This window comes from Caulobacter sp. KR2-114 (assembly GCF_049446115.1).
In the GTDB taxonomy this organism is placed as follows: Bacteria; Pseudomonadota; Alphaproteobacteria; order Caulobacterales; family Caulobacteraceae; genus Acaudatibacter.
This window is the reverse complement of the sequence record NZ_JBMSEC010000009.1, coordinates 1-56,364: the sequence shown is the minus strand read 5'-3', so window position 1 is coordinate 56,364 and position 56,364 is coordinate 1. Positions and strand designations below refer to the sequence as shown.

At 71.0% G+C, this 56,364-nt stretch carries 49 protein-coding genes, 1 other RNA gene and 2 pseudogenes; 21 read left to right on the top strand and 31 right to left on the bottom strand.

What is annotated here, in order from left to right; translation table 11 throughout:
• Positions 1-126: 126 nt before the first annotated feature.
• Positions 127-1,530: an aldehyde dehydrogenase family protein gene (locus tag ACO2Q3_RS25070; RefSeq protein ID WP_423311713.1), complete on the bottom strand. Its 1,404-nt coding sequence runs from the start codon at positions 1,528-1,530 to the stop codon at positions 127-129.
• A 184-nt stretch (positions 1,531-1,714) separates the two neighbouring features.
• Between ACO2Q3_RS25070 and ACO2Q3_RS25065 the strand changes: the two genes are divergently transcribed.
• The 4 genes and pseudogenes from ACO2Q3_RS25065 to ACO2Q3_RS25050 all read left to right on the top strand — a co-directional run bounded on the left by ACO2Q3_RS25065 (position 1,715) and on the right by ACO2Q3_RS25050 (position 7,660).
• Positions 1,715-2,677, top strand: coding sequence for an alpha/beta fold hydrolase (locus ACO2Q3_RS25065; RefSeq protein ID WP_423311711.1), 963 nt, complete (start codon positions 1,715-1,717; stop codon positions 2,675-2,677).
• Positions 2,678-2,803: 126 nt separating this feature from the next.
• Positions 2,804-5,212: an ATP-binding protein gene (locus ACO2Q3_RS25060; protein WP_423311709.1), complete on the top strand. Its 2,409-nt coding sequence runs from the start codon at positions 2,804-2,806 to the stop codon at positions 5,210-5,212.
• Between the two features lie 142 nt (positions 5,213-5,354).
• A pseudogene (locus tag ACO2Q3_RS25055) lies at positions 5,355-6,541 on the top strand (IS481 family transposase).
• A gap of 177 nt (positions 6,542-6,718) precedes the next feature.
• Positions 6,719-7,660: a bifunctional helix-turn-helix transcriptional regulator/GNAT family N-acetyltransferase gene (locus tag ACO2Q3_RS25050; protein ID WP_423311707.1), complete on the top strand. Its 942-nt coding sequence runs from the start codon at positions 6,719-6,721 to the stop codon at positions 7,658-7,660.
• Between the two features lie 21 nt (positions 7,661-7,681).
• On the opposite strand, the gene ACO2Q3_RS25045 is transcribed toward ACO2Q3_RS25050, so the two are convergent.
• Complete coding sequence (locus tag ACO2Q3_RS25045) at positions 7,682-7,924, bottom strand: hypothetical protein (RefSeq protein WP_423311705.1); 243 nt, start codon at positions 7,922-7,924, stop codon at positions 7,682-7,684.
• A gap of 251 nt (positions 7,925-8,175) precedes the next feature.
• Between ACO2Q3_RS25045 and ACO2Q3_RS25040 the strand changes: the two genes are divergently transcribed.
• From ACO2Q3_RS25040 to ACO2Q3_RS25000, 9 genes are all read left to right on the top strand, one after another.
• Positions 8,176-10,248: a 3-hydroxyacyl-CoA dehydrogenase NAD-binding domain-containing protein gene (locus ACO2Q3_RS25040; RefSeq protein ID WP_423311703.1), complete on the top strand. Its 2,073-nt coding sequence runs from the start codon at positions 8,176-8,178 to the stop codon at positions 10,246-10,248.
• A gap of 245 nt (positions 10,249-10,493) precedes the next feature.
• A complete protein-coding gene (locus ACO2Q3_RS25035) occupies positions 10,494-11,426 on the top strand; it encodes an SH3 domain-containing protein (RefSeq protein ID WP_423311701.1) in 933 nt (310 codons plus the stop codon).
• 256 nt (positions 11,427-11,682) lie between these two features.
• Positions 11,683-12,486 (top strand): ImuA family protein, encoded by an 804-nt coding sequence (locus tag ACO2Q3_RS25030; protein ID WP_423311699.1) that lies wholly within the window; start codon positions 11,683-11,685, stop codon positions 12,484-12,486.
• A complete protein-coding gene (locus ACO2Q3_RS25025) occupies positions 12,404-14,029 on the top strand; it encodes a DNA polymerase Y family protein (protein WP_423311697.1) in 1,626 nt (541 codons plus the stop codon). Before ACO2Q3_RS25030 ends, ACO2Q3_RS25025 begins: the two co-directional genes overlap by 83 nt.
• A gap of 3 nt (positions 14,030-14,032) precedes the next feature.
• A complete protein-coding gene (locus tag ACO2Q3_RS25020) occupies positions 14,033-17,326 on the top strand; it encodes an error-prone DNA polymerase (RefSeq protein WP_423311959.1) in 3,294 nt (1,097 codons plus the stop codon).
• 142 nt (positions 17,327-17,468) lie between these two features.
• Positions 17,469-18,434, top strand: a complete 966-nt coding sequence (locus ACO2Q3_RS25015) for an alpha/beta fold hydrolase (protein ID WP_423311695.1) — start codon at positions 17,469-17,471, stop codon at positions 18,432-18,434.
• 119 nt (positions 18,435-18,553) lie between these two features.
• Positions 18,554-21,838, top strand: coding sequence for a carboxyl transferase domain-containing protein (locus tag ACO2Q3_RS25010; protein ID WP_423311693.1), 3,285 nt, complete (start codon positions 18,554-18,556; stop codon positions 21,836-21,838).
• Positions 21,839-22,140: 302 nt separating this feature from the next.
• Complete coding sequence (locus tag ACO2Q3_RS25005; RefSeq protein ID WP_423311691.1) at positions 22,141-22,962, top strand: phytanoyl-CoA dioxygenase family protein; 822 nt, start codon at positions 22,141-22,143, stop codon at positions 22,960-22,962.
• A 19-nt stretch (positions 22,963-22,981) separates the two neighbouring features.
• Entirely contained in the window at positions 22,982-24,055 is a 1,074-nt protein-coding gene (locus ACO2Q3_RS25000) for a tetratricopeptide repeat-containing glycosyltransferase (protein WP_423311689.1), read from the top strand.
• Positions 24,056-24,068: 13 nt separating this feature from the next.
• On the opposite strand, the gene ACO2Q3_RS24995 is transcribed toward ACO2Q3_RS25000, so the two are convergent.
• Positions 24,069-24,830, bottom strand: coding sequence for an SDR family NAD(P)-dependent oxidoreductase (locus tag ACO2Q3_RS24995; protein WP_423311687.1), 762 nt, complete (start codon positions 24,828-24,830; stop codon positions 24,069-24,071).
• A 95-nt stretch (positions 24,831-24,925) separates the two neighbouring features.
• Between ACO2Q3_RS24995 and ACO2Q3_RS24990 the strand changes: the two genes are divergently transcribed.
• The gene (locus tag ACO2Q3_RS24990; protein WP_423311685.1) at positions 24,926-25,813 is read left to right on the top strand and encodes an AraC family transcriptional regulator; all 888 of its coding nucleotides are present in this window, start codon (positions 24,926-24,928) and stop codon (positions 25,811-25,813) included.
• A 41-nt stretch (positions 25,814-25,854) separates the two neighbouring features.
• On the opposite strand, the gene serA is transcribed toward ACO2Q3_RS24990, so the two are convergent.
• The 4 genes from serA to ACO2Q3_RS24970 all read right to left on the bottom strand — a co-directional run bounded on the left by serA (position 25,855) and on the right by ACO2Q3_RS24970 (position 29,723).
• The gene (serA, locus tag ACO2Q3_RS24985; RefSeq protein WP_423311683.1) at positions 25,855-27,432 is read right to left on the bottom strand and encodes a phosphoglycerate dehydrogenase; all 1,578 of its coding nucleotides are present in this window, start codon (positions 27,430-27,432) and stop codon (positions 25,855-25,857) included.
• A gap of 99 nt (positions 27,433-27,531) precedes the next feature.
• The gene (locus ACO2Q3_RS24980; RefSeq protein WP_423311681.1) at positions 27,532-28,701 is read right to left on the bottom strand and encodes a phosphoserine transaminase; all 1,170 of its coding nucleotides are present in this window, start codon (positions 28,699-28,701) and stop codon (positions 27,532-27,534) included.
• A 141-nt stretch (positions 28,702-28,842) separates the two neighbouring features.
• Positions 28,843-29,307, bottom strand: coding sequence for a hypothetical protein (locus ACO2Q3_RS24975; RefSeq protein WP_423311679.1), 465 nt, complete (start codon positions 29,305-29,307; stop codon positions 28,843-28,845).
• 77 nt (positions 29,308-29,384) lie between these two features.
• Positions 29,385-29,723, bottom strand: coding sequence for a hypothetical protein (locus ACO2Q3_RS24970; protein ID WP_423311677.1), 339 nt, complete (start codon positions 29,721-29,723; stop codon positions 29,385-29,387).
• 271 nt (positions 29,724-29,994) lie between these two features.
• Between ACO2Q3_RS24970 and ACO2Q3_RS24965 the strand changes: the two genes are divergently transcribed.
• Positions 29,995-31,758, top strand: coding sequence for an ATP-binding protein (locus ACO2Q3_RS24965; protein ID WP_423311957.1), 1,764 nt, complete (start codon positions 29,995-29,997; stop codon positions 31,756-31,758).
• Between the two features lie 149 nt (positions 31,759-31,907).
• Here the strand turns inward: ACO2Q3_RS24965 and ACO2Q3_RS24960 are convergent, their stop codons facing one another.
• Both ACO2Q3_RS24960 and ACO2Q3_RS24955 read right to left on the bottom strand, forming a co-directional pair.
• Positions 31,908-32,723 (bottom strand): PhzF family phenazine biosynthesis protein, encoded by an 816-nt coding sequence (locus ACO2Q3_RS24960; RefSeq protein ID WP_423311675.1) that lies wholly within the window; start codon positions 32,721-32,723, stop codon positions 31,908-31,910.
• A 5-nt stretch (positions 32,724-32,728) separates the two neighbouring features.
• Positions 32,729-33,343 (bottom strand): GNAT family N-acetyltransferase, encoded by a 615-nt coding sequence (locus ACO2Q3_RS24955; protein WP_423311673.1) that lies wholly within the window; start codon positions 33,341-33,343, stop codon positions 32,729-32,731.
• A gap of 98 nt (positions 33,344-33,441) precedes the next feature.
• Here ACO2Q3_RS24955 and ACO2Q3_RS24950 point away from each other — a divergent pair, with 98 nt between their 5' ends.
• Together ACO2Q3_RS24950 and ACO2Q3_RS24945 are read left to right on the top strand one after the other, a co-directional pair.
• The gene (locus ACO2Q3_RS24950; protein WP_423311671.1) at positions 33,442-34,821 is read left to right on the top strand and encodes a PLP-dependent aminotransferase family protein; all 1,380 of its coding nucleotides are present in this window, start codon (positions 33,442-33,444) and stop codon (positions 34,819-34,821) included.
• A gap of 13 nt (positions 34,822-34,834) precedes the next feature.
• A complete protein-coding gene (locus tag ACO2Q3_RS24945; protein ID WP_423311669.1) occupies positions 34,835-35,320 on the top strand; it encodes a GNAT family N-acetyltransferase in 486 nt (161 codons plus the stop codon).
• Between the two features lie 243 nt (positions 35,321-35,563).
• On the opposite strand, the gene ACO2Q3_RS24940 is transcribed toward ACO2Q3_RS24945, so the two are convergent.
• Both ACO2Q3_RS24940 and thiD read right to left on the bottom strand, forming a co-directional pair.
• Positions 35,564-36,136 (bottom strand): nucleotidyltransferase family protein, encoded by a 573-nt coding sequence (locus tag ACO2Q3_RS24940; RefSeq protein ID WP_423311667.1) that lies wholly within the window; start codon positions 36,134-36,136, stop codon positions 35,564-35,566.
• Between the two features lie 9 nt (positions 36,137-36,145).
• Positions 36,146-36,964, bottom strand: coding sequence for a bifunctional hydroxymethylpyrimidine kinase/phosphomethylpyrimidine kinase (thiD, locus tag ACO2Q3_RS24935; protein WP_423311665.1), 819 nt, complete (start codon positions 36,962-36,964; stop codon positions 36,146-36,148).
• Between the two features lie 72 nt (positions 36,965-37,036).
• Here thiD and ACO2Q3_RS24930 point away from each other — a divergent pair, with 72 nt between their 5' ends.
• A complete protein-coding gene (locus tag ACO2Q3_RS24930; protein ID WP_423311663.1) occupies positions 37,037-37,579 on the top strand; it encodes an RNA 2'-phosphotransferase in 543 nt (180 codons plus the stop codon).
• A gap of 21 nt (positions 37,580-37,600) precedes the next feature.
• On the opposite strand, the gene folP is transcribed toward ACO2Q3_RS24930, so the two are convergent.
• The 17 genes and pseudogenes from folP to ACO2Q3_RS24845 all read right to left on the bottom strand — a co-directional run bounded on the left by folP (position 37,601) and on the right by ACO2Q3_RS24845 (position 52,795).
• Positions 37,601-38,374 (bottom strand): dihydropteroate synthase, encoded by a 774-nt coding sequence (folP, locus tag ACO2Q3_RS24925; RefSeq protein WP_423311955.1) that lies wholly within the window; start codon positions 38,372-38,374, stop codon positions 37,601-37,603.
• 187 nt (positions 38,375-38,561) lie between these two features.
• Positions 38,562-40,445 (bottom strand): ATP-dependent zinc metalloprotease FtsH, encoded by a 1,884-nt coding sequence (gene ftsH, locus ACO2Q3_RS24920; RefSeq protein WP_423311661.1) that lies wholly within the window; start codon positions 40,443-40,445, stop codon positions 38,562-38,564.
• 34 nt (positions 40,446-40,479) lie between these two features.
• On the bottom strand, positions 40,480-41,808 hold the full coding sequence (gene tilS / locus ACO2Q3_RS24915) for a tRNA lysidine(34) synthetase TilS (RefSeq protein WP_423311659.1): 1,329 nt from the start codon (positions 41,806-41,808) through the stop codon (positions 40,480-40,482).
• Positions 41,799-42,698: a tol-pal system protein YbgF gene (locus tag ACO2Q3_RS24910; RefSeq protein ID WP_423311657.1), complete on the bottom strand. Its 900-nt coding sequence runs from the start codon at positions 42,696-42,698 to the stop codon at positions 41,799-41,801. The genes tilS and ACO2Q3_RS24910 overlap by 10 nt, the downstream gene beginning before the upstream one ends.
• Before the next feature lie 5 nt (positions 42,699-42,703).
• Positions 42,704-43,261: a peptidoglycan-associated lipoprotein Pal gene (pal, locus tag ACO2Q3_RS24905; protein ID WP_423311655.1), complete on the bottom strand. Its 558-nt coding sequence runs from the start codon at positions 43,259-43,261 to the stop codon at positions 42,704-42,706.
• Between the two features lie 132 nt (positions 43,262-43,393).
• On the bottom strand, positions 43,394-44,686 hold the full coding sequence (gene tolB, locus ACO2Q3_RS24900) for a Tol-Pal system beta propeller repeat protein TolB (RefSeq protein WP_423311953.1): 1,293 nt from the start codon (positions 44,684-44,686) through the stop codon (positions 43,394-43,396).
• 21 nt (positions 44,687-44,707) lie between these two features.
• Positions 44,708-45,550, bottom strand: coding sequence for a hypothetical protein (locus ACO2Q3_RS24895; protein ID WP_423311653.1), 843 nt, complete (start codon positions 45,548-45,550; stop codon positions 44,708-44,710).
• Complete coding sequence (locus tag ACO2Q3_RS24890) at positions 45,547-46,074, bottom strand: ExbD/TolR family protein (protein WP_423311652.1); 528 nt, start codon at positions 46,072-46,074, stop codon at positions 45,547-45,549. The genes ACO2Q3_RS24895 and ACO2Q3_RS24890 overlap by 4 nt, the downstream gene beginning before the upstream one ends.
• Before the next feature lie 4 nt (positions 46,075-46,078).
• Positions 46,079-46,795, bottom strand: a complete 717-nt coding sequence (gene tolQ / locus ACO2Q3_RS24885) for a protein TolQ (RefSeq protein ID WP_423311650.1) — start codon at positions 46,793-46,795, stop codon at positions 46,079-46,081.
• Between the two features lie 33 nt (positions 46,796-46,828).
• Positions 46,829-47,284 (bottom strand): tol-pal system-associated acyl-CoA thioesterase, encoded by a 456-nt coding sequence (ybgC, locus tag ACO2Q3_RS24880; protein WP_423311648.1) that lies wholly within the window; start codon positions 47,282-47,284, stop codon positions 46,829-46,831.
• Positions 47,277-47,795: a hypothetical protein gene (locus ACO2Q3_RS24875; RefSeq protein WP_423311646.1), complete on the bottom strand. Its 519-nt coding sequence runs from the start codon at positions 47,793-47,795 to the stop codon at positions 47,277-47,279. The genes ybgC and ACO2Q3_RS24875 overlap by 8 nt, the downstream gene beginning before the upstream one ends.
• Positions 47,795-48,844 (bottom strand): Holliday junction branch migration DNA helicase RuvB, encoded by a 1,050-nt coding sequence (gene ruvB, locus ACO2Q3_RS24870; RefSeq protein ID WP_423311644.1) that lies wholly within the window; start codon positions 48,842-48,844, stop codon positions 47,795-47,797. Before ruvB ends, ACO2Q3_RS24875 begins: the two co-directional genes overlap by 1 nt.
• A gap of 55 nt (positions 48,845-48,899) precedes the next feature.
• On the bottom strand, positions 48,900-49,514 hold the full coding sequence (ruvA, locus tag ACO2Q3_RS24865; RefSeq protein WP_423311642.1) for a Holliday junction branch migration protein RuvA: 615 nt from the start codon (positions 49,512-49,514) through the stop codon (positions 48,900-48,902).
• Between the two features lie 140 nt (positions 49,515-49,654).
• A pseudogene (ruvC, locus tag ACO2Q3_RS24860) lies at positions 49,655-50,143 on the bottom strand (crossover junction endodeoxyribonuclease RuvC); the annotation flags it as partial.
• Between the two features lie 72 nt (positions 50,144-50,215).
• On the bottom strand, positions 50,216-51,151 hold the full coding sequence (locus ACO2Q3_RS24855) for a nucleoside hydrolase (protein ID WP_423311640.1): 936 nt from the start codon (positions 51,149-51,151) through the stop codon (positions 50,216-50,218).
• A 206-nt stretch (positions 51,152-51,357) separates the two neighbouring features.
• On the bottom strand, positions 51,358-52,116 hold the full coding sequence (locus tag ACO2Q3_RS24850; protein ID WP_423311638.1) for a YebC/PmpR family DNA-binding transcriptional regulator: 759 nt from the start codon (positions 52,114-52,116) through the stop codon (positions 51,358-51,360).
• A 106-nt stretch (positions 52,117-52,222) separates the two neighbouring features.
• A complete protein-coding gene (locus tag ACO2Q3_RS24845; protein ID WP_423311636.1) occupies positions 52,223-52,795 on the bottom strand; it encodes a histidine phosphatase family protein in 573 nt (190 codons plus the stop codon).
• A 104-nt stretch (positions 52,796-52,899) separates the two neighbouring features.
• Here ACO2Q3_RS24845 and ACO2Q3_RS24840 point away from each other — a divergent pair, with 104 nt between their 5' ends.
• Both ACO2Q3_RS24840 and ACO2Q3_RS24835 read left to right on the top strand, forming a co-directional pair.
• Entirely contained in the window at positions 52,900-53,217 is a 318-nt protein-coding gene (locus ACO2Q3_RS24840; protein WP_423311634.1) for a hypothetical protein, read from the top strand.
• Positions 53,218-53,441: 224 nt separating this feature from the next.
• Complete coding sequence (locus ACO2Q3_RS24835; protein WP_423311632.1) at positions 53,442-54,194, top strand: aminoacyl--tRNA ligase-related protein; 753 nt, start codon at positions 53,442-53,444, stop codon at positions 54,192-54,194.
• 186 nt (positions 54,195-54,380) lie between these two features.
• Here the strand turns inward: ACO2Q3_RS24835 and ACO2Q3_RS24830 are convergent, their stop codons facing one another.
• The 3 genes from ACO2Q3_RS24830 to ssrS form a co-directional block, all read right to left on the bottom strand.
• Positions 54,381-55,217 carry a TIGR00282 family metallophosphoesterase gene (locus tag ACO2Q3_RS24830; RefSeq protein WP_423311630.1) on the bottom strand — a complete coding sequence of 279 codons (837 nt, stop codon included), beginning with the start codon at positions 55,215-55,217 and terminating at the stop codon, positions 54,381-54,383.
• Positions 55,217-55,765 (bottom strand): 5-formyltetrahydrofolate cyclo-ligase, encoded by a 549-nt coding sequence (locus ACO2Q3_RS24825; protein ID WP_423311628.1) that lies wholly within the window; start codon positions 55,763-55,765, stop codon positions 55,217-55,219. Before ACO2Q3_RS24825 ends, ACO2Q3_RS24830 begins: the two co-directional genes overlap by 1 nt.
• Positions 55,766-55,835: 70 nt before the next feature.
• Positions 55,836-55,999, bottom strand: a non-coding RNA gene (gene ssrS, locus ACO2Q3_RS24820) — 6S RNA.
• Between the two features lie 221 nt (positions 56,000-56,220).
• Between ssrS and ACO2Q3_RS24815 the strand changes: the two genes are divergently transcribed.
• On the top strand, positions 56,221-56,364 hold a 144-nt coding region (locus ACO2Q3_RS24815; protein ID WP_423308898.1), incomplete at its 3' end, for a helix-turn-helix domain-containing protein.

The window sequence follows — 56,364 nt, the reverse complement described above, 5'->3', positions numbered from 1 at the left end:
GTTCGCGCCGGTTTGGCGATCTCGGGATCCCGATACCGACAACAATATTTCACAAATCTTGCAACTGGACCCCGCTTCCGGCGAACGATCGCTCGCCGGAAGTCGGGTGTCTCAGTGTCGAAGCGATCAGCGCGCCATGTTGATGATGTGCAGCTGGGTGAATTCGGCCAGGCCTTCCTCGCCCAGCTCGGTCCCCAGGCCCGAGAACTTGGCGCCGCCGAACGGGATGTTGGGCGCCAGTTCCGCGTGCTTGTTGATCCACACCGTGCCGGTGTCCATCCGCTCGGCCAGGGCGTGCGCCTTGTCGAGGTCCGACGACCAGATCGAGCCGCCGAGGCCGTAGGGCGAGTTGTTGGCCCGCGCCACGGCGTCGAGGTCGTCGGCGAACTTGATCACCGGCAGCACGGGGCCGAACTGTTCCTCGTCGACCAGGCGGGTCCCGTCGGTGATGTCGCGCACGATGGTCGGCTTGATGAAGTAGCCCTTGCCTTCCACCGGCACGCCGCCGGCGATCACCTTGCCGTGCGCCCTGGAGTCCTCGATCAGGCCCATCACCTTGTCGTACTGCATCTTGTTCTGCAGCGGGCCGAACTGGGTGCCCTGTTCCAGGCCGTCACCGACCACGGCCTCGTTGGCCAGGCGCGCCAGCTCGTCGCACACGGCGTCATAGATGCTTTCGTGCACATAGGTCCGCTTCATGGCGATGCAGACCTGGCCGGAGTTCTGGAAGGCGCTCTGGAACAGCTTGGGCGCCACCACCTTGGGATCGTTGTCGGCCAGCACGATGCCGGCGTCGTTGCCGCCCAGCTCGAGGGTGATGCGCTTCAGCGCCTCGGCGGCGCCCGCCATCACCCGCTTGCCGGTCTCGGTCGAGCCGGTGAACGAGATCTTGCGCACGTCCGGGTGGGCGGTCAGCGCCGCGCCCAGATCGCCGTTGTCGGCGATGATGTTCAGCACGCCCGGCGGCAGCAGGTCCTTGATCAGGGCCCCGATGCGCAGCGTCGACAGCGGCGTGGTCGGCGCCGGCTTCAGCACGATGGTGTTGCCGGCCAGCAGCGCGGCCGGCACCTTGAAGGCCATCAGGATCAGCGGGAAGTTCCACGGCACGATCGCGCCGATCACGCCCAGCGGGCGGCGGCGCTGCTCGACGCGGCGGTTCGGGCTGTCGTCGATCACCTTCACCGGCAGGTCGAGGGCCGTGAAGTAGCGGAAGAAGGCCGCCGCGCCGTAGACCTCGCCGGTGGCGTCGCCGATCGGCTTGCCCTGTTCCTGGGTCAGCAGGCGCGCCAGCTCGGCGGCGTTGTTCTGGATGGCGTCGGCGATGGCCAGCAGCGCCTTCTTGCGCTCCTCGATCGGCGTGGCGCTCCAGGCGGGGAAGGCCGCCTTGGCCGCGGCGACGGCCTTGTCCAGCTGCGCCTTGGAGGCGCGCGGCGCCTGGGCCAGCACCGCCTCGGTCGCCGGGTTGATGACGTCCATCGTGGAGTCGCCGGCTTCCAGCGCGCCACCGATCAAAAGCTTGAAGTCTTCCATGGCCTGTTCCTCCGAAGCGCGTGGCCGCCGTTCGCGGCCGAATTCCTGAACGCTGATAACATACATTTATCGCTGACGGCGCGGCTTGGATACCGCCCGCGAGCAGCGGGGCTTGGCTTACGCGCCGGTCAATTGCTTACAAGAACCCGGTGACGCTGCGGGCGCCAAGCGAGGAAGACAAGACATGCCTGAATTCAGAACGGTGAAGGCCGGCGAGGTCTCCCTGCGCTGCGCCATCGAAGGCTCCGGCCCGCTGGTGGTGATGGTGCACGGCTTTCCGGAGAGCTGGTACTCCTGGCGCCACCAGATCGGCCCGGTGGCCGAGGCCGGCTTCACCGCCTGCGCCATCGACGTGCGCGGCTACGGCGGCTCGGACAAGCCGCATCCGGTGGACGCCTATTCCATGCAGCACATCACGGGCGACGTCGCCGCCCTGGTCGAGGCCCTGGCCCCCGGCGAGAAGGCGATCCTGGTGGGCCATGACTGGGGCGCGCCGATCGTCTGGAACACCGCCCTGACCCGCCCCGATCGGATCAAGGCGGTGGCCGGCCTGTCGGTGCCCTATACCGGCATACCGACCCGCTCGTTCCGCGAGGTGTTCGAGGCGGTGTTCACCAGCCAGGGCAAGTTCTTCTACCAGGCCTATTTCCAGGAACCGGGCGTGGCCGAGGCCGAGCTGGAGAAGGACGTCCGCGACAGCCTGCGACGGTTCTACTACGCCATCTCCGGCGAGGGAGCCTCGAACTGGCCGAACGACAAGGCCCACGGCGACCCGCTGCTGAAGGGGCTGCCGGATCCCGACCCCTTCCCGGCCTGGCTGACGCCGGCGGATCTCGACTATTTCGTCGGCGAGTTCGAGGCGTCCGGCTTCCGCGGACCGCTGAACCGCTATCGCAACCACGACGCCGACTTCGCGTGGCTGCAGGGCTTCAAGGGTCGCAAGATCGAGCAGCCGTCGCTGTTCATCGGCGGCGAGCGCGACCTGGTGCTGTCGATGCTCGGCCGCGGCGACCTGGTGGCGATGATGAAGGCCGAGATGACCGACCTTCGTGGGGCGGACGTGCTGCCGGGCTGCGGCCACTGGACCCAGCAGGAGCGCCCGGCGGAGGTCAACGCCCGGCTTATCCCCTGGCTCAGGTCGGTTTGACCACAGAAGTCCGCACGCCAGAGGCGATCTTCAACCTTTTGTTCGCCCAACCTGCGGTAAGCCTGACGGACGGCCGGAGAACACCGGTGGTCCAGAACGCTTCAGTCAGGTGGGGATTTGAAGGGAGTGACCGCGTCCGATCTGTCAGCCGGCCCCGGCGCCGCGCCCCCGTCCATCGACCTGCCCGACGACGCGCGCCTTGAACTGCTGCCGACGGCGGTCCTGATCTGCGACGTGGCCGGCGTGGTGGTGCGCTGCAACCGCGAGGGCGCGCAGCTGTGGGGCCCGCTGGGAAGCGCCCCGCCCAACATCTTCTCGGCCGAGGGGCGGCCGATGGCGGCGGGCGACACGCCCGTGGCCCTGGCGCTGCGCACCGGCCTTCCGGTCCGCAACCGCGAGGTCTGGATCGACCGCCCGGGCGTCCCGCGGTTCTGCGTGATCGCCGACGTCAACCTGCTGCGCGACGGCGAGGGCAAGGTCAGCGGCGCGATCATGGCGCTGCGCGACATCACCGAGCGAAAGGACGCCGAGGCCGCCATCCACCAGCAGCACGTGCTGCTGCGCGCGCTCTACGACCATACGCCCGACTGCGTGAAGGTTGTGGCCGAGGACGGCGAGGTGCTGCGCATCAATGCCGCCGGCGCGCGCATGGTGGGCGCCAACACCCCCGCCGACGTCACCGGCGCCAACGTGCTGGAGTTCCTCGATCCCGCGCACGTCGCCACCTGGCGCGAGAACCATCTGCGCGTCTGCCGCGGCGCCTCGCTGAACTGGGAATACGAGGTCGTCGGACTGGACGGCCGCCGGCGCTGGCTGGAAACCCACGCCGTGCCGCTGAAAACCCCGCTGTGGGGCCAGGTGCAGCTGTCGGTCACCCGCGACGTCAGCAACCGCAAGCGCAACGAAGCGGCCCTGCGCGACAACGCCCGGCGCCTGTCCGAACTGCTGCAGGCCCTGCCGCAGGCGGTCTACACCACCGATGCCGAAGGACGGCTGACCTTCTACAACCAGGCCGCCGTCGAGCTGTGGGGCCAGCGCCCTCCGCTGCTGGAGACCCGCTGGTGCGGCAGCTGGAAGCTCTACGACAGCGACGGCGCGCCCCTGGCGGCCGAAGACTGCCCGATGGCCGTGGCGCTCAGGACCGGCCTGCCGGTGCGCGACGTCGAATCTGTGCTGGAGCGCCCCGACGGGGTGCGCACCCCCTTCGCCCCCTATCCGACGCCGCTGCACGACGAGTTCGGCCAGGTGATCGGCGGGGTGAACATGCTGGTGGACATCTCGCGCCACCGCGCCGCCGAGGACGCCCAGCAACGGCTGATCGACGGCCTGATCCAGGCCGAGCGCGAGCTGATCGACTCCAAGGACGCCGCCGAGGCCGGGGGCGCCGCCAAGAGCGCCTTCCTGGCCACCATGAGCCACGAGATCCGCACGCCGCTGAACGGGGTGCTGGGCATGGTCCAGGCCATGGCCCGCGACGAGCTCAGCCCGGTGCAGGCGGGGCGGCTGGAGGTGATCCAGAAGGCGGGGGCCGCCCTGCTGGCGATCCTCAACGACCTCTTGGACCTGTCGAAGATCGAATCCGGCAAGCTGGAGCTTGAGGACGGCGAGTGCGACATCGAGGAGATCGCCGGCGGCGTCGCCCAGGCGTTCACCACCCTCGCGACCGAGAAGGACATCGGCTTCAGCCTGGAAGTGAGCGAGGCCGCGCGCGGCGTCTATGGCGGCGACGCCACCCGCTTGCGCCAGATCCTCTACAATCTCGTCTCCAACGCCCTGAAGTTCACCCCCACCGGCCAGGTGGATGTGCGGGTCCACCGCGAGGACGGAATCCTCACCGTGCGGGTCAGCGACACCGGCGTCGGCATCGCCCCCGAGCGCCTGCCGTTCCTGTTCGACAAGTTCGTCCAGGCCGACGCCTCCACCACCCGCAAGTTCGGTGGGACGGGACTGGGACTCGCCATCTGCCAGGAGCTGGCCCAGCTGATGGGCGGCGACGTGCGGGTCGAGAGCACGGTGGGCGAGGGCTCGACCTTCAGCGTCTGGCTCCCCCTGCCACGGCTGGCCGACGCCGGCCGCGCCGCGCCCTGCATCGAGGCGGCCGAGCCGGACCTGACGGCCTCGGGCGGCTCGCTGCGCATCCTGGCGGCCGAGGACAATCCCATGAACCAGCTGGTGCTGAAGACCCTGCTGCACCAGGCGGGCGTCGACCCCACCGTGGTCGGCGACGGCGCCGAGGCGGTCGAGGCCTGGCGCAACGGCGAGTGGGACGTGATCCTGATGGACATCCAGATGCCGGTGATGGACGGCCCCACGGCCGCCGCCGCGATCCGCGCCGAGGAGTCGGTCAGCGGCCGCCGGCGCACGCCGATCATCGCCCTGACCGCCAACGCCATGTCGCATCAGACCGACGCCTACCACGCCTGCGGCATGGACGCGGTGGTGGCCAAGCCGATCGAGGTCGGCCGGCTTTACGCCGCGCTGGAGATGGTGCTGGCGGGCGAGGAAGATTGCGCGCGGGCGGCGGCCGCGATCTAGCCCGCGGGCCGGCGCGGCCCCTCACCTTCCCGCTCGCTACGCGACCGGGCCCCTTCCTCTCCCTCTGTTCAGACCGGGGACATCGGTGACAGGTGTTCGGGGACATCCGTGACACATGTCCGATCTCGCAGGGAGGTCGGAGATGGCATTCACGGGGGTGTCTGCGATGGATCAGAAGCGTGAGTTTGTGCGGCTGGCTCTGGTGGAGGGGTGCAACCGGTCGGAGCTTTGCCGACGCTTCGGGGTGAGCCGGACGTTGGGGTACCGGCTGCTGGCCCGCTATCGGCAGGAGGGTGAGGCTGGGCTGGATGAGCGCTCGCGCCGGCCGCTGAGCAGTCCTGGGCGCACGGCCGCGGCGGTGGAGGCGGCGGCTCTGGCGGTGCGGTCGGAGCATCCGGCCTGGGGTGGGCGCAAGATCGCCAAGCGGCTGGAGCGGCAAGGGCTGGCGGCGCCGTCACCCTCGACGGTGACGCAGGTCCTCAAGCGCCACGGCGTGGCGCTGGGGACCTTCGGCGGCGGCCATGCGCCGTTCACCCGCTTCGAGCATCCCGCGCCCAACGATCTGTGGCAGATGGACTTCAAGGGCCATGTGCCGATGCGTTCAGGCCGGCTGCATCCGCTGACCGTCCTGGACGATCACTCCCGCTTCTGCCTGGTGCTGGCCGCTTGCGCCGACGAGAAGACCTCGACCGTAAAGGCCAACCTGATCAAGGCCTTCGAGCGCTACGGCCTGCCCTGGCGCATGACCATGGACAACGGCGCGCCCTGGGGCAACGGACCTGGCGATCCCTACACCCCGCTAGGCGTGTGGCTCATCGAGCAGGACATCCGCGTCGGCCACTCCAGGCCATACCACCCCCAGACCCAGGGCAAGGACGAGCGCTTCCATCGCTCCCTGAAGGCCGAGGCCCTGACCGGCCCTCCCTTCGAGACCCTCCACCACGCCGCCAGACACCTCGAGCAATGGCGCGGCGTCTACAACACCCAGCGCCCGCACGAAGGCATCGGCATGGGCGTCCCCGCCGAGCGCTACGCCGTCAGCCCAAGAGCCTATCAGCCCAAGCCCCGGCCCTTCGACCACGGACCAGACGACCAGCTCCGCCGCGTCCCGCCAGAGGCCCGCATCAGCTTCAAAAGCCGCCGATGGCGCGTGCCCAAGGCCTTCAACGGAAAGCTCGTCGCCGTCAGGCCGACCCAGACCGACGGCCTCTACGACGTCTTCTTCCGAACCAACCGCATCGCAACCATCGACCTCAACCAGTCCGACTGACATCATCCACATGTGTCACGGATGTCCCCGAACACCTGTCACCGATGTCCCCGGTCTGAACACCCTCGAGGGAGAGGAATTCGAAACGGCGTCGCACCAGCTGAATCCTCTCCCTGCAGGGAGAGGAAGGGGCCCGCGCCCGTCAGGGCGCGGGAAGGTGAGGGGCCGCGCTCAAGCCGCATATACTTGACTCAGGCAACTAACCGTCGGAACCTTCCGTCTCGGGAGGACCAACGATGCCGCCAGAGCTCGCCGAGACCGTCGCCGCCGTGCGCGACTTCACCCGCTTCTACACCCGCAAGGTCGGGGCGCTGGACGAGACCCACCTGGGCAGCGCCTTCACCCTGGGCGAGGCGCGCGTGCTGCACGAGCTGGCGCAGTGTTCCGGCCAGAGCGCCAAGCGGCTCGGCGAGGCGCTGGACCTGGACGCGGGGTATCTGAGCCGCATCCTGCGCCGCTTCGAGGACACCGGGCTGATCGCGCGCACGCCCGATCCGGCGGACGGGCGCAGCACCCGCCTCGAGCTGACCGCGGCCGGGCGAGACGGCTTCGAGACCCTGAACCGCGCCACCGTCGCCCGCTGGAGCGAGATGCTGTCGAGCCTCAGCGACAGCCAGCGCGCCGATGTGGCGTCCGCCATGGCGCTCGTGCGCGGCGCGCTCGATCCGCAGGCCGACCGCGCGGCCCGCGCCGCCGCCGTGACCCTGCGCGAGCCTGCGCCGGGCGACCTCGGCTGGGTGGTGGAGCGGCATGCCGTGCTCTACGGCCGCGAATATGGCTGGGGCCCGGTGTTCGAGGCGGTGGTGGCCGAGATGGCCGCCCAGCTGGTGCGCGCCCTGCAGCAGCCCGGCGCGCGGGGCTGGATCGCCGAGCTGGAGGGCCGCCGGGTGGGCTGCGTGTTCTGCGTGCCCGAGCCGGAGGCGCCCGGCGTGGCGCGGCTGCGCCTGCTGCTGCTGGAACCGGAGGCGCGCGGCCTGAAGCTGGGCCAGCGGCTGACCGATGAATGCCTCGCCTTCGCCCGGGCCGAGGGCTACCGCGAAATGGTGCTCTGGACCCACACGGTGCTCACCACCGCCCGCGCCATCTACGCCAGCCGCGGCTTCGTGCTGGAGGAAAGCCACTTCCACGCCGACTTCGGCCCCGAGATCGAGAGCGAGAGCTGGCGCCTGGTGCTTTAGCCGACGCTGAGACGCCGGTGGTCAGGCCCGCCGGAATCGTCGCCATACGATACCGACCATCCAGGAGAGCAGGATCGGCAGTATGGCGACGCTGCTGACGAAGCGGTTGATCTCGGCGTGCTGGTGCTCGCTAAGCCCTCCATAGATCTGGCTCACCGGAGTGAACGCGGTGGCGGCGTTCCAAACCAGGAACGCGGCGAGGGGCAAGCCCAGCAACGTCGCCATGACGACGTTCAATGTCCGCGCTGCGCCCTCTTCCGTCACGGCGGCCTCTCCAGCGAATGCCCAACGTCGCGTCAAATACTATGGCTGCCGCCGATTGCAGGACAACTTCTCCGTGCTCGACGGAAGAGCGAAACTGGCTGGCGACGCGACACGCGGCGGCGACCTTAGCCCAAGTTACGCTGCGTCCCCATTGACGGCCCCGCGGCGCGTGGGGCCTATAACGCCCGTTTGAAAGACCCCGGCCCGGCCGCGAATGGCCGCGCCCTTAGAGACTTTCCGAGGAAGACGCCATGACCGCCATCAACGCCGTGACCGACTACACCCGCGAGGGCGAGGTCGGCGTCATCACCCTGAACTCGCCGCCGGTGAACGCCCTGTCCGCGGGCGTGCGCGACGGGCTGGCCGAAGGCATGGCCGCGGCGATCGCCGACGCGGGGGCCAAGGCGGTGGTGATCATCTGCGAAGGCCGCACCTTCATCGCCGGCGCCGACATCACCGAGTTCGGCGGCGCCCAGAAGGGCGCCAGCCTGTTCGACGTGCAGGAAGCCATCGAGGGGTCCACCAAGCCGGTGGTCGCCGCGATCCACGGCACCGCGCTCGGCGGCGGCCTGGAGGTGGCGCTGACCTGCCACTACCGCGTGGCCGTCCCCTCCGCCCGCTGCGGCCTGCCGGAAGTGAACCTGGGCCTGCTGCCGGGCGCCGGCGGCACCCAGCGCCTGCCGCGCATCGTCGGCGCCCAGCGCGCCCTGGAGATGATGACCTCCGGCGAGCACGTGCCGGCCAAGGCCTGCCTGGAGATGGGCCTGGTCGACGAACTGGTCGAGGAAGGCAAGCTGCGCGAGGGCGCCCTGGCGTTCGCGAACAAGATCGTCGCCGAGAACCGTCCGCTGAAGAAGGTGCGCGACCTGGACGACAAGACCTCGGCCGACCGCGGCCATCCGGAGATCTTCGCCAACTTCCGCAAGGCCAACGCCCGCAAGTTCCGTGGCTTCCTCGCGCCCGAATACAACATCCAGTGCATTGAAGCCGCGGTGAACCTGCCCTTCGACGAGGGGCTGAAGGTCGAGCGCAAGCTGTTCGGCGAGCTGATCACCGGCAGCCAGAGCGCCGCCCAGCGCTATTCCTTCTTCGCCGAGCGCCAGGCCGCCAAGATCCCCGACGTGCCGGACGACACCGCGGTCCTGCCGATCGCCAAGGTCGGCGTGATCGGCGGCGGCACCATGGGCGGCGGCATCGCCATGAACTTCATGAACGCCGGCATCCCGGTGGTGATGGTCGAGGTCAAGCAGGAGGCCCTGGACCGCGGCATCGCCACCGTGCGCAAGAACTATGAGCGTTCGCGCACCGCCGTGCCCGCCGAGACCGAAGCCCGCATGGCCCGCCTGACCGGCGCTCTCGACCTCGAAGCCCTGGCCGACTGCGACCTGGTGATCGAGGCCGTGTTCGAGCGCATGGACATCAAGAAGGACATCTTCACCAGGCTCGACGCCATCTGCAAACCGGGCGCGATCCTGGCCACCAACACCTCGGGCCTGAACATCGACGAGATCGCCTCGGTGACCAAGCGTCCCGAGGCGGTGATCGGCCTGCACTTCTTCTCCCCGGCCAACGTCATGAAGCTGCTGGAGATCGTGCGCGCGGACCACACCTCCAAGGAGGTGATCAACACCTCGATGAAGCTGGCCAAGAAGATCGGCAAGATCGCCGTCCTGGTCGGCGTCACCCCCGGCTTCGTCGGCAACCGCATCCTCGGCCAGCGCCAGCGCGAGGCCAACAAGCTGATCTTCGAAGGCGCCATGCCCTGGGACGTGGACCGCGTGCTCTACGACTTCGGCTTCCCGATGGGGCCGTTCGCCATGAGCGACCTGGCGGGCCTGGACATCGGCTGGGTGAAGGAGAAGTCCAAGGGCGAGACCATCCGCGACGTACTTTGCGAGATGGACCGCCGCGGCCAGAAGACCGGCGCCGGCTACTACGACTACGACGAGAACCGCAACGCCAAGCCCTCGCCCGTGGTCGAGAAGATCATCAAGGACTTCGCCGCCAAGCAGGGGACCAACACCCGCGAGATCTCCGACCAGGAGATCCTGGAGCGCTGCATCTATCCCATGATCAACGAGGGGGCGAAGATCCTCGAGGAAGGCAAGGCCATCCGCGCCTCCGACATCGATGTGGTCTGGCAGAACGGCTACGGCTGGCCGGTCTATCGCGGCGGCCCGATGTGGTACGGCGACCTGGTCGGCCTGGACAAGGTGCTGGCCAAGATGAAGGAATTCCAGGCCCAGATGGGCGACGTCTTCAAGCCGTCGGCCCTGCTGGAAAAGCTCGCCGCCGAAGGCAAGCGCTTCCAGGATCTGAAGTAGGTCCGGTTCTTCGCTGGAGCCCCCTCCACCGCCTTCGGCGGTCCCCCTCCCCCAAGGGGGGAGGAGATGAGGCTTCAGGGTCGTTTCTCTTCCCCCACTGGGGGAAGTACGGCGAAGCCGGGGATGGGGGCTCCAGCGAAGAGCGGACGCCCCCGTTCATTCCCCATTCAGGCCCCTCGCCCTCATTGAACGGTGCTATGCGAGCGGCTAGTCTCGCTTGCAGAACCAGATGGGGCCTACACGACATGCGTAAGATCTTCGCCGCCGCCATGGCGCTTGGACTGGCTGCGACCGGCGTCGCCGGCAATGCCTTCGCCGCCAACGGGCAGGCGGTCAATTCCGACCAGCTGCCGCACTGCGACCGCCCGCTGGGCACCGCGGCGGTCAAGGAGCCGGACCGCGACTGGTGGACGCCGCTCGGCCTGTCCAACCCCGAGGCGGTGCTCAAGCTGTTCGCCCTGAAGTCCGGGTGCCTGCGGATGGTCGACCGCAACGGCGGCCTGGCCATGCGCAACCAGGAGCGCGGCCTCAACGACAGCGGCGACCTGCAGCGCGGCTCCAACATCGGCCGCGGCCAGGTGCTGGCGGCCGACTTCTTCCTGATCCCGGACATCGCCCGGCAGAACTCCAACTCGGGCGGCGGCAACTTCGGCGGCATGGCCGGCCACTTCCTGCCCGGCGGCTTCGGCGCCTTCGCCGGCTCGATCAGCGTGCAGAGCAAGGAAGCCAACACCCTGATCACCCTGGTGGACGCGCGCACCACCGAGCAGCTGTACATCGCCGAAGGCAACGCCAAGAAGACCGACGTCGGCTTCGGCGCCGGCGGCTGGGGTGGCGGCTGGGGCGGGTTCGGCGGCCTGGAAGGCTCCGGCTACACCAACACCGACATCGGCAAGGTGATCATGCAGGCCTACTTCAACGGCTTCGTTGATCTGGTGCACTACATGCAGAACCAGCAGCCGGGCGCGCAGCAGGCCAATGCGCCGATCGCCGCCCAGCGCGCCACCACCGAAGTGCAGCTGCGCGAAGGTCCCTCCACCAGCGCCCGTATCCGCTACACGGTGCACGCCGGCGCCCTGGTCTATCCCACCGGTCAGCGCAACGGCGTGTGGATGGAAGTCGACGACGAGAACGGCAATCGCGGCTGGATGAGCTCGGCCTACGCCACGCCGCGCTGAGCCTGCCTCCGGCGGCGCGCCGCTCAGGCGGCCGCCGGTTCCAGCGCCGGAAGATATCGACCGCCTGCGACGGGCGCGGACAGCGCTGCGACGGGCGGCTGACAGGATTCCCTGCGCCTCCGGACGCCCGGGCGGCGGCCAGCCGCTCGCGCTGGTCCGAGGTCCACCCCTTCGGCGATGATGCTCAGGCCCAGGGCCCGCTTGACTCGGGGGAAGGACGGACTAGAACAAAAAGAGAACAAAAGGAGTCCGACCCATGTCCCCCGCGGGACGCCCGGAGAAGGCCGCACAGCTCAAGGCCGTGCGGGCCAGCATCGCCGCCATCGAAGCCGGCGGAGGGCCAGCGCATGGCGTCCTGCCCTTCGGCGACGCGCGGATCGATGCGGCGCTGCCGGGGGGCGGCCTGCCGCTGGGCCGCTGGCACGAGGTTCTGGGCGAGGGGCTGGAGGCGGAGACCGGCGCAGTGGCCGCCGCCTTCGCCGCAGCCCTGATCCAGCCCCTGGCGGGACGCGGGGCGACGGTGTGGGTGATGCGGCGCGACGATCTCTATGCCCCCGGCCTGGCCGGCCTGGGGTTCCCTGCCGAGCGGCTGATCCAGGTGCTGGCGAAGGACGAGGCCGAGGCCCTGTCGGCGGTCGAGGACGCCCTGGGGACCGCTGGAGTCAGCGCCGTGGTCGGCGAGGTCGAGGGCGCGGACCTCGTCGCCGGCCGTCGGCTGCAGCTGGCCTGCGAGCGGCACGGGGCCACCGGTCTTCTGATCCGCCGCCGGCCGTTCGGCGGCGCCGCTTCGGCGAAGACGGGACGTGGCGGGGCCCTCTCCGGGTCGCTCTGCGCCACCCGCTGGCGTATCGCCGCCGCCCCCAGCGACCCCGGAACGCCTGGCGTTGGCATGCCCTGGCTCGGCCCGTCGCGCTGGACCGTGGCCCTGGAACGCTGCCGGGGCGGCCGTACCGGAACCTGGCTGATGGAGAAGAGCGATGGCGCGCATCCTCTGCGTCTGGTCGCCGATCTGGGCGATCGCGAACTGGCGCCGGCGCAACCCGTCCGCCTCGCCGGCTGAACCGGCGAGAGGGGAGCCGGCGAAGGGGCTGGCGGCGAACGACCACGGCCCGGCGGCGGCGGCGCGGCCCTTCGCCCTGCTCGCCACGGAGCGGGGGGTGCGGCGGCTGACGGCGGTGGACGACCGCGCCGCGGCGCTCGGCCTGTTTGCCGGACAGAAGGCCACCGATGCGGCCGCCCTGGCCCCGGACCTGATCACCGCCGACGCCGAGCCGGAGGCGGACGCCGCGGCCCTGGAGGCCCTGGCCGACTGGTGCGTGCGCTTCTCCCCCGCCGTGGCTCTCGACCCGCCGGACGGGCTGTTTCTGGACATCAGCGGGGTCGACCACCTGTGGGGCGGCGAGGCGGCGATGCTGACGGACCTGCGCCAGCGCCTGGCCTGGAACGGCCTGCCCATCCGCGCGGCGATCGCCGATACGCCCGGCGCCGCCTGGGCCCTGGCCCGCTTCACCGAGACCGGGACCATCGCCGCGCCGGGTCGATCCTGGCCGCTGCTGGCGCGGCTGCCGGTGCAGGCCCTGCGGCTGGAGCCGCAGGCCGCCGCCCAGATCGGCCGGCTGGGACTGCTGACCGTCGAACGCCTGGCGCGGCTGCCCCGCGACCAGATCACCCGCCGTTTCGGCCGCCAGGTGGTGCTGCGCCTGGACCAGGCCCTGGGCCGGACCGAGGAGGCGCTGAGCTTCCGCCGCCCGGCGACGCCCTGGTTCGCGCGCCTGGCCTTCGCCGAGCCGATCAGCGCCCCGGACGACCTCGCCCGCGCCAGCCGGGACATCGCCGTCCAGCTCTGCGCCCGGCTGGAAGCCCAGGGCCGGGGCGGACGGCGCTTCGAGCTGGCGTTCCATCGCCTGGACGGCAAGGCCCTGCGCCTGACGATCGGCCTGTCGCTGCCGGGGCGCGACGCCGTTCGCATCGCCCGCCTGTTCGCCCCGATGCTGGAGACGGTGGACCCCGGCTTCGGCCTGGAGGCGGTGACCCTGGCGGCGGCCGAGGTGGAAGCGGTCTCCGAACGCCAGGCGCGGCTGGACGCCGGCCGCGAGGTGGCGCCCGAGGAGGGGCTGGCGCCCCTGGCCGACCGCCTGACCAACCGCCTGGGCGAGGATCGCATCTGGCGCACCGAGCCCTTCCCCAGCCACCTGCCCGAACGCGCCGTGGAGCGTCGCCCCCCGCTGGCGCCGGTCAGGCCCGCCGCCCCCGCCCTGGGCGTCCAGGCCGGCGCCGGCGGCTGGGATCCGCAGCGCCCCCGGCCGGTGCGCCTGTTCCGTCGTCCCGAGCCAATCGAGGACGTTCTGGCCCCCGTTCCTGACGACCCGCCCCGGCGGTTCCGCTGGCGCGGACGCCTGCACCGGGTGACCCGCGCCGAGGGGCCTGAGCGCCTGGCCGAGGAATGGTGGCGGCACGAGCAGTTCGCCGACGTCCGCACCGATCAGGTGCGCGACTACTATCGGGTGGAGGACGAGACCGGCGCCCGCTTCTGGATCTTCCGCGCCGGCCTCTACGACCCGCAGGAGCCGCCGAAATGGTGGCTGCACGGCCTGTTCGGTTAGGGGCTGTCGGTGCGCTACGTCGAGCTGCAGACCACCAGCAACTTCAGCTTCCTGCGCGGCGCCTCGCACCCGTGGGAGCTGGTGCTGGCGGCCAAGGCCCTGGGGCACGGGGCGATCGGCCTTGCCGACCGCAACACCCTGGCCGGGGTGGTCCGCGCCTGGCGGCAGGGCCAGGACATCGGCCAGCGCACCCTGAGCGGCTGCCGGCTGGACTTCATGGACGGCGCGCCGAGCGTGCTCGTCTACCCCGCCGACCGTGAGGCGTGGGGCCGGCTGACCCGGCTGCTGACTCTCGGCCAGCGCCGCGCGCCGAAGGGCGAATGCCACCTGACCTGGACGGACCTGCTGCAGCACGCCGAGGGCCAGCTGATGCTCGCCGTCCCGCCGGCGCAGCCGGACGAGGGGTTCGAGGCGACGCTGCGAAGCCTGGCGGGGGACTTCGGCGGCCAGGTCTGGCTGGCGGCGGCCAGGCCCTACGCCGCCCAGGACCAGAAACGCCTCGCCGTGCTGGACGACCTCGCCCGGCGAACCGGCGCGCCGATGGTCGCCACCAACGACGTGCTCTACCACGGGCCCGAACGGCGTCCCTTGCAGGACGTGCTGACCTGCATCCGCGAAAAATGCTCGATCCAGGAGGCAGGCCTGCGGCTGGAAGCCAACGCCGAGCGCCATCTCAAGCCGGCGGCGGAAATGGCCCGCCTGTTCGCCGCCTGGCCCGGCGCCGTGGAGCGCTCCGCCGAGATCGCCGACCGCATCGACTTCGATCTCTCGCAGCTGAAGTACGAATACCCCGACGAACCGGTGCCGCCCGGCCGCACGGCCATGGAGCACCTGACCATCCTGGCCCGCGAGGGCGCCAGGTGGCGCTATCCGCAAGGGGTGCCCGACAAGGTCACCGCCCTGCTCGACAAGGAGCTGGCCCTGATCGAGGAGCTGGCGTTCCCCAACTACTTCCTGACCGTGCACGACGTGGTGAAGTGGGCGCGCGGCCAGGGAATCCTCTGCCAGGGCCGCGGATCGGCGGCCAATTCCTCGGTGTGCTTCTGCCTGGGGGTGACGGCGGTGGACCCCTGCAAGGAAGACCACGACGTGCTGTTCGAGCGTTTCATCTCGCGCGAGCGCGACGAGCCGCCGGACATCGACGTCGACTTCGAGCACGAGCGGCGCGAGAAGGTCATGCAGTACGTCTACGAGCGCTATGGCCGGCATCGCGCCGCCATCGTCGCCACGGTGATCCACTACCGGCCGCGCAGCGCCATCCGCGACGTCGGCAAGGCCCTGGGCCTGACCGAGGACGTCACCGCCGCCCTGGCCAGCACGGTGTGGGGCAGCTGGGGCGAGGACCTGCCCGACGATCACATCCGCCAGGTGGGGCTGGATCCGGAGAACCCGCAGATCAAGCGCGCCACCGCCCTGGCCACCATCCTGCTGGGCTTTCCGCGGCACCTGTCGCAGCACGTGGGCGGCTATGTGCTGACCAAGCGGCGGCTGGACGAGACCGTGCCGATCGGCAACGCCGCCATGGAGGACCGCACCTTCATCGAGTGGGACAAGGACGACATCGACGCCCTGAAGCTGATGAAGGTCGACATCCTGGCGCTGGGCATGCTGACCGCGATCAAGCGGGCCATGACCATGCTGGCGCAGGACCACGGCCTGGACCTGGACGACATGGCCGACATCCCCGAGGAGGCGCCCGAAGTCTACGACATGCTGTGCAAGGCCGACTCCGTCGGCGTGTTCCAGGTGGAGAGCCGGGCGCAGATGTCGATGCTGCCCCGCCTGAAGCCGCGCAAGTTCTACGACCTGGTGATCGAGGTGGCGATCGTCCGCCCCGGCCCGATCCAGGGCAACATGGTGCATCCCTACCTGAAGCGCCGCGACCGGATCGAACGGGTGACCTATCCGCGCCCCTCGCCCGAACACGGTCCGCCGGACGAGCTGGAAAACGTCCTGCGCAAGACCCTCGGCGTGCCCCTGTTCCAGGAGCAGGCCATGAACCTGGCCATGACCGCGGCCAAGTTCACCCCGGAGGAGGCCAACGGCCTGCGCCGCTCCATGGCCACCTTCCGCAACCTGGGAACCATCGGCGAATACGGCGACAAGTTCGTCAGCCGGCTGATCGAGCGCGGCTATGACCGCGAGTTCGCCGCCGCCTGCTTCGAACAGATCAAGGGCTTCGGCTCGTACGGCTTCCCGGAGAGCCACGCGGTCAGCTTCGCCAAGCTGGTCTACGTCTCGGCCTGGATCAAATGCTTCTACCCCGACGTGTTCCTGGCCGCCCTGCTGAACAGCCAGCCCATGGGCTTCTACCAGCCGGCCCAGCTGGTGCGCGACGCCCGCGAACACGGCGTCACCGTCCTGCCGCCCGACATCCTGCACAGCGACTGGGACACGAAACTGGAAGCGTCGCCTCCTCCCTCCCCCCCTCCGTTGGCGGCGTCGGAGTCCCCCACCCTGCCCGCTGCGCGGGCTGTCCCTCCCCACAAGGGGGAGGGTAGAGATGCGCCTGCGCCTCTGCCCCATCCTGTTCGCCTGGGTTTCAGCCAGATCGGCGGGCTGAACGACGAGGAGGTCCAGCGGCTGGTCGCCGCGCGGCGGGCCGGCGCCCGGACGCTGCCGGAGATCGCCGTGCGCGCCCAGCTGTCGCCGCGCGCCCTGGAACTGCTGGCCGAGGCGGACGCCCTGCGCTCGCTGGGGATGGACCGGCGCGAGGCGCTGTGGGCGGTCAAGGCCCTGGCGCCGGAGGTGAAGGCCGAGGCGGAGGCGCCGCTGCTGGCGCTGATGGGCCCGCAGGCCGAGGCCGCCGCCGATCTGCCGGTGATGTCCCTGCCCGCCCACGTGCACGAGGACTACCGCACGCTCGGCCTGTCGCTGAAGGCGCACCCCTGCCAGTTCTTCCGCGAACAGCTGCGCCGCATGGGCGTGACCCCCGCCGCCCAGCTGGGGCGCCTGAGGAACGGCGCGCGGGTGACCGTGGCCGGCCTGGTGCTGGTGCGCCAGCGGCCGGGCACCGCCAAGGGGGTGATCTTCCTGACCCTGGAGGACGAGACCGGGCCGGCCAACGCCGTGGTCTGGCGCGATGTGTTCCAGAGCAACCGCCGGCAGGTGATGAGCTCGGCCTTCCTGGTGGTGCATGGCCGGCTGCAGATCGCCAGCGACGTGATCCACGTGGTCGCCGAACGCTTCACCGACCTGTCCGATCGCCTGGCCGAACTGAAGGCCGACGTCGACCTGCCGCCACCGTCGGCCACGACCGCCAGCCCGCGCATGGTGCGCAGCCGCGACTTCCATTGAACCCGCCGTCGGCCGTCGATCGTGGCTCGCCCGCTTGACAGCGCCGCCCCACCAGAACACCCTTCAAGCCTCGCCCCGCCGGCCCCGCCGACGGGGCTTTTGTCTGGCCGTTCCCGTCCCCCGTCCCGTTCAGGAGCCTCCCATGGCCGATCCCCGCAGCGGGGCGCGCGGCGCCGCGCGTGGCGTCGACGACGGCGCCTTCGTCGAAGTCCGCGGCGAGCCGCAGTGGCTGGCGCTGCGCGGCGATGACCGGCGCAATCCGCCGCTTCTGATCCTGCCCGGTCCCGGCGTGGCGCTGAGCGGCCTCGCCCCCTGGTTCGCGCCCTGGGAGGCGCACTTCACCCTGGCTCACTGGGACGCGCCCTTCGCCGGCGCCACCTACGGCCGCAACGGCCCGCCCGCCGACTACGGCCTGGACCGGCTGATGCTGGACGCCGCCGCGGTGGCGCAGACTGTCCTGGCGCGCGGTAGCCACCGCCGGCTGATCGTGCTGGGCTCGTCCGGCGGCTCGGTGATCGGGCTGCGCCTGGCCCGCCAGCGCCCGGATCTGGTGAGCGCCTTCGTCGGGACCGGACAGATCGTCCATTGGGCGCGCCAGGAGGCGCAGAGCTATCGCCTGATCCTGGACCGCGCCCGCGCCGCCGGGGACGTCGGGTCCGTCGCGGCGCTGGAGCGGTTCGGCCCGCCCCCGTGGGTCGACCTCGAGGCCGACGTCCTGAAGGGCCAGCTGGCCAACGCCCCGACCCCGCTGGAAGCCGCCGCGCTGGCGGCGCTCGGACCGACCCTCGCCGCCGCGCCCCCGGGCGGCGCCTGGCGCGCCCACGGCCAGCCGGCGCACGACGTCCGCGCCGTCGCCACCGCCGCCTACGCCCGCCTCAAGCCCGAACTGGCCGCCTTCGACGCCTGGGCGCTCGGCGATTTCGCGACGCCGCTGATCTTCCTTCCCGGCGCGGAGGATCTGCACACCCCGCCCGGCGAAACCGAGGCCTTCGCCCGCCAGGCGCGCGCGCCGCGGGTGGTGTTCGACCCCCTGCCGGGCGTCGGACACGCCAGCCTGTTCGTGCGCGACCTCCTGCTGCACCATCTTCTCGCCGCGCTCGCCGGGTAGGAGCCTCCGGCGCATGGTCGGGCGGCGAAGCCACACACACCTTCGCCTGACAGCGCTGGTTCCATCCCCGGCCGGGCGCCCTATGCTGGCTCAAACGACTGTTCGATTTTGAGGGACGCATGGGCTTTTCGAGCGTGCTGATCGCCAACCGCGGCGAGATCGCCATCCGTATCGCGCGGGCGGCGGGGGAGCTGGGCCTGAAGACGGCCATGGTGCACGCGGTCGACGACGCCCGCTCCCTGCACGTCAAGGCCGGGGACGTGGCCGTCGCCCTGCCGGGAACCGGCGCGCGGGCCTATCTCGACATCGACGCCATGATCGCCGCCGCCCGCGCCGCCGGCGCCGACGCGGTGCATCCCGGCTACGGCTTCCTGTCGGAGAACGCCGCCTTCGCCCAGGCCTGCGGCGAGGCGGGTCTGACCTTCATCGGCCCGGGGCACGAAGCCCTGGACGCGTTCGGCGACAAGGCCAAGGCCCGCGCCCTCGCCGCCAAGAAGGGCGTGCCGGTGATCGACGGCACGGCGGGCGGCGCCTCGCCCTCGGAAATGCACGGCTTCTTCGCCCGCCTGCCCAAGGGCTCGGCGATGATGATCAAGGCCGTGGCCGGCGGCGGCGGGCGCGGCATGCGCGTGGTTCGTACCGTGGAGGAGCTCGACGCCGCCTATGCCGCCGCCAGCCGCGAGGCGGAGGCGGCGTTCGGCGACGGCGCCCTCTATGCCGAGCGGTTCATCGAGCGGGCGCGGCACATCGAGGTGCAGATCGCCGGCGACCGGACCGGGGTGCTGGCGCTCGGCGAGCGGGACTGCAGCCTGCAGCGCCGCCACCAGAAGATCGTCGAGATCGCCCCCGCCCCCGGCCTGACCGAGACCCTGCGCGCGCGGCTGCACGACGCGGCGGCCACGCTCGGCGCGGCGGTGCGCTACCGCACCCTGGGCACGGTGGAGTTCCTGGTCGACGTCGAGCACGGCGAGTTCGCCTTCATCGAGGCCAACGCCCGGCTGCAGGTGGAGCACACCATCACCGAGGAGGTCACCGGCGCGGACCTGGTCAAGGCGCAGATCCAGCTGGCCGGCGGCGCCAGCCTGGCGGCCCTGGGCCTGGCCGAGACGCCTCGGCCCCGTGGCTACGCCATCCAGGCGCGGGTCAACCTGGAGACCCTGACGCCCGACGGCGAGGCGCTGCCCAGCGGCGGGCTGCTGATCGCCTACGAACCGCCGTCCGGCCCCGGCGTCCGCGTCGACGGCTACGGCTACGCCGGCTACCTGACCAGTCCCAACTACGATTCCCTGCTGGCCAAGGTGATCGGCCGCGCGCAGACCCTGGCCGAGGCGGCCGCGCGCACGGAGCGGGCGCTGGCGGAGTTCCGCATCGAGGGGGCGGACAGCAACATCGGCCTGCTGCGCGCCATCCTCACCGAGCCCGAGGTGCTGGCGGGCCGCGCCACCACCGGCTTCGTCGAGGCCAACGCCCGCGCGCTGCTGGCCAAGGCCGCGACCCTGGGCCAGCGCATCTTCGCCGACGCCCCCGCCGCGCCCCTCGTCGACGCGCCGCCGCAGCCGGCGGTCCTGGCGATCCCCGATCCGGACGGCGCCCAGCCGGTGGTCGCCTCGCTGCAGGCCACCGTCGGCTCGGTCGACGTGGCGGAAGGCGACCTGGTCCGTCCGGGTCAGGCCATCGCCATTCTCGAAGCGATGAAGATGGAGCATGTGGTGACCGCCGACGTCGGCGGCCGTGTCGCCCGGATCGCCGCGACCCGGGGCGACGTGCTGCAGAAGGGCCAGCCGATCCTGTTCGTCGTTCCCGAAGAGGTCGAGGGCGCCGAGGCGTTGCAGGAGGAGGCTGTCGACCTCGACTTCATCCGTCCCGACCTCGCCGAGGCGCTGGAGCGCTGGCGCATCACCCGCGACGAGGCGCGGCCCGAGGCCGTGGCCCGCCGCCGCAGCCGAAACCAGCGCACGGTGCGCGAGAACATCGACGACCTGGTCGATCCCGGCAGCTTCCTGGAGTATGGCGCCTTCGCCCTGGCCGCCCAGCGCCGGCGTCACCCGGTCGAGCATCTGATGAAGATCAGCCCTGCCGACGGCCTGGTCTGCGGCGTCGGCCAGGTGAACGGCGCCCTGTTCGGGGCCGAGGCCGCGCGCTGCGCCGCGCTGGCGTACGACTTCACCGTGCTGGCCGGCACGCAGGGCGGCATGAACCACCGCAAGACAGACCGGCTGCTGGAGATCGTCGAGCAGGAGGAGCTGCCGGTGGTCTGGTACGCCGAGGGCGGCGGCGGTCGCCCCGGCGACACCGACGGCGGCGGCGCCTCGGGGCTGGCCACCCCCAGCTTCAAGGCCTTTGCCCGCCTGGCCGGTATCGTGCCGAAGATCGCCGTGGTGTCCGGTCGCTGCTTCGCCGGCAACGCCTCGTTCGCCGGCATGAGCGACATCATCATCGCCACCAAGGGCGCCAACATCGGCATGGGCGGGCCGGCGATGATCGAGGGCGGGGGCCTGGGCGTGTTCACCCCCGAACAGATCGGCCCGGTCGACCTGCAGGCCGCCAACGGGGTGCTCGATGTCGTGGCCGACGACGAGGCCCACGCCACGGTGATCGCCAAGCAGGCGCTGTCCTATTTCCAGGGCGCGCTGCCGACCTGGGCGGCCGCCGACCAGCGCCAGCTGCGGCGCGCGGTGCCGGAGAACCGCCTTCGGGTCTACGACGTGCGCCAGGTGATCGAGACCCTGGCGGACGAAGGCTCGTTCCTGGAGCTGCGCCGCGCGTTCGCCCCCGGCCTGATCACCGGCTTCGTCCGCATCGAGGGCCGGCCGATGGTGCTGATCGCCAACGACCCGATGCACCTGGGCGGCGCGGTGGACTGCGACGGCTCGGACAAGGGCGCGCGGGCCATGCAGCTGGCCGACGCCTACGACCTACCGGTGCTGTCGCTGATCGACACCCCCGGCTTCATGGTCGGTCCCGACAGCGAGGCGCAGGCGGCGGTGCGCAAGACCAGCCGGTTCTTCATCAATGGCGCGCGGCTGGGCACGCCGATGTTCTCGGTGGTGCTGCGCAAGGCCTACGGCCTGGGGGCCCAGGCGATGGCCGGCGGCTCGACCCTGGCCCCCACCTTCTGCGTCGCCTGGCCGACCGGTGAGTTCGGCGGCATGGGCCTGGAGGGCGCGGTGCGCCTGGGCTACGCCAAGGAGCTGGCCGCGCAGACCGATCCCGAGGCCCAGAAGGCCCTGTTCGACAAGCTGCTGGGCAATCTCTATGCGGTCGGCAAGGCGATCAACGTCGCCGCCATGCTGGAGATCGACGCCGTGATCGACCCGGCCGACACCCGCCAGTGGATCGCCCAGGGGCTGAAGGCTAGCCGCCCCCGCCACGGCCCGCGGCGGCGGTTCGTGGATGCGTGGTAGCGCCCGCGCATTTGCCGACCGCAGAGCCGGCAGGATGCCAGTTTGACCTTCTCCCCTTGCGGGAGAAGGTGGCCCGCGTCAGCGGGTCGGATGAGGGGTGGACGATCCGTTCGAGACAGAGGCCGGCCTCGCGCCAACCGGATTCGTTTGTCGACCCCTCATCCGTCTTGCTGCGCAAGACACCTTCTCCCGCAAGGGGAGAAGGACAAGCTGTCGCCGCACGCCGTGGATCCCGGAGCGCGGCGCCGCAAGCGGGGGAAGAGGTCTTGAGCCGCCGCCGATCCGGCGCCCATACTTGAGGCATGATCACTCGTCGATACGGCAACCTCGCGCTGCGCAAGGACCCGGCGCCCGAGGCCTCGGCCCACCTCGAGCGGGAGGGTTGGGCGCACCTCCCGGATGTGCTGGACGCGGCCCAGGTCGCCGCCCTGCACGCCGAGATCACCGGCGTGTTCGAGACCAGCGAGGCCGACCGGCCGCAGGACACCCTGGGCGAGTTCCGGCACGGCATGCTGAACCGCTCGGCCCTGTCGCAGCAGGCGATCGCCAGCCGCGCCATCCTTGACGTGATCGAACCGCTGCTGGGCGAGGACTGCCATGTGATCGCCAACACCGCCTGGCGAAACGTCGCCGGCCACCAGGGCGGGCGCTGGCACACCGACGCCGGCCCGCATGTGCCGCGCCCCGCCGGCGTGCCCTGGCCGGACGAGATCCCCTATCCGATCTTCGCCATCGGCATGCACCTGTTCCTGATCGACTGCCCGCTGGAGGCCGGCCCCACCGGCATCCTGCCGGGCTCGCACCGCTCGGGCCGCTCGCCGCCGCGCGACGCCGACGAGCAGGGCATGGCGCTGACCTTCGAAGGCCGCGGCATCCAGCTGCTGCCGGCCAGGGCCGGCGACGCCATCCTGTTCGTGTCCGACGCCTGGCATCGCGGCACGCCGGCCCAGCCCGGCTACGGCCGGTTCTTCCTGCAGGCGCACTACGCGCGCCGGGACATCGCCCAGCGCGTGCTGACCACCCGCGAGGTCAGCCACGTCACCCCGGAGGCCGCCGCCCGCGCCGGGACACCGCGCGACAAGACCCTGATCGGCCTGCACGCGCCCTTCTTCTATGACGCCTGAGGCCGCGCCCGGGCGACAGTTGAAGATCGCCGTCTACGGCATCTGCCTGAACGAGGCGAACAACGTCGAGGGCTACATGGCCTGCGCGGCGGAGGCCGATCTGGTGGTGATGGCGGACACCGGCTCCACGGACGGCACGGGCGAGCGGTTCCGCGCTCTCGGCGCACAGTTGCACGACATCCGCATCCTGCCCTGGCGGTTCGACGACGCGCGCAACGCCGCCCTGGCGCTCGTGCCGGCCGAGGTGGATGTCTGCGTGTCGCTGGATCTGGACAACCGGCTGCCCTCCGGATGGCGCGACATCGTCGAGCGCGCGTTCGTCGGCCCGGTGAACCAGCTCAACTATACCTCGCTCTGGGCCCGGACGGCGGACGGGGCGCCTCGCCGGTTCCTCGACAACCGGATCCACGCCCGCAGCGGGTTCCGCTGGACCGGTCCCTGCCACGAATACCTGGCGCCGGTCGGAGGCCCCGCCCGCCCCGCCACCGCCGCCGACCTGGTGGTCGAACAGTTCATGGACCTGGAGAAGCCCCGCACCCAGTACCTGCCGCTGCTCGAGATGGCCGTGGCCGAGCGGCCCGACGACCGGCGCAGCCTGCACTATCTCGGCCGCGAGTACGCCTTCCACGGCCGGCTGGCCGAGGCGGTGGCGATGTTCGAGCGCTACCTGACCATGCCGCCGGCGATGTTCGACGCCGAGCGCAGCGCCACCCTGCGGCTTATGGCCGAGTGCGAGCGGGGCCGGGGCGACGCCGAACGCGCCCTCAGGCTGTGCCACCAGGCCGCCGAGGAGAACCCGACCCTGCGCGGCGCCTGGACCGACCTGGCCTGCGCCCACTATCACGCCGAGCGCTGGGAGGCCTGCTGGGCCGCAGCGCGCCAGGCGACCGCCCTGCCCGACCAGGCCCAGGCCTATGGCGCGGAAGCCTGGTCGGCGGTGCTGCCCGAGGACCTGGCGGCGATCAGCGGCTGGCGGCTGGGCCACCGGCGCGAGGCGCTGGCGTTCGGCCGCGCGGCCCTGGCCAAGGCCCCCGGCTCGGAACGCATCCGGGCGAACGTCGAGCAGATGGCCAGGGCGCTGGGCGAGCCCTGAGGCTGGCCCTGCCTCACCAGGGGATGGCGCCGAAGGTCGCGTGGGTGAAGCCGCCGGTCGGCGCCGCGCTGCCCAGCAGGGCGAGGCGCACCGCTTCCGCGGCCCCGGATTCCACCGTCTCGGTCCCGCGGTGGCTGTTGATGGCGGTATTCACGAAGCCGGGGGTCACGGCATTGACCCTGATCCCTTCCGCCTCGAGCTCGATGGCGAAGGCCACGGTGATCGCGTTCATCGCCGTCTTGGAGGCGGCGTAGGTGGGCGAATATTCGCTCCGAAGCGGCTGTTTGGGATCGGAGACCACGGTCAGCGAGCCGAGGCCGCTGGAGACGTTGACGATGCGGGCGCCGGGCGTCGCGCGCAGCAGGGGCAGCATCGTCTGGGTGACCGCCAGCACGCCGAAGACGTTGGTCTCCCAGACGTCCCGGACGTCGTCGAGGCGGACGGTGCTGGCCTTCGACTGGGCGGTATACTCGGCGTAGTCCATGTCGGGCGCCCGCGCCGGCCGCGAGATCGCCGCGTTGTTGATCAGGACGTCCAGTCGCCCTTGCTCGTCCCGGATGCGTTCGGCCGCCGCCGCGATCGACGCCTGGTCGGTGACGTCCAGCTGGATCGCATGGGCGCCCGCGCCGATCGCCTGCGCCGCCGCCTCGCCCCGCTCGAGCCGGCGCGCGCCGAGATAGACCTCGAAGCCCTGCGCCACCAGGTCCTTGACGATCTGCAGGCCGATACCCTGGTTGGCGCCGGTGACGAGGGCGACGGGCGAGGTTTGGCTCATGGCGGAGATCCTTGGGTCTGAGGCTGCAGACCTAGTGGCGCGGAGCCGGACGTTCTATAGGTCGAAGTCCGCAATGCGTTTACGAAAGTCCAGCCTTGCAGGACCCTCTCTCCCAGATCGTCCGCCTGCTGCAGCCCGTGTCGCCCCAGGCCCATGCCGTGGACGGCGCGGGCCCGTGGGGCGTTCGCCGCGAGGAGGTCGGACGCCCCTACTTCTGCGTCGTGCTGCAGGGCGCCTGCCGGCTCGCCGTGGACGGCGAGGCGCCGGTGATCCTTCAGGCGGGAGACTTCGCCCTGGTGCCGTCTGCGGACGGCTTCCTGCTGTCCAGCCCGGACGCGACGCCCGACACCCTCGATGAAACCGCCATCGAGCTGCCCACCGGCGAGTGCCGGATCGGACGCATCGACGGATCACCGGACGCCCGTCTGCTGACCGGCTATTGCGCCTTCGCCTCGCCGGACGCCGACATCCTGTTGTCGCTGCTGCCGCGGCTGGCGCACGCCCGGGGCGAGACGCGCCTGGCGATGCTCACCCATCTGGTCAGCGAGGAACTGGGGGTGCAGCGGCCGGGCCGCGACGCCGTGCTGGAGCGGCTGCTGGAAGTGCTGTTCATCGAGGCGCTGCGGTCATCCGCCTGCGTCTCGACCGCCCCGAACCTGCTGCAGGGGCTTGCCGACGAGCGCCTGGCTCAGGCCCTGCGGCGGATTCACGAAGCGCCTTCGCACAGGTGGACCGTGGCCGAGCTCGCGCGGGAGGCCGCCCTGTCGCGGTCGGCCTTCTTCGAGCGGTTTCACCGCGTGGTCGGGGTTGCGCCGATGGCCTATCTCGCCGCCTGGCGCATGGCGACCGCCAAGACCTTGCTGCGCGACCGGTCCCGCAGCCTGGGCGAGATCGCCGAACAGCTGGGCTACCGCAGCGCCAACTCGTTCAGCATCGCCTTCACCCGCCGCTTCGGCGCCCCGCCGACCCGATACGTGAGCTGAGGCCGCGCCGGCGCACGCGCCGGCGCGGCCGCTTGCCGTCTTCAGAAGGTCAGCGCGCGCACTTCCTTGACGTGCGGCAGGGCGCGGATCTTGGCCACCAGGGCGTCATCGGGAGTCTGGTCGATGCCGACCAGGGCGATGGCGTCGTCGCCGGCGGAGACGCGGCCGAGGTTGAAGGTGGCGATGTTCACCCCCGCCTCGCCCAGCAGACCGCCCAGGGCGCCAATGAAGCCCGGCTTGTCCAGGTTGTTGACGTAGAGCATGGCCGGGGCGAAGGCGGCGTCCAGCTCCATGCCCTTGACCTCGACGATGCGCGGCGCGCCGGCCACCACCGTGCCGGCGAAGGCGCGGCGGCCCATCTCGGTGGTCACCGTGATGCGCATCAGGGTCTCGTAGACCGGGCTGGTTTCCTGGCGGCTTTCGGAGATGGTAATGCCGCGTTCCTTGGCCACGGCCGGGGCCGAGACCATATTGATCTGCGCCAGCATCGGCTTGAGCACCCCGGCCAGGGCGGTGGCCGTCAGCGGCTTGACGTTGAGCGCGGCCACGTCGCCCTCGTAGGCGATGTCGATGCCCTTCAGGCCCACGTCGACCATCTGGCCGGCGAAGGCGCCCAGCTTCTCGGCCAGGGCGATGAACGGCTTCAGCTTCGGCGCATCCTCGGCGCTGACCGAGGGGCTGTTGAGCGCATTGCTCACCGCGCCGGTCAGCAGGTAGTCGCTCATCTGTTCGGCGACCTGCAGGGCGACGTTCTCCTGGGCCTCGTTGGTCGAGGCGCCCAGGTGCGGGGTGGCGATGAAGTTCTCGGCCCCGAACAGCGGGTTTTCCTTGGCCGGCTCCTCGACGAACACGTCGAACGCCGCGCCGCCCACATGCTTCTCGTCCAGCAGCTTGCGCAGCGCCGCCTCGTCCACCAGGCCGCCGCGGGCGCAGTTGATGATCAGCACGCCCTTCTTGGTCTTGGCCAGGGCCTCTGCCGACAGGATGTTGCGGGTCTTGTCGGTCAGCGGGGTGTGCAGGGTGATGATGTCGGCGCGGGCCAGCAGCTCGTCCAGCTCGACCTTCTCGACGCCCATCTCCACCGCGCGCTCGGGCGACAGGAAGGGGTCGTAGGCGACGACCTTCATCTTCAGGCCGTTGGCGCGATCGGCGACGATCGAGCCGATGTTGCCGGCGCCGATCAGGCCCAGGGTCTTGGCGTACAGCTCCACGCCCATGAAGCGGTTCTTTTCCCACTTGCCGGCCTGGGTGGAGACGTCGGCGGCGGGCAGCTGGCGGGCCAGGGCGAACATCATGGCGATGGCGTGCTCGGCGGTGGTGATCGAGTTGCCGAACGGGGTGTTCATCACCACGATGCCGGCGCCGGTGGCGGCCGGGATGTCGACGTTGTCGACGCCGATGCCGGCGCGGCCGATCACCTTCATGTTCTTGGCGGCGGCGATCACCTCCTTGTCGGCCTTGGTGGCCGAGCGGACGGCGAGACCGTCGTAGTCGCCGATGATCTTCAGCAGCTCTTCCTTGGAAAGGCCGGTCTTGACGTCGGCGTCGACGCCGCGGGCGCGGAAGATCTCGACGGCGGCGGGCGAAAGCTTGTCGGCGATGAGGACGCGAGGAGCCATGGGGATATGTCCGTATGCGGGCCGCGTCCCTCCAGAGGGTCCGCGGGCGTGAGGGGGGGAGCTCGCCCGGGCGCTTCAGGCCCGGGCGTTGTCAGGGTGTCAGGCGGCGGCCAGTTCGGCGGAGACCTGGGCGAAGGCCCAGTCCAGCCACGGCGTCAGGGCGGTCAGGTCGTCCGCCTCCACCGTGGCGCCGCACCAGATGCGAAGGCCGGGAGGGGCGTCGCGGTAGCCGCCGATGTCCAGGGCCGCGCCTTCCTTTTCCAGCAGCGAGGCCAGCTTCTTGGCGAAGTCGGCCTGGGCGTCGGCGGAAAGGGCGGTGACCTTGGGATCGACCACCTTCAGGCACACGGAGGTGTTGGAGCGGATCGCCGGATCCTCGGCCAGGAAGTCGACCCAGGGGGTCTTGGCCACCCAGTCGGCCAGCACGCCGAGGTTCTCGTCCGCCCGGCGCTTCAGCTCGGCCAGGCCACCGATCCCCGCCGCCCACTTCAGGGCGTCCAGATAGTCTTCGACGCACAGCATCGAGGGGGTGTTGATCGTCGCGCCTTCGAAGATGTCGGCGCTGATCTTGCCGCCCTTGGTCATGCGGAACAGCTTGGGCATCGGCCAGGCCGGGGTGTGGCTCTCGGCGCGGGCCACGGCGCGCGGCGACAGGATCAGCACGCCGTGCGCGGCCTCGCCGCCCAGCGCCTTCTGCCAGGAGAAGGTCACCACATCCAGCTTGGCCCAGTCGAGGTCCTGGGCGAAGGCGGCGCTGGTCGCGTCGCAGATGGTGACCCCCTGGCGGTCGGCGGCGATGAAGTCGGCGTTCGGCACGCGCACGCCCGAGGTGGTGCCGTTCCAGGTGAACACCAGGTCGGCGTCCGGGCGGACCTTGGTCAGGTCGGGCAGCTTGCCGTACGGCGCGTCCAGCACCTCGGCGTCGAGCTTCAGCTGCTTGGTGACGTCCGTCACCCAGTCCTTGCCGAAGGATTCGAAGGCCAGCAGCTGCACAGGCCTGGGGCCCAGCAGCGACCACAGGGCCATCTCCAGGGCGCCGGTGTCGGAGCCGGGCACGATGCCGATCAGGTAGTCGTCCGGGACCTGCAGCACGGCGCGCGTCTGGTCGATGGCGGCCTGCAGCCTGCCCTTGCCCAGCTTGGAGCGGTGCGAGCGGCCGAGCACCGCATTGCGCAGATTTTCAGGGGACCAGCCGGGGCGCTTGGCGCACGGGCCGGAAGAAAACTCGGGGCGAGCCGGACGCATGGCCGGCTTGGCGAGGGTCGTCATAGCGATGTCTCCCATCCTTGCAGATGAGCAGCGCCCCGTTGGGAGGGCGTGGCCCGGGGCGCAAAAGCCTCCGTTCTCGCCCAAACACAAGCGGAAAATTTTTCGCCCCGCGGGCTTGCGCTCATCCGCCGCGGCGGAAGATCACCCCTCGGAAGCGGCCGCGGCCGCCTTCTGCGCCTCGAGCCGGCGCTTGCGCACGCGCCGGCGCCAGGAAACCGCCGTTCCGCCGACGATGGCGATGACGATGCCCAGGGTGTCGATGTTGTTGATGCGCGCGAACAGCAGGTTGTGCGGGATTTCGGCGACCATGTAGTAGGCGTGCAGGCTGAACTGCACCGCCTGCAGCATCATCGCCGCACCCAGCCACAGGCTGGCGAAGCGTATGGCGAGAAACAGGAATCCGGCCGCCAGGGCGGCGTCGACGCCCAGCAGGGCCACCGGCTGGATGTCCGGGCTGAGAAGAGGGTGAAGGAACATGGCGAACAGGCCGGCGGCCAGATTCAGTCCGCCGCCGACGCGTTCAGCCGCATCGCCCTTCCACAACGCGAAGGCGAATGCGGCTATCAGTACAATTGTACCGATTTGCGAATAGATGGTGCCAAACATGAATCACGCCTCTGACAGTCATCAGAGGCGTGAAACAAGTTAATCTTCCGCAACCGTGGCTGCGGAGATTTATCTGATTAGCTGGCGACCCGCATGGTCGGACGCTCTTGGTCCACCGACAGGCTGCTCTTGTCTTCGAAGCCGGCCATCTTGGCGCGGATGCCGATGCGCAGCTTCGACTCGTTCAGCTCGTTGTGGGCCGCCACCATCGCGGTGCGAGCGGTGCTGAGCGCCGAGATCGCATCGACGACGCGGGCAGCCGCGGTGTCACCGAAAACCGCGGACAGACCAAGGTCCTTCCGCGCTTGCAGCATGTCAGCCATCAGTTCTGAGGCTTCGGCCAGGGCCGCGTCGACCGCATTCTCGGTCGCGAAGAGCTTCGTAGCAACGCGTTGAGCAACAAACACTTTTTCCACGGAACACCCTCCGATAACCCCTTATGGGAAGCCTCAAGGTAAACGAAACCTTAAGGTGTGTCCAGGGAAAAGATTCATCGTGTCTTCGCCTGTGAAGCGAAGCGTTAGGAATGCGCAGGTATTAAACACCAGGAACGCGTTTATCCGCGACCTTATGGTTAATATCGGGCAGCAAATGCGCAAAGCTACTCACCCGCCATTCCAGGCGCGTGTCGCAAGCGTCGCGATTGTTACGACAGTCGCGGTGCTGGTGGCGGCTTGCGTGAGCTTCATGCTGCAACAGTGGAGCGTCGCGCGCCAAGAGGCGAAGCACTCCTATACGACTTTGTCGCAGGTGGTCGCCAACGCCGCCGCGCCCGCCCTGGCGACCGGCGACATCCGCGGCGCCGAGAAGACGCTGGAGGCCGCGGGCAGCCAGAAGGGCCTGATCGAGGCCCAGCTGCTTGATCGCAACAGTCAGCTCGTCGCCCGATATGCGCCGCCGCCCTCGCGCGACACCATCGGCCAGAAGGAAGACCTGTTTCGCCAGCCTGTGGTTTGGGCAGGCACACGGGTTGGCGAATTGAAGATGCGATCGGCCGAGCCGTCGCTCGCCGCGCTGCTGCCCCGCTTCCTGGCGCTGACCGGCGCCCTGTTCTTCGGGGCGAGCGGCATCGCCCTGTTCGTCGCCCAGGGGCTGGCGCGCCGCGTGGCCGCCCCGGTCGAGCGACTGTCCAACGCCATGGCCGAAGTGGCCGCCAGCGGCGAGTTCAAGCCGGTGGCCGAGGAGACCGAGGACGACGTCTTCCACCGGCTGACCGAAAGCTTCAACGCCCTGCTGGCGCAGCTGGACAAGAACCATCGCGAACTGCACGAGACCATGGCCGACCTGGTGGAGGCGCGCGACGCCGCCGACGCCGCCAACGTCGCCAAGTCGCAGTTCCTGGCCAACATGAGCCACGAGATCCGCACGCCGCTGAACGGGGTGCTGGCCATGGCCGAGGTGATGGACCGCGGCGATCTCGCCCCTGCCCAGCGCGAGCGCCTGGCCGTGGTGCGCCAGTCCGGCGAACAGCTGCTGGCCGTGCTCAACGACGTGCTGGACCTGTCCAAGATCGAGGCCGGCAAGCTGGACCTCGAGGTCGGCGACTTCGAACTGGAGCGCGTGGCCCAGAGCGTGCGCGACACCTTCAACGCCGTGGCGGCGGGCAAGTCCGTCGGCTTCAGTGTCGAGGTGGCGCCGGAAGCCGCCGGCGTGTGGCGCGGCGACGCCGACCGCCTGCGCCAGATCGTCACCAACCTGGTGTCGAACGCCTTGAAGTTCACGTCGCAAGGCGAGGTCAAGGCGCGCTTCGAGCCGGCCGACGCCGGCGGCATCCGCCTGTCGGTCTCGGACACCGGCATCGGCATCCCCGCCGAGAAGATGGCCGGCCTGTTCGAGAAGTTCACCCAGGCCGATTCCTCCACCACGCGCCGCTATGGCGGGACGGGCCTTGGCCTGGCGATCTGCCGCGAGCTGGCCCAGCTGATGGGCGGCTCGATCAGCGTGGTCAGCGAGGAGGGCAAGGGCTCGACCTTCTACGCCGAGCTGCCGCTCAGCCAGGGCCACGCCGCCGCCGCGCCGGAAGCGCCGGCCCCCGCCGAGGAGATCGAGGGCCGCAGCGTCCGACTGCTGGCGGCCGAGGACAATGCGGTGAACCAGAAGGTGCTGCAGGCGATCGTCGAACCGATGGACGTCGAGCTGGACATCGTGGCCGATGGCCGCGCCGCGGTGGAAGCCTGGCGCAAGGGCGCCTACGACCTGATCCTGATGGATATCCAGATGCCGGTCATGGACGGCATCGCCGCCGCCAGGGCCATCCGCGCCGCCGAGGCCGGCGAGGGCCGCCACCGCACGCCGATCCTCGCGCTGACCGCCAACGCCATGGTGCACCAGATCGAGGAATACCTGGTCGCCGGCATGGACGGCCACGTCTCCAAGCCGATCGAGATCGCCAAGCTGTACGACGCGCTCAACCGGGCGCTGGCCGGGGAAAGCCAGGCGAAGGCGGCGTAGCGCGGCGCGCGGCAGCCCCCTTCCCCGCTTCGCGGGACTTCCCCCAAAGGGGGAAGAGAACGGGTGTCCAGGCTAGAACGCTGCCTCTCTTCCCCCTCTGGGGGAAGTACGGCCGAAGGCCGGGATGGGGGCTCCGCCGGGGCGCAACCTCACACCCGGAGTGTCCCCTCCAGCACCGTCACGGCCCGACCGCGCAGCAGCACGCGGTCACCGGCGTGTACGCACTCGAGGTCCGCGCCGCGGCCGGGATAGGCCTGATGGAAGCGCAGCGTCGGCCGGCCGAGCTTGTCGGCGAACAGCGGCGAGGCCATGCAATGGTAGGAGCCCGTCGCCGGGTCCTCGGGGATGCCCGAGCCCGGGGCAAAGAAGCGGCTGACCACCTCGTACGGCCGCCCGGCGTCGGCCAGGGCCGAGACGCCGATGTTGCCGCGCCCGCCGGTGGAGTCGGTGGAGATCACCTTGACCGCCGCCAGGTCCGGCGACAGGGCGCGGACCGCCGCCTCGTCCCGCAGCACCGCCACCAGATACTGGCCGGCCCAGACCTCGACCGGCTCGGCGCCGAGGGCGGCGGCGAGGCCTTCCGGCGTCTCGATACGGCGGGGCGGATTGGCGGGGAAGTCCATCTCGTAGCCCTCGCCTGCGCGCGAGACGGTCAGGGCGCCGGACTGCAGGGTCTCGAACACCACCGCCCCAGCGGTCAGGCCCAGCTCGGCGAACAGCACGTGGGCGCTGGCCAGGGTGGCGTGGCCGCACAGCGGCACCTCCACCGCCGGCGTGAACCAGCGCAGGCCGAAGCGGGCCGGATCGCCCGTCTTCAGCAGGAAGGCCGTCTCGGCCTGATTGTTCTCCGCCGCCAGCGCCTGCATCCAGGCGGCGTCCGGCCAGGCGTCGAGGGGCTCGACGACACAGGCCTGATTGCCCTTGAAGGGGGCGGCGGCGAAGGCGTCCACGGTCCATTGGCGCATGCTGATCACTCCGAAAGCGCGGGGCAGGCGATCCCGAGACGGGTTGCCAGGCGTTGGCGGACGGCCGGCCAGTCGGACCGGACCACCGAGAAATAGACGGAATCCCGCAGCGAGCCGTCGCGGCGGACCATGTGCGCGCGGAACACCCCTTCGCGCGTGGCGCCCAGCTTGGCGATCGCCGCCTGCGAGCGGGTGTTGCGGTTGTCGGTCTTCAGCTCGATGCGGTTCAGGCCCAGGACTTCGAAGCCATAGCGGAACAGGGCGAACTTGCAGGCCGGGTTCACCGCCGTGGCCCAGACGGCGGGCGTGTACCAGGTGTGGCCGACCTCGACCCGCCGGTGCGCCGGCTCGATCGCGAGGTAGCGGGTCGAGCCCACCAGGGCCCCGTCCGCCAGGGTGCGCACCGCCCACACCGCTTCCCGTCCGGCGCGGGCGATCGCCAGGGCGGCCTCGAACCAGACGCCGAAGTTGTCGCCATGCGCCGGCGCCGGCATGTGCGCCCAGATGACCTCGTGGTCGGCGGCCGCCGCCAGGCCTTCGCGGTGCTGCGGACCCAGCGGCTCCAGGCGCACGCCCGCCGCTTCCAGGGCGACGGCGCAGATCTCGGGAGGAACGGTCATGGCTTGACTCCGACCAGCAATGATCGCCTCATTGTCCCGATTGAAACGCGAGTCAAATTCTATATTGTCATAGTGACAATCTTGGAGAGATCGAGCTTTTGTCCTGGCGCCCCCACCTGCCCGACGGCGACACCCCGGCCTACCTGCGGCTGGTGGACGCCCTGGCCGCCGACGTCGCGGCCGGCGCCCTGGCCCCGGGCCAGCGCCTGCCGACCCATCGCCGGCTGGCGGAAGACCTGGCTCTGGGCGTCGGCACCATCACCCGCGCCTATGCCGAGGCCGAGGCGCGTGGGCTGATCACGGCGCGCGTCGGCGCGGGCAGCTTCGTGGCCGACGCGCTGGCCCTCCCCGGCGCGACGACCGACACGGCCGGCGGTCCGGTGGACCTGGCCCGTAACCTGCCGCCCATGGCGCCCGCCGAAGCGGCCCTGGCGCGGTCGCTGCCGCGGCTGGCCCGCCGGGCGGACCTGGCGGCCTGCCTGGCCTACGCCCCGAACGCCGGCCTGGACGGGGCCCGCCGCGCCGGCGCCGCGTGGATCGCGCGCACCGCCAACTGGGACGGGGCGAGCGCCGAGCGGGTGATCTGCACGTCGGGAGCACACCAGGCGATCGCCAGCGCGATCCTCACCGTCTGCCGGCCGGGCGACGCCCTGATCGTCGAACGGGCCACCTTCTATGGGGTCAGGCTGCTGGCCGGGCGTGTCGGCCTGCGGCTGATCGCGGCCGACATGGATGGCGAGGGCCTGACCCCGGACGGCCTGGCGCGGGCGGCGCAGGACAGCGGCGCGCGCGCCGCCTATGTGCTGCCGCTGCAGAACCCCACCGGGCGGTTGATGGGCGCGGCGCGCCGACGGGAGATCGCCGAGACTGCGCGCCGTCTGGATCTCAGCCTGGTGGAGGACGACCTGTTCGCCGGCCACGTCACCGACCTGGGCCTGGCCCCGATCGCCGCGCATGCGCCGGAGCGGACCTTCTATGCCTCCGGCCTTTCCAAGGCGGTGGCCCCGGGGCTGCGCACCGGCTACCTGGTGCCGCCGGCCAGCGCCTTCGACCGCTCGCTGGAGAGCCTGCGCGCCCTGGCCTTCGGCGCCCCGACCTTCGGCAACGCGATCGCCACGGACTGGATCGAGCGCGGCGAGGCCTTCCAGGTGCAGGCCGAGGTCACCGCCGAACTGGCCGCGCGGCTGGAGCTGGCGCGGCGGATTTTCGGCCCGGCGATGGAGCCGATGACGAGGCCGGCGAGCTCGCATGTCTGGCTGCCGATGTCCGAGCTCGACGCCGAGCGGGTGGCCGGCCAGGCCCTTCGCCAGGGCGTTGAGGTCACCTCCCCTCGCCCCCCGTTCCTGCCAGGGATCCCCGTCGACGGCCTGCGCGTGTGCCTGGGCGGCCCCGCCGACCGCAACGCCCTCGCCCGCGCCCTGGAGGTGGTCCGCGCCGCCGTGCAGGACGCCCCACAGACCGCCGCCGCCTTCGTCTAGTCAGGACCTGCCGATGCCCGTCGAGACCGCCTTTGGCCCCTATGCCGTCAGCGACGATCCCGCCCGCTTCGACCTGACCCGCGGCTATGCCTGGATCAGCGGCGACAGCTACTGGGCCGGCGGCATTCCGCTCCAGACCTTCGAGCGCGCCGTGCGCGGCAGCCTGACGATCGGGGTCTACGACCCCACGGGGGCGATGGCGGCGATGGCCCGGGTGGTCACCGATCGCGCCACCTTCGGCCTGATCGGCGACGTGTTCGTCGACCGGGCGCACCGCGGCGCGGGCCTCGGCAAGGCGATCATGGCCTACATCCGCGCCCACCCCGACCTGCAGGGCCTGCGCCGCCTGATGCTGGCCACGCGCGACGCGCACGGCCTCTATGCGCAGTACGGCTTCACGCCGCTGAGCGGCGTGGAGAAGTGGATGGAGGTCTGGACGCCGGACGTCTATCGGGCGGCGGCGCCTCGCTCCCCGGACCCGCAAGTTCGCACGTCCTAGGCGTGGGCCCGCGTGTTCGAACCTTCTCCCCTTGCGGAGAAGGTGGCCCGCGTCAGCGGGTCGGATGAGGGGTTGATGATCATTCGGGATGAACTGGCGGCCCCTGGCGCGTCGCCAACCGCCAAGGCCTCGTCCACCCCTCATCCGTCTTGCTACGCAAGACACCTTCTCCCGCAAGGGGAGAAGGACGAAAACAACCGCCTTCGCGGCTTGGCCCAAGGACGCCCGTGAGGGGAAGCGATATCAGTCCAGCTCCACCGTCAGCTCCGGCCAGCGGCCGATGGCGTTCTGCGCCGTGCGCGCCAGGCCTGGCGTGCGGCGGTTCGGATTGTGCCGGATGCGCATGGCGAACAGGTCTTCCAGGCCGAAGGGGGCGATGACGGTGATGCGATCGTCGGCCTCCAGCCGCGCGCCGACCGAGAACGCCGGCGAGGTGAAGCGGGCGATCGCCTCGGCGCTGTTGCGCAGCGGCGGATAGGGCTCGTTGTACTTGGGCTCGAACCACAGGTGCACCCGCGCCTGGTTTCGCACCTCCACCAGGGCGTCGAACGGCGGCTCGAAGGCGGCGGCGACGCGCCTGATCACCACGTCCTCCGCCTCGTAGCTGAGATCGGCGGCGTCGTAGTAGGCCAGGTCGTAGTCCTTGATGCCGTAGGCGGCGTCGCGACCGGTCAGGTGGTTCCACACCGGCTGGTAGACGGCCCCCGAGAAGATCATCCAGTCCGGCAGGTCGAGCGCGCGCGCCGTGCGCATCACGTGCATCAGCCCGGGCGCAGCCCGCAGGATCGCATCCAGCCTGGCTTCCAGATCGCTCATCGCCCTCCCCTACGCCTTTCGCACCGGCCAGGCGTGATCCAGCGGCCCGTGCCCGGCGCCGAAACCCGGCGCGAGCCGGATCGCCTCGGCCACATAGCCCCAGGCCCGCGCCACGGCCGCCTCCAGCGAAAGACCTTGCGCCAGGCCCACGGCGCAGGCGCTGGCCAGGGTGCAGCCCGTGCCGTGGGTGTGCCGCGTGTCGATGCGCGGGCCCTCGAAGGTGGTTTCGCCGTCGGCGGTCATCAGCACATCGATGACCGATTCGCCGGGCACATGCCCCCCCTTCATCAGCACCGCCCTGGCGCCCAGCGTCAGCAGTCGCTCGCCCGCCCGACGCAGGTCGTCGGTGGTGACCACCGTCAGGCCGGTCAGCGCCTCGGCCTCCGGCGCGTTGGGGGTCAGCAGCCTCGCGCGGGGCATCAGCTCGGCCTTCAGCGCGGCGACCGCCTCGGCGGCCAGCAGGCTGGCGCCGCCCTTGGCCACCATCACCGGATCGATCACCACCGGCGCGCCGCCCGCGCGGTCGATCAGCGCCGCCACGGCCCGCACGACGGCCGCATCGCCCAGCATGCCGGTCTTGATCGCGTCGGCGCCGATGTCGTCCAGCACCGCCTCGCCCTGCGCCGTGACGGCCTCAAGCGGGACCGGCCAGACGCCATGCACCCCCAGGGTGTTCTGTGCGGTGATCGCCGTAACCACCGTGGCTGCGAACCCGCCCAGCGCCGTGACCGCCTTGATGTCCGCCTGGATCCCGGCCCCGCCGCCGCTGTCCGAGCCGGCGATGATCAGCACGCGTCCGAGGGCGGCGGGGGATGGCGGATGACTCATCGCGATGGATTATCGCGGCTGTGGCTTCCGCGCCATCGCGGCAAGCGTCGCTTTGTGGCAATGGCCCGCGCCATGAAGCAACTTACAGATGAAACGATCTCCAAGACCCTGTCGTACTGGCTCCGGCACCGGCCGGAGGAGGCAGGGCTGACCCTCGACGCCCAGGGCTGGGCGCCGACCGATGCCGTCATGGCCGAGCTGGCGAGAAGGTTCGGCATCGACTTCGACCGCCTGCTGGCGGTGGTCGAGACCAACGACAAGCAGCGCTACGAGTTCAGCGCGGACCTGGACCGGATTCGCGCGCGACAGGGACACTCGGTTGAGGTGAGCCTCGACCTGCCGCCGCAGCCGCCGCCGGCCGTACTTTACCATGGCACGGTCGAGCGCTTCTTGGACGCCATCCTGGCGGAGGGTCTGAAGCCGATGCGCCGGCACCATGTGCACCTGTCGGCCGACGTCGAGACGGCGACCCGGGTAGGCGCCCGTCGCGGCAAGCCCGTGATCCTGGCTGTGGACGCGGCGGCGATGGCGGCAGAGGGCGCGGTGTTCCATCGCACCGACAACGGCGTCTGGCTCACCGACGCGGTTGCGCCAACCCATCTCAGCCGCGCCTAGGTCAGCGCGCCCGGCGGCGGGTCAGCCCGCCGCCGCCCACACCTCCAGCGCCTGCACGGTCTCGCGCACGTCGTGCACGCGCACCGCGGCGACGCCGGCGCGGGCGCCCAGCAGGGCGGCGGCGAGCGAGCCGCCCAAGCGATCCTCCGCGGTCGCGGCGGTGGGATCGACTGCCTTGAGGAAGCTCTTGCGACTGGCCCCCAGCAGCACCGGGAACCCCAGGGCGACCAGCCGGTCCAGAGACCGCAGCAGCGCCAGGCTGTGTTCCGCGGTCTTGGCGAAGCCAAGGCCCGGGTCGAGCCAGATCCGCTCGCGGGCGACGCCGGCGCCGATCGCCGTCTCGGCGCGGGCCTGAAGGGCGGCCAGCACCTCGGCCACCACGTCGCCGTAGCGCGCCTCGGCGTTCATCGTCCGGGGCGTGCCCTTCATGTGCATCAGCACGACGTCGCAGCCGAGCTCAGCGGCGACCGCCAGGCTGTCCGGCGCGAAGCCGAGCGCCGTCACGTCGTTCCACAGGCTCGCCCCCGCGGCGACGGCGGCGCGGGCCACTTCAGGCTTCATGGTGTCGACGGAGATCGGCGCCCCGGTCTCGGCGCGCAGGGCGGCGATCACCGGGATCACCCGGGCGATCTCCTCGTCCGGCGGCACGGCATCGGCGCCCGGGCGGGTGGATTCGCCGCCGATGTCGAGCACGTCGGCGCCTTCGGCGAGAAGTCGGCGCGCGTGGGAGATCGCCGCGTCCACGCCCCTGCCCCCGTCGGAGAAGCTGTCAGGGGTGACGTTGACGATGCCCATGACCAGGGGACGGGTCACAAAGACGCCCTCCCCTTCACGGGGAGGGACAGCAAGGCAGGGCCTCGCAGGGTGGGGCCTAGTCGCGTGGGGGAGTCGCAAGCCGTCCGCATCGGGGGCTTCATCGCACTTCCCCACCCTGACCGCTACGCGGTCGTCCCTCCCCACGAGGGGGAGGGAGACCTGCGCCTTACGCCAGCTTGGGGTCCGGGCGCGGGGCCAGGGGCACGGAGACCCGCGGACCGGCCGGCGCGTTCTGCTCGGGCTCGTCGCGGTTGGGCGCGACACCCTTCAGCGCGTTGGTGATCTCGTCGCCGGTGAGGGTCTCGTACTCGAGCAGGGCCTTGGCCAGGACGTGCAGATCCTCAAGCTTGGTGGTGAGGATGTGCTTGGCCTCGTCGTAGCCGCCCTTGGTCAGGCGCTTGACCTCGGCGTCGATGATCTTGGCCGTGTCCTCCGAGACGTTCTGGGTGCGCGACACCGAGTGCCCCAGGAACACCTCGTCCTGGTTCTCGCCGTAGGACACCATGCCCAGCTCTTCGGAATAGCCCCACTTGGTGACCATCGCCCGGGCCAGGCGCGTGGCCTGCTCGATGTCGGACGAGGCGCCGGAGGTGACCTTCTCCTTGCCGAAGATGATCTCCTCCGCCACCCGGCCGCCGTACAGGATGGCCAGGCGCGAGGTCATCTGCTCGTAGCTCATCGACAGCTTGTCGCGTTCCGGCAGCTGCATGACCATGCCCAGGGCGCGGCCGCGCGGGATGATCGTCGCCTTGTGCACCGGGTCGGTGGCCGCCACGTTCAGCGCCACCAGGGCGTGGCCGCCCTCGTGGTAGGCGGTCATGCGCTTCTCGTCCTCGGTCATCACCATGGACTTGCGCTCGGCGCCCATCATCACCTTGTCCTTGGCGTCCTCGAAGTCGCGCTGGGTGACCATGCGGCGGTTCTTGCGCGCGGCCATCAGGGCGGCCTCGTTGACCAGGTTGGCCAGGTCGGCGCCGGAGAAGCCGGGCGTGCCGCGGGCGATGATCTTGACGTCCACGTCGGCGGCCAGCGGCACGTTGCGCATGTGCACGCGCAGGATCTTCTCGCGCCCGTTGATGTCCGGGTTCGGCACCACGACCTGGCGGTCGAAGCGGCCCGGACGCAGCAGCGCCGGGTCCAGCACGTCCGGCCGGTTGGTGGCGGCGATCAGGATGATGCCTTCGTTGGACTCAAAGCCGTCCATCTCGACGAGCAGCTGGTTGAGGGTCTGCTCGCGCTCGTCGTTGCCGCCGCCCAGGCCGGCGCCACGATGGCGGCCGACGGCGTCGATCTCGTCGATGAAGATGATGCAGGGGGCGTTCTTCTTGGCCTGCTCGAACATGTCGCGCACGCGGCTGGCGCCGACGCCGACGAACATCTCCACGAAGTCCGAGCCGGAGATGGTGAAGAACGGCACGCCCGCCTCACCGGCCACGGCGCGCGCGATCAGCGTCTTGCCGGTGCCGGGCGGGCCGATCAGCAGGGCGCCCTTCGGGATCTTGCCGCCCAGGCGCTGGAACTTGGCCGGGTCCTTCAGGAAGTCGACGATCTCGGTCAGCTCTTCCTTGGCCTCGTCCACGCCGGCGACGTCGTCGAAGGTCACGCGGTTCTTGTTCTCGGTCAGCAGGCGCGCCTTGGACTTGCCGAAGCCCATGGCGCCGCGGGCCCCGCCCTGCATCTGGCGCATGAAGAAGATCCACACGCCGATCAGCAGCAGGATCGGCAGCATCTGGATCAGGATGCCGACGATGGTCAGCTGACCCGGCGGGTCGAAGTCGTAAGGCACGTTCTTGGTTTCCAGGTGCCTCTGCAGCTCCCCGGTGTCCAGCGGGCCAGTGGCCTTGAGGGTGTGCTTGGTCTTGTCCGTGGCCTCGATGCTCTGGCCATGGATCTTCAGGAAGGTGATCTCGCCTGCATCGACCTTGTTGAGCAGGGTCGAATACTGGACGGGCAGGGTGGCCCCGTTCGGGGATGCGCCCTTCATCACACCATAGACGGCCACCAGGGCCACGATGATGACGACCCAGATCGCCACATTGCGTAGGTTCATGAAACTTCGCCTCTAAGCGCCTTACGCCAACAATTTAGGACGTCCTGTCGGCTTTCGCCACGCGCCACAACGTCTCCTCGTCCGGGATGGCGCCGACTGCGGCGAGAAACCGCGCCGCAACCAGGCTCTCCGCCCCGACGGAACCGGCCTGTGCAAGGATCGGGCAACTGACCTGCCCCTCGCCGTCCACCACCGCCGGCAGGGCCGCCCGCGCGGCGGCCGGCACGGCCTGCAAGGCCTTGGTTTCCTGCGCGGAAAGCCGTGTCGCGAGGCCGCCGAGGGGGCGGGCGACAAGGTCTGGCCCGGCGGCGGTGAGGGCGAAACGGCCGTCCCAGATCCGGGTCTCTCCCGCCGGCAACGCCAGCACCGGCGCGCCGCGGCGGCGAAACTCACCCGCCTCACGCGCGATCACGATGCGGTCATCGGCGGCCATGAGCCGCGCCCCCGCGAGGGAGGCGACGAAGGCCTCCCCCTTCGCAAGCCGGGCGGCAAGCCGGTCCACGGCGGCGCCGGGCGGCGGACGCACGCCGCCGGAGGCGCTGAGCACGGCGGCGGCGAGGCTGTGGCGGTCGAGAGTCCCGCGCCGGAACACCAGGGCGCCGTCCTCCCGATCGCTCAACGCAAGCGTCGGAAAGTCCGCCCCGGGATCGACCCACCCCTCATCCGACCCGCTACGCGGGCCACCTTCTCCCGCAAGGGGAGAAGGACGCTTGATCGGCGATCTCGCGCCACACCCGCTCAGCGCGGCCCGCGCCCGCGCGCGGGCGAAGCGGGGGTCGGCGTTGGCCGGATCGTCGATCCAGGTCTCGCCGCCCGCCGACAGCCAGGCGCGCAGGTCGGCGCGGCGCCAGGCCAGCAGCGGGCGCAGCACGAATACCCCGCGCCCCTCGGGCCAGGCGGGCGACGGCGCCCATTCGCGGGGCGAGGGCGTGGTCGAGCCGGCGGCGCGCATCGCCGCGGCCTCAAGGCCATCGTCGGCCGTGTGGCCCATCATCACGACACCGGCCCCCTCGCGGCGGGCCAGCTCGGCCAGCAGGGCGTGCCGCGCGCGGCGAGCGGCGGCGGGAAGGCCGGCCGCGGGCTTTTCCCCGTCCCAGGCCAGGCTGCGGTGGGCGAGGCCCAGAGCGGCGGCCCGCTGGGCGCACCACCGGGTCCAGTCGGCCCCGGCGGCCTGCAGGCGATGGTCCACGGTGGCGGCGATCAGGCGTCGGCCCGCGGCCGCGGCCCAGGCGGCGGTCATCAGCAGAAGGGCCAGGGAATCGCCGCCGCCCGAGACGGCGACGATCAGTGGCGCATCGACGCCCCGCTGCAGGCGGGCGTCCAGGACGGGGGCGAGGTCGCCGGCCGGGTGGCCTACTGGCACTGCGCGGTGGTGCGCGCCGCCGCCGCCCGCGCCTTCAGGTCGGCGTTGGCCTTGGGATAGTGGATCGACAGCTGTTGCAGGATGCCGCAGGCGTCCGAGTTGCGCTTCAGATTGATCAGCGCGCGCGACAGGTCGAACACCGCGTCCGGCGCCCAGGGCGTCTGCGGCCAGCCGCGGATCGCGGCGATGTCCGCCAGGGAGGCCTCGGAATAGGCTTTCCGCGCCAGCAGGGTCTTGGCGTAGTAATACCGCGCCTCGGGCCCGCGCGGGCTGTCGCCGTACTTGCCGACGAAATCGCTGAACTGCGCCTCGGCCTGGTCGTAGTGGCCGTCGAACAGCGAGCGCTTGGCCGCCTGGAATGCCGTCGCCGGGTCGTCCGACAGTTGCGCCGGCGGCGAGCCGCGGTCGTCGTTCAGCGTCGGCGCGCGACCGCCATCCGGCGGCGGGCCGCCATCCGCCCCGGGCGGGGCGGGCGGCGGACTGGCCAGGGTGGTGACGCGCTGTTCCAGCTGGTCGAGCCGGGCCTTCAGCTGCGCGTTCTCGGTGCGCAGGGCCTGGGCCGTGCGCCGCGACTCGTCCAGGGCGTGCGTCGCCTGGTCCAGCTGGCCGTTCACCCGCTGCAGCGTCTGGTCGAGGTCGTTCACCCGATCGCTGAGGGCGGCGATCTGGTTCTGGGTGTCGGCCGGCTGCACCACGATCGGCTGGCCGGTCTCGCGGCCCTGGAAGACGATGGCGCGCAGTTCGCGCAGCACCTTCTCCATGCGGTCGAGCCGCTTGGCCGAGTGGTCGTCCAGCGGATCGTCCAGCGAGGTCTGCGCCAGGGCGACGCCGCCCCAGGCCAGGGCGGCGACGCAGGCGGCCAGCGTCAGGGAAAGTCGGCGCGAGCCCATGGCGGTCAGCGGGCGCCCTCGGTGATCGCCGTGCGGGCGTTGCGGTTGCGCGCCCAGGCCTCCTCGTTGGAGCCCGGATCGATCGGCCGTTCCTTGCCGTACGAGATGGTGTCGATGCGGCTGGCCGAGACACCGTGCGCCACCAGATACTCCTTCACCGAGTTGGCGCGCCGCGCGCCCAGGGCGAAGTTGTACTCGCGGGTGCCGCGTTCGTCGCAGTTGCCCTCGATGCGCACCCGCACCGCGCCCCAGCGGCGCAGCCACGCGGCCTGGGCGTCGAGCACCGGCTTGGCGTCGGCCCGCAGGGTGATGCTGTCGAGGTCGAAGTACACCAGCTCGCCAGCGTTGATGACGAAGTCCTGCACCGAGCCGGGCACCACGCCGGGCGCCTGCTGCTGGGTCACCGGCGGCGAGGATTCCTGCGGGCGGTAGGGCGCTTCAGGTTCGGCGGGCCCCCTGGGCGCCACCGGACCCTGCGGCTTGGTCGAGGCGCACGCCGCCAGCGAGGCGGTCGCGAGCAGCACCAGCGCCAGTCTTGTGGCGGGACCGAAGGGAAGTTTCATCGCCTTACTCCTCAGATATCCAAGTTCACTCGGTGTCTATATTGGCCCGGCTTGCGCCCCCTCCGCCACGTCAATCCACACGGGCGTTGTCGAAAGTGTGTCGGGCGTGGCGTCTTTACCTGCTTGGTCCTGTCAATTGAGCAACGGCGACCACGCCGGATCGGATGCGGACAGCGGATAGGGCGCCGGGGCGACCATCCGGCCACTGACGTCCACGGTCCACAGCTTCGAGCCGCTGCCCGTGTCGCGCGAGAACATCAGCACCCGGCTGTTCGGCGCCCAGGTCGGCCCCTCGTCGAGGAAGCTGGTGGTCAGGATCCGCTCGCCCGAGCCGTCGGCGTTCATCACCCCGATGTGGAACTGCCCACCGTCCTGCCGGGTGAAGGCGATCAGCTTGCCGTCCGGGCTCCAGACGGGGGTCGAATACTGTCCGCCGCCGCCGGACAGGCGGCGCACGCCCGACCCGTCGGCGCTCATCACGTACAGCTGCTGCGAGCCGCCACGGTCGGAAGTGAACACCATCTGCCCGCCGTCCGGCGAGAACGAGGGCGAGGTGTCGATCGACGGGTCGGTGGTCACGCGCGTCGTCGAGTGGCTGCCCAGGTCCATCACGTAGATGTCGGTGTTGCCGCCACGCTCGACCGAGAACGCCACCTTGCGGCCGTCCGGCGAGAAGCGCGGTGCGAACACCATGCCCGGATAGTGGCCCAGCACCTCCTGGCGCCCGGTCTCGATGTTCAGCAGGTAGATGCTGGCGCCGGTGGGCCTCAGCGCCATGAAGGTGATCTCCTGGCTGTTGGAGGAGAACCGGGGCGTGAACACCATGTACGAGCCATCGGTGAGATAACTCGGATTGGCCCCATCCTGATCCATGATCGCCAGGCGCCGCACGCGCTTTATCTTCGGGCCGCTCTCGGCGACGAACACCACGCGGGTGTCGAAGTAGCCCTTCTCGCCGGTGAGCTTCTCGTAGACGGCGTCAGCGATCTTGTGCGCCAGGCGACGCCAGTTGTCGGGGGTGGTGGTGAACTGCAGGCCCAGCAGCTGTTCGCCGGCGTAGATGTCCCACAGGCGGAAGTCGACGCGCAGGCGCCCGTCGCCGTCGTTGGTGACCTGGCCGGTCAGCAGCGCCTGGGCGCTGATCTGTTTCCACTGGTCGAACTGCGGCTGCAGGTTCACGTCGAGGCGCTGCTGCACGAAGGTGCTGGGATCCAGCGGCCGGAACAGGCCCGAGCGCTGCAGGTCGGCCGACACCACCTGCGAGACCTGCGGCCCCACCGAGGTGCCGCCGAACGCCGGGATGGCGATCGGCAGGGGCTGGGTGATGCCCTGGTCGACGTTGACGACGATGTCCGCCCGCGCGGCCATCGGCGCCGCCAGAAGGAGGCCCGCCAGGAGCGCAAACAGGGTGGAAAACAGCTTCATGGTGCGAAACACCCTTATCTCCTAGCGGTTGGCGCAGGCCTTGGAGGCAATGAATCTAATCGGGATGTGCTGGCCGCGGAACTTCGGATCGTAGGGCTCGACCTTGTGCACCGCCGAGACGGCGCGGATGTACGAGGCGGCCACGGCCGGGTCGGACGACTTGTCGGCGCCGCCCGTGTCCACCCGGATGCGTCCGTTCATGTCGACGTCGATCGACAGGTTCACGTCCACCGGATCGGCGGCGCAGTTCGGGTTCCACAGCCGGTTCAGCAGTTGGCCGAGGCCCTCGACGTCGCCGGCGGTCGGTCCCGCGCTGCTGCCGGGCTGCGGCCGAGGCGCGGTGGACGGCCGCGACGGCCCGCGCGGCGCCGACGACGGCTTCGCGGCCTTGGCGTGCTGCAGGGCGGTGTCGATGCTGCTCTGCAGCCGGTTGAGGTCGAAGCTGGGCGCCGGCTGCGGCTTGGCGGGCGCGGGCTTGACGGGAGTCGGAACCGGCTTGGGCGTCGGCGCGGGCGTGACGGTCCTGGCCGGCGTCGGCCTGGGCGGCGGCGGGGCGGGCCGCGGCTTCGGCGGCGCCGGGGTCGGCGGCGCGGGCGTGCTCTGCACCGGCGGCGTGGGCTCCGGCGGGGCCTGCGGAACCGGGGTCTCGGTCTGCGCCGCCTGGGTCTGCGGCGCCGGTTCGGCGGCATGGGTCTCGGGCGCGTTGGCGACGATGTTGATCGGCACCGCGGTCCCGCCGATCTTCGCCTTGGGCAGCCCGAAGATGGCGACCACCGCCAGCACCAGCACGTGCAGCACCACCGCCGCCGCCAGGGCCGGCAGCCAGCTGTCGTCGCGCGTGCGGCTGGGGATCGCCAGGTTCACGGCTGGCCGGCTCCTCCCGCGGGTCCTTGCGGCCCCACCGGCTTCACGGCGCCGCCCTGCGGCGCGCCCGAGGACGGGCCGCCGGTGTCGGTGATCAGGTTGATCGAGGAGAATCCCGACGACGACAGGCTGGCCATCACCTGGGCGACGATGGCGTAGGGCGCGCGGCCATCGGCGCGCACATAGATCGGCCGGCTGAAGCCCTGGCCGGACATGTCGCGCAGCGTCGCCGAGAAGTTCTCGAACGGCACCGGCGTCTCGTTGAGGAAGATGGCGCCGTCCGCCTTGACCGAGACCGTCAGCGGCTCGGTCTGGTCCTGCATCGCCCCGGCCTCGGTCTTGGGCAGCTGCAGCGGCACGCCGACGGTCAGCAGGGGCGCGGAGATCATGAAGATGATCAGCAGCACCAGCATCACGTCGACCAGCGGGGTGACGTTGATCTCCGACAGCGCCGCGCGGCGCGCGCGCCGGGCCCGGCCGCGGCGACGGCCGCCGCCGATGGAGTCGTTGACCGCCAGCGCCATGCGTCTAGGCCCGCTCGGCCAGGCGCCGCTGGATCGCGGTCACCAGGTCGTCGGCGAAGCCCTCCAGGCGCGCCGTGTACTTGGCCGCGTCGCCGGAGAACTTGTTGTAGGCGATATAGGCCGGGATCGCCGCCGCCAGGCCGATGGCCGTGGCGAACAGGGCTTCGGCGATGCCCGGGGCCACGACCGCCAGGTTGGTGTTCTTCTCGGTGGCGATCGACTGGAACGAGCTCATGATGCCCCACACCGTGCCGAACAGGCCGATGAACGGCGAGGCCGTGGCGACAATGGCGAGCAGGCTCAGGCCGGTCTCCACCTTCTGCGACTCGCGGGCGATGACGCTGTCCAGCACCCGGTCGATGCGCTGGATCAGAAACGCCGTCTGCGCTTCGGCGTTGCCGCCGGACAGCAGGCCCTTGGCCCGCGCGTCGCGCCATTCGCGCAGCGCCGCCTGCAGCATGCGCGGCAGGGCCTGGCGCGGGGCGTCGCCGGCTGCGGCGGCGATGTCCTCCAGCGAGCGGCCCGAGCCGACCTCGTTCTCGAAGCGGTTGGCGAAGCTGTTCAGCCCGGTGAACCGCACCGCCTTCTCGATGATCACCGTCCACGACCAGATCGAGGCGATGCCCAGCCCCGCCAGCACCAGCCGAACCACGATGTTGGCGTGGGTGATCACATAGAGGGCGTTCAGATGGTCGGGAGAGATGCTGCCGGTCGGTTCCATGGGGTGCGTCTTACGGGAACGGGGATGGTGAAACTATGGCGCGACTGAAACGGCCAGAAGGGGCCGCAGACGCGTCACGAGTTCGGCGGGCGGACGGCGCGGACGACCATCCGGAGTGATGCAGGCGGCGGTGACGCCGGCCTCGGCGATCAGCTCGCCGGCGCGCTCGATGCGCTGCCCGATGATCAGCCGCACGCCGCGGATCTCGTCGTAGGTGGTGCGCACCAAGAGGGCGTCGTCGACCCGCGCCGCCTTGCGGAAATCCAGCTCCACGCGCGTCACCACGAAGGCGCAGGGATCGGGTCGCTCCAGCAGGGTGGTGTGGTCGATGCCGACGACCCGCAGGTAGTCGCTTCGCCCCCGCTCGAAATAGCGCAGGTAGTTGGCGTGGTAGACGAGGCCGGTGAAGTCGGTGTCCTCGTAATAGATCCGGACCGGGAGCCGATGCTCGCGGCCCTCCAGCACGCCGGCGGTGGGAGTCTCAAGCATCGGCTCGCCCTCCGACAGGGGTCGCGTCCAGCCGATTGGCCACGAAGCGCAGCAGGAAGCGATCGTCATCGCGCGACGTGAGGCGGCCTACGAGTGCAAGCAGATAGAGAAAGGCCAGGGGGGCGGCGAATTCCGCAGCCCGGAAACCCAGGGTGTGCGACGCCATCGGCAGAATCCCGCCGAGCGACATGACGGCGACCCAGACCACGGCGAACATCCAGACGCCGCGGCCCAGTCCGAGACGGCAGCGCACCCGTGAGCCGGCGCTGTCGGGCAGCACCATTAGGTGAAGCTCGGGACGAAAATCATTTCGCCAGACCGTCAGTCGGCGCCTGAGCCGCGCCTCGCCATCACCCACCCAGCCCACCACCGCCGCATCGGTCAATGGCCACATCCACGAGCCGACCTGTGGCTTCAGACGGGCCGTGCAGGCGGCGGGGTTCAGGCTGGTCGTCAGGGTGAAGTCCCGCGGGCCGACGAGCCAGATCCAGTGCGTGCGCAGCCAGTTCATCAGCTGTCCTCGTCGAACAGGCTGCCCTGGCGGCGGGCGGGCGGGATGACCACTACCTCGGCGGGCGCGGCCAGGCCGAGGTGCTCGTAGGCTCTGGCGCAGGCCAGGCGTCCGCGCGGGGTGCGCTGGATGAAGCCCTGCTGCATCAGGAAGGGCTCGATCACGTCCTCCACCGCGTCGCGGGCCTCGGCGATGGCGTAGGCCAGGGTCTCGACCCCGGCCGGCCCGCCGCCGTAGTTGCTGATCAGGGCGTTCAGATAGCGCCGGTCCAGGCTGTCCAGGCCCGAGGCGTCGACCTCCAGCCGGGCGAGGCCGCGGGCGGCGCAGGCCTGGTCGATCACCGCCGCGCCCTCGGCGTCGGCGAAGTCGCGCACCCGGCGCAGCAGCCGTCCGGCCACCCGCGGCGTGCCGCGCGCCCGCCGGGCGATCTCCATGGCGCCGTCGTCCGACAGGTTCGCGCCCATCTTGCGCGCCGCCCCGGTCAGCACCCGCTGCAGCTCCTGCGGGGTATAGAACTCCAGCCGGATTGGGATGCCGAAGCGGTCGCGCAGCGGCGTCGCCAGCAGGCCGGCGCGGGTGGTCGCCGCCACCAGGGTGAAGGGCGCCAGGTCGATGCGCACGGTGCGCGCCGAGGGCCCCTCGCCGATCACCAGATCCAGGGCGTGGTCCTCCATGGCCGGGTAGAGGATTTCCTCCACATTGGCGGCCAGGCGGTGGATCTCGTCGATGAACAGGACGTCGTTGGCTTCCAGATTGGTGAGGATGGCCGCCAGGTCGCCGGCCTTGGCCAGCACCGGCCCGGAGGTGGCGCGGAAGTTCACCCCCAGCTCGCGGGCGACGATCTGCGCCAGGGTGGTCTTGCCCAGCCCCGGCGGGCCGAACAGCAGCACGTGGTCCAGCGCCTCGCCGCGGGCGCGGGCGGCGTCGATGAAGATCTTCAGGTTGGCCTTGGCCTGCTCCTGGCCGACGAACTCCGCCAGGGTCTGGGGCCTGAGCGCCCGGTCCGTCGGCTCGAAGGCCCCGGCCTCGCCTGACACGAGCCGGCTCATGCTCCGCTCCCTTCTGCCCCTTCCCCGCAGGGGGGAGGGGTTTGAGCGTATCCGTTCATCGCCCGAGCTCCTGCAGGGCCGCCTTGATCAGCGCCGCCTCAGGGGCGTCCTCGCCCAGGCGGATGGCGGCCTGGTCGACCACGCGGCGGGCGGTGACCTCGGCGACGCCCAGGCCCATCAGTGCGGCCACCGCCTCGCCCGCGGCGGACACCGGCGGCGGGCCGGCGGGCGCGGCCGTGGCGTGGAAGGCGGCGACGGCGCCGTCGCCCAGGGGCTTGCCCTTCAATTCGGTGACGATGCGCAGCGCCAGCTTCGGCCCGACGCCGTTCGCCCGCGCCACCACGGCCTTGTCCTCGCGCGCCGCCGCCTGCGCCAGTTCGCCGGGGCTCAGGACGTCGAGCACGGCCAGGGCCGCCTTGGGACCGACCCCCTGGATGCTCTGGAGGATGACGAAGGCGCGGCGCTCGTCCCGGGTGAGGAAGCCGTATAGCCGCATGCCGGTGGCCTCGGCCCACTGGCTCTCCACATGCAGCAGGGTCTCGTCGCCAGGCGCCGGCAGCCGGCCCAGAGTCCTGGACCCGCAGCGCACCACATAGCCGACGCCGCCGACGTCGATCAGCGCATCCTCCTCGGCGACCTCCGCCACCACCCCGCGCAGCCGTCCGATCATCGCCCGGCGCTCCGGGTCGCCGCGCTCCGCGCCAACCGTCTCGCCGCCGCCAGTCGGGCCGCCGCCGGGGTCTGCGGCGCCTCGGACGCCGCCAGCGCCGCGGCCTGCACGCGCGCCTGGTTGGCCTGGCCGCCGTAGCCCTGGCGCAGCAGGGTGCGGCCATGGGCGTGGGCGATGGCCACCGCCAGGGCGTCGGCGGCGTCGGCCGTGGGGTTCCCGGCCGCCGGCAGCAGGCGGGCGATCATGAAGGCCACCTGGTCCTTCTCCGCCCCGCCGGTGCCGACCACCGCCTTCTTCACCACCTTGGCGGCGTACTCGGCCACCGGCAGCCCGGCCTGGGCCGGGGCCAGCATGGCGGCCGCGCGGGCATGCCCCAGCTTCAGGGTCGACTGGCCATTGGCGGTCATGAAGGTTTCTTCGATCGCCGCCTCGTGTGGCCGATGCGTCTCGATGATCGCCGCCACCGCCTGGAACACCGCCAGCAGCCGCTCGGCCAGGGGCGCCTTGTCGGCCGGCGCGATCACCCCGTGGGCGATGTGGGTCAGGCGCGAGCCCTCCACCGCCACCACCCCCCAGCCGGTGCGGCGAAGCCCGGGATCAAGGCCAAGAATCCGAATCGTGTTCGTCATGTGTTCCGCCAGCATCGCGCGCGGCGATCCATAGGGGAAGCCGCGCCCTGGAGGGTTAACAGCCGGTTTAAATCATCCCTCGGCGCCGACGCCAGCCGCGCCGGCCGGCGCCGGCGAGAATAGCGCCGACAGCATCCGCTCGCGCACGGCCGCCGCGTCGACGGCGACGCAGACCTCGGCGTTGGCCGGGCCGTCGCCCCGTCGCAGTCGCCCCCGCCGCTCGGCCTCGAGCACGACCCGCGCGGCCTCGAACTCGAACAGCTCCGGCCAGAGCACGGCGGCGGCGGCTACGGCGTCGTGCGGCCGGCAGCCGTCCCCGCCCCAGACCCGCGCGTGGAAGTCCATGTACGGGCCCGCCGCCCGCGCCAGGCGCTGCATCAGCGGCCAGGTCGACGCCTGCGCGGCGGCCATGAACGGCGCGCGCTCCAGCAGCACCTGGCTGGTGATGTCCAGCGGCACGAGACGCGGCGTCACCCCGTTCAGCAGCACCCGCTGCATCGCCTCGGGATCGCTCCAGGTGTTGAAGTCGGCGCCGTCCGCGCCCCGCCCCTCGACCGCGAAGGCGCCCGCCATGACCACCGGCGCCCAGCCGCGGAACACCCCGGGATCGTCGAGCATGCCAAGGGCGAGATTGGTCAGCGGGCCGAGGAACAGCCCCTGGATCCCGCTGCGCTGCGCCATCGCCAGCCGGCTGAAGCCGTGGGCGCGCTGCAGGGGCGGGAACTTGCGTCGGAACGAGCCGCCCTGGCCGTTCAGCCCGTCCTGGCCATGCCCGCGCTGGTCCCGGTCGGGCGCCAGGCCGGACAGGCCGACCCCGGCGCCGACGAACACCTCGGTGACGCACAACGATTGGCGCAGCACCATGTTGGCGTTGCTGGCCGCCTGGTCGACCCAGGTGTTGCCGAACACCGAACTGACCGCGGCGATCTTCGCCCCGGCGTGCGCCAGCATCACCAGCGCCAGGGCGTCGTCCACCCCGCCGTCGGTGTCGATGTGCAGGGGAGCCATGGAAGCCTCGCGCCGGTCCGCCCGCTGTCTACCAGGGCGCGAGGGGACCGGTAAGGGTGGGCCCCAATTCCACTGTCATCCCGGAATCCGCACAGCGGATATCCGGGACCGCGGCAGGCGCGAGCGCTCGCGACTCCTGCAACCCTCAGCGCTTCCGGCGGTCCCGGATATGGGCTGGCGCCCATTCCGGGATGACAGGGAATGGATCAGGCCGTCAGCTTGGCCAGTTCGTCCTCGGGGATGTCGGCGTTGGACCAGACGTTCTGCACGTCGTCGTCGTCGTCGAGGGCGTCGATCAGCTTCAGCAGGGTCGCGGCCGGATCGCCGGAGATCGGCGTCTCGGTCTGCGGCTTCCAGATCACCCGGGTGGACTTGGCGGCGCCCAGCACCGCTTCCAGCGCCTCGGCCACCGACGAGAGGTTCTCGAAGCTGGTGGTGATCACGTGGCCTTCGCCGTCCTCGCCGAGATCGCTCTCTACATCGTCGGCCCCCGCCTCGATGGCCGCCTCCATCAGCTTGTCCTCCGACCCGGCGGACTCCGGATAGATGATCTGGCCGACCCGGTTCCACATGAAGCTGACCGAACCGGTCTCGCCCAGATTGCCGCCGTTCTTGGCGAACGCGGCGCGCACGTTGGCGGCGGTGCGGTTGCGGTTGTCGGTAAGCACCTCGACGATCAGGCCGACCCCACCGGGGCCGAAGCCCTCGTAGCGGATCTCTTCCATGTTGTCGGCCTCGCCGCCGGCGGCCTTCTTGATCGCCCGGTCGATGTTGTCCTTGGGCATGGACTCGGCCTTGGCGTTGGCCACGGCCAGGCGCAGGCGGGCGTTGGCCGCCGGGTCGGGCAGGCCGGTCTTGGCGGCGATGGTGATGTCGCGCGACAGCTTGGAGAACAGCTTGGAGCGGACCTTGTCCTGCTTGCCTTTGCGGAACTGGATATTCTTGAATTTTGAGTGGCCGGCCATGGGTCTCGCGCGGGACGTCTGAATTGGAGGCAGCGCTTCTACCGCCGCGCGGCGCCCGGGGCAAATCGCCAGTCCGGCGACGCGGCCGGCCGGCGCACCCCCGGAGCTAGCAGTCGAACCGCTCGATCGCCCCCGGGGTCAGCGCGAACACCGCGTCCTGCGGCACATCCAGGTGGCGGACCTCTTCCAGGGTCAGGCCCAGGTGCACGCCGCGCATCACCTTGCCGGCCCCCGCGTGGGTCACGGCGAGAATGTTGTCGGGGCCTGCCGCGTGTTCGGCCGGGAAGTCGCCCAGGCGCGCGGCCGCAGCCTGCCACGGTTCGCCGTCCGGCGAATGCATGAAGAACGGCTGGCCGGCGAGATCCGGCCGCAGCGCCTCGATCTGCGGCCGCGCCAGGCCTTCCCACGACCCGATGGACAGCTCGATCAACCGCTCGTCGGTGTCGAAGCCGCCGCCGAGCCCGGCCGCCTCGGCGATCAACCGCGCCGTGGCCTGGGTGCGGCCGAGCGGGCTGGCCACGATCCGCCACGCCCCGCCGGCGGCGATGCGCGGCGCGAACCAGGCGCCCACCTGCCGCGCCTGGTCGACGCCCAGGGCGGTCAGCGGCGAGTCGATGCGACCCTGGAGCTTGTGGTCGCGATTGAATTCGGTCTGGCCGTGGCGGATGAGATAGATCATGGCGCACCTCTAGCGGCCGGCGCCAGGATCGTCAGCGCCGGTCGACAGGAACCGGCCGCTGCCCCCGCCGTTGCGAGCAGGCGCCGCACGAAAGGCCCGACCCGATGCCCGACTTCACCCCCGACGCCAACGCGATCGACCTCAACGAGCCCGAGGAGCTGCCGAGCCCGGTCGTCACCTGGCCGCGGTACGAGCGCTCGCACGCGCGGCATGGCATCGCCGCCGGGGGCGCTGCGGCGGGGGGTGTGGCGGTGGGCAGCGGCCTGGCGCTGGCGTTCGCCCTCGGGGCGGTCGCCGTGGGCGCCGTGGCCATCGGCGCCCTGGCGCTCGGCCGGCTCAGCGTCGGCTCGGCCCGGTTCGGCAAGGTCGAGATCGATGAGCTGGTGGTCGGCAAGCTGAAGGTGCGCGAACGCCAGCGCTGAGGCTGAACCTTGTTCGCCGGCGTCCGAACCGCTAGAAGCGCCGCCATGGCCAGCCAGCGCGCCATCTTCGATCGTCTGTCCGCCACCAGCGCCCGCGCGCTCGGGGGCCGAGGTCTCGTCGTCTCCGGCTGACCCCTGCGGAGTGGCGCCGGCGCCCTCCGGCGGCCCGGAGACGTAAAGCCCCCGCCCCTTCCCCAAGACAATCCGATCGAAGCGAGGTCTTCGTGCTTTCCCTCTATAACGCCAATGGGCTGGTCGCCTGGACCGCCCGCGAAATCCGCCTGCGCGAGATGATGATCGCGCACTTTTCCGCCGAGGTGACCGACTTCCTCAAGGCTGCCAATCCGGCCTGGGACGTCCGCCGCGTCGAGGCGCCGGAGCTGGTGCCGCGTGAGCTGATCTCGGCCGCCTACGGCCCCGAGGACGTGTTCCTGCAGCAGCAGCTGTCGCCCCACGACGTCGAGCTGGTGCTGCGCCCGGAGACGACCCCGGCGACCTACGCCTACATGCGCCACCTGCTGGCCAGCCATCCGCCGGCCCGGCCGCCGTTCTGCGTGTGGCAGGCGGGCAAGTCGTTTCGCCGCGAACAGGACCAGGCCACCAAGCACATGCGGCTCAAGGAATTCTGGCAGATGGAATTCCAGTGCGCCTTCACCGCCGACACCGCCAACGACTACCACGCCGCGGCGCTGGAGCCGGTGCGCCGGATGATCGGGGCGATGACCGGCCTGCCGTCACGCATCGTGCCCTCCGACCGTCTGCCGGCCTATTCCGAGATCACCATGGATGTGGAGGTCGACAACGGGGACAAGTGGATGGAGATCGCCTCGATCTCCCGCCGCACGGACTTCCCGCAGACGGTCAGCTTCCCGCTGAAGGGCGGCGGGACGCGCGAACTGGCGGTCAAGGTCCTGGAGATCGCCATCGGCCTGGACCGCTGCGTGTACTGCTGGAACGTGGCGGATGGGATGCGGTAGGGGCGGCGCCAACCTGCGGCCCCCTCCACCATCGGGCTCTCGCCCGACGGTCCCCCTCCCCCGCTCCGCTTCGCTACGCGTGGGAGGAGACGAGGCGGCGACGCTGCCGCTCCTGCCCCGTGAAACGGGGAAGGGGGACCATTCGGCCGAAGGTCGAATGGTGGAAGGGGCCTGCGAGGCCGCCGGCTAGGCCCCCGCCATCTCCACCGCCGGCACGGTCTGGGCCAGGCGGCCGCCGATGCGGATCGGTTCGATGCGGCGGGCGAGGCCGGTCTGGGGGTCGGTCTCCAGGTAGACGCCGCACACGGTCGCCGGGCCCTCCGCGGGCTTGTAGCGGCCGCCGGAGATGCGGGTGGTGAAGCGGCGCAGGGGCTCTTCCTTGTCGTTGCCGATCACGCTGTCGTAGTCGGCGCAGGCCCCGGCGTCGGTCTGGTAGGCGGTGCCGCCGTTGAGGATCTGGGCGTCGGCGGTGGGCACGTGGCTGTGGGTGCCGACCACCAGGCTGGCGCGGCCGTCGCAGAAGTGGCCCATGGCCATCTTCTCGCTGGTGGCCTCGGCGTGCATGTCGACGACGATGGCGTCGGCGGCCAGGCCCAGCGGACAGGCGTTCAGCTCGCGCTCCACCGCGGCGAACGGGTCGTCCAGGGCGTCCATGAACACCCGGCCCAGCAGGTTGACCACCATGACGTTGTGGCCGCGCTCGGTGGTGAACATCTGCGCCCCGCGGCCCGGCGCGTCGGCCATCACCGGATAGTTCAGCGGCCGGATCAGCCGGGGTTCGCGGACGATGTAGGTCAGCGCCTCCTTCTGGTCCCACGAGTGGTTGCCCAGGGTCAGGCAGTCGGCCCCCGCCGCGAACAGCTCGCGCGCGGTGTTCTCGGTGATGCCGAAGCCGGCGGCGGCGTTCTCGGCGTTGACGATGACGAACTCGAGGTCCAGGCGGCGCTTGAGGCCGGGAAGGTGTTCGGCGAGGCCGTCGCGGCCGGCGCGGCCGACGATGTCCCCGAAGAAGGCGATACGCATCAGAAGTCCTTTCGAACTTCCCTATAACCCGTTTCCGTCAGGATGGCGTCCAGACGCTGGTCATGCGGCTCCATGTCCAGATGCGCCACCTCCTGGCCGGCGAAGGCGAGGCCCAGGACGAACAGTGGCTTGACGGCGCGGATCGCGGCGATGGTGCGGTCGTAGTGCCCGCCGCCCTGGCCCAGCCGCCCGCCCGCCGCGTCGAAGCCCAGCAGCGGGGCGATCAACAGGTCGGGCGCCGCCTCGGGCGCCTGGGGCGGCGGCGAAGGGATGCCGAAGGCGTCGGGGGCCGGAACATCGCCCGGCCGCACCAGCCGGAACACCAGCGGCGCGTCCGGCGCCGCGGCCGGCAGCGCGGTCAGCGCGCCGTGCTCGGCGAGGCGGGCGATCAGCGGCGCCGGGTCCATCTCGGCGCCCAGGGCATGGTAGCCGCCGACCACGGCGAAGCGGCCGAGGAGGGCGGTAGGCAACGCCGCGGCCGCCAGGGCCGCGGCCTGCGGCGCGCTGACGGCCAGGGCGCGCCGGCGCGCGCGCAGGATGCGTCGCAAGCCCGGCTTGCCGGTCGGCAGATCGTGCGGGAGCGCGTCGGAAGCCAGGACAGCCTCTCGCAAAACGGGTGGCGGCGCCGCGTAGAACCGTGAAGGCGGTTTAAATCCCCTCGGACCTGGTAGACCAGGTGGGCGCCGTGTGTCCGGAACCACGGTTCCGGTCAGGGACAGCTCCCTTACGAGTGAATTAAGGTCCCCGGGATTTGGTGCCTTCGACGCGAGCCGCAGCAAGACCCGCCGGGGCCTAACGTAGGGCGCGGCCGGGGCCGGCACAAGCGCTGCGGGGCGAGCAACACATTTCCTCTCATCCCGACGAAAGTCGGGACCCAGGCACAACCCTCCGCTGGCAGGGCCACGTCATGCCGCCCGTGGAGAAAACCCAGTGATTTCAGACTTTTGCCTGGGTCCCGTGAGTTCTCAAACGAAGTGCAACACTCCCTTGTGGGAGTGTGGGGATGGGACGCAGCTACACACAGCTCGATCTGGAGGAGAGGTGTGCGATTGCCCGCCTTCATGAAGGCGGGCAATCGATCCGGCAAATCGCTGCAGCTCTGGATCGCTCGCCATCGAGCATCAGTCGCGAGCTGAAGCGCAATACG

Coding starts and splice junctions, on each gene's coding strand:
- ACO2Q3_RS25070 (WP_423311713.1), bottom strand. CDS start 1,530: ATGGAAGACTTCAAGCTTTTGATCGGTGGCGCGCTGGAAGCCGGCGAC.
- ACO2Q3_RS25065 (WP_423311711.1), top strand. CDS start 1,715: ATGCCTGAATTCAGAACGGTGAAGGCCGGCGAGGTCTCCCTGCGCTGC.
- ACO2Q3_RS25050 (WP_423311707.1), top strand. CDS start 6,719: ATGCCGCCAGAGCTCGCCGAGACCGTCGCCGCCGTGCGCGACTTCACC.
- ACO2Q3_RS25040 (WP_423311703.1), top strand. CDS start 8,176: ATGACCGCCATCAACGCCGTGACCGACTACACCCGCGAGGGCGAGGTC.
- ACO2Q3_RS25035 (WP_423311701.1), top strand. CDS start 10,494: ATGCGTAAGATCTTCGCCGCCGCCATGGCGCTTGGACTGGCTGCGACC.
- ACO2Q3_RS25030 (WP_423311699.1), top strand. CDS start 11,683: ATGTCCCCCGCGGGACGCCCGGAGAAGGCCGCACAGCTCAAGGCCGTG.
- ACO2Q3_RS25025 (WP_423311697.1), top strand. CDS start 12,404: ATGGCGCGCATCCTCTGCGTCTGGTCGCCGATCTGGGCGATCGCGAAC.
- ACO2Q3_RS25015 (WP_423311695.1), top strand. CDS start 17,469: ATGGCCGATCCCCGCAGCGGGGCGCGCGGCGCCGCGCGTGGCGTCGAC.
- ACO2Q3_RS25010 (WP_423311693.1), top strand. CDS start 18,554: ATGGGCTTTTCGAGCGTGCTGATCGCCAACCGCGGCGAGATCGCCATC.
- ACO2Q3_RS25005 (WP_423311691.1), top strand. CDS start 22,141: ATGATCACTCGTCGATACGGCAACCTCGCGCTGCGCAAGGACCCGGCG.
- ACO2Q3_RS24995 (WP_423311687.1), bottom strand. CDS start 24,830: ATGAGCCAAACCTCGCCCGTCGCCCTCGTCACCGGCGCCAACCAGGGT.
- serA (WP_423311683.1), bottom strand. CDS start 27,432: ATGGCTCCTCGCGTCCTCATCGCCGACAAGCTTTCGCCCGCCGCCGTC.
- ACO2Q3_RS24980 (WP_423311681.1), bottom strand. CDS start 28,701: ATGACGACCCTCGCCAAGCCGGCCATGCGTCCGGCTCGCCCCGAGTTT.
- ACO2Q3_RS24975 (WP_423311679.1), bottom strand. CDS start 29,307: ATGTTTGGCACCATCTATTCGCAAATCGGTACAATTGTACTGATAGCC.
- ACO2Q3_RS24965 (WP_423311957.1), top strand. CDS start 29,995: ATGCTGCAACAGTGGAGCGTCGCGCGCCAAGAGGCGAAGCACTCCTAT.
- ACO2Q3_RS24960 (WP_423311675.1), bottom strand. CDS start 32,723: ATGCGCCAATGGACCGTGGACGCCTTCGCCGCCGCCCCCTTCAAGGGC.
- ACO2Q3_RS24955 (WP_423311673.1), bottom strand. CDS start 33,343: ATGACCGTTCCTCCCGAGATCTGCGCCGTCGCCCTGGAAGCGGCGGGC.
- ACO2Q3_RS24945 (WP_423311669.1), top strand. CDS start 34,835: ATGCCCGTCGAGACCGCCTTTGGCCCCTATGCCGTCAGCGACGATCCC.
- ACO2Q3_RS24940 (WP_423311667.1), bottom strand. CDS start 36,136: ATGAGCGATCTGGAAGCCAGGCTGGATGCGATCCTGCGGGCTGCGCCC.
- thiD (WP_423311665.1), bottom strand. CDS start 36,964: ATGAGTCATCCGCCATCCCCCGCCGCCCTCGGACGCGTGCTGATCATC.
- ACO2Q3_RS24930 (WP_423311663.1), top strand. CDS start 37,037: ATGAAGCAACTTACAGATGAAACGATCTCCAAGACCCTGTCGTACTGG.
- folP (WP_423311955.1), bottom strand. CDS start 38,374: ATGGGCATCGTCAACGTCACCCCTGACAGCTTCTCCGACGGGGGCAGG.
- ftsH (WP_423311661.1), bottom strand. CDS start 40,445: ATGAACCTACGCAATGTGGCGATCTGGGTCGTCATCATCGTGGCCCTG.
- ACO2Q3_RS24910 (WP_423311657.1), bottom strand. CDS start 42,698: ATGGGCTCGCGCCGACTTTCCCTGACGCTGGCCGCCTGCGTCGCCGCC.
- pal (WP_423311655.1), bottom strand. CDS start 43,261: ATGAAACTTCCCTTCGGTCCCGCCACAAGACTGGCGCTGGTGCTGCTC.
- tolB (WP_423311953.1), bottom strand. CDS start 44,686: ATGAAGCTGTTTTCCACCCTGTTTGCGCTCCTGGCGGGCCTCCTTCTG.
- ACO2Q3_RS24890 (WP_423311652.1), bottom strand. CDS start 46,074: ATGGCGCTGGCGGTCAACGACTCCATCGGCGGCGGCCGTCGCCGCGGC.
- tolQ (WP_423311650.1), bottom strand. CDS start 46,795: ATGGAACCGACCGGCAGCATCTCTCCCGACCATCTGAACGCCCTCTAT.
- ybgC (WP_423311648.1), bottom strand. CDS start 47,284: ATGCTTGAGACTCCCACCGCCGGCGTGCTGGAGGGCCGCGAGCATCGG.
- ACO2Q3_RS24875 (WP_423311646.1), bottom strand. CDS start 47,795: ATGAACTGGCTGCGCACGCACTGGATCTGGCTCGTCGGCCCGCGGGAC.
- ruvB (WP_423311644.1), bottom strand. CDS start 48,844: ATGAGCCGGCTCGTGTCAGGCGAGGCCGGGGCCTTCGAGCCGACGGAC.
- ruvA (WP_423311642.1), bottom strand. CDS start 49,514: ATGATCGGACGGCTGCGCGGGGTGGTGGCGGAGGTCGCCGAGGAGGAT.
- ACO2Q3_RS24855 (WP_423311640.1), bottom strand. CDS start 51,151: ATGGCTCCCCTGCACATCGACACCGACGGCGGGGTGGACGACGCCCTG.
- ACO2Q3_RS24850 (WP_423311638.1), bottom strand. CDS start 52,116: ATGGCCGGCCACTCAAAATTCAAGAATATCCAGTTCCGCAAAGGCAAG.
- ACO2Q3_RS24845 (WP_423311636.1), bottom strand. CDS start 52,795: ATGATCTATCTCATCCGCCACGGCCAGACCGAATTCAATCGCGACCAC.
- ACO2Q3_RS24840 (WP_423311634.1), top strand. CDS start 52,900: ATGCCCGACTTCACCCCCGACGCCAACGCGATCGACCTCAACGAGCCC.
- ACO2Q3_RS24830 (WP_423311630.1), bottom strand. CDS start 55,217: ATGCGTATCGCCTTCTTCGGGGACATCGTCGGCCGCGCCGGCCGCGAC.